This is a genomic window from Halopseudomonas pertucinogena, from assembly GCF_014646575.1.
GTDB lineage: Bacteria > Pseudomonadota > Gammaproteobacteria > Pseudomonadales > Pseudomonadaceae > Halopseudomonas > Halopseudomonas pertucinogena.
Genome location: NZ_BMNN01000009.1, coordinates 1 through 52,739, shown reverse-complemented (window position 1 = coordinate 52,739; position 52,739 = coordinate 1). Strand labels below are relative to the sequence as shown.

68 protein-coding genes (1 of these 68 running past the window's edge) are annotated in these 52,739 nt (G+C 62.7%); 18 read left to right on the top strand and 50 right to left on the bottom strand.

Going from position 1 to position 52,739, the window contains the following annotated elements:
- The 6 genes from ispA to IEW63_RS14160 all read left to right on the top strand — a co-directional run.
- On the top strand, nt 1-486 hold the 3' portion of the coding sequence (ispA, locus tag IEW63_RS14185; protein ID WP_188637285.1) for a (2E,6E)-farnesyl diphosphate synthase. It extends 402 nt beyond the left edge of the window; only the last 486 of its 888 coding nucleotides appear in the window; the start codon falls outside the window, past its left edge; the stop codon is at nt 484-486.
- A gap of 107 nt (nt 487-593) precedes the next feature.
- Complete coding sequence (gene dxs / locus IEW63_RS14180; protein WP_188637284.1) at nt 594-2,477, top strand: 1-deoxy-D-xylulose-5-phosphate synthase; 1,884 nt, start codon at nt 594-596, stop codon at nt 2,475-2,477.
- A gap of 81 nt (nt 2,478-2,558) precedes the next feature.
- Nucleotides 2,559-3,998, top strand: coding sequence for a Wadjet anti-phage system protein JetA family protein (locus IEW63_RS14175; RefSeq protein ID WP_188637283.1), 1,440 nt, complete (start codon nt 2,559-2,561; stop codon nt 3,996-3,998).
- Nucleotides 3,991-4,644: a DUF4194 domain-containing protein gene (locus IEW63_RS14170; protein WP_188637282.1), complete on the top strand. Its 654-nt coding sequence runs from the start codon at nt 3,991-3,993 to the stop codon at nt 4,642-4,644. The genes IEW63_RS14175 and IEW63_RS14170 overlap by 8 nt, the downstream gene beginning before the upstream one ends.
- Before the next feature lie 2 nt (nt 4,645-4,646).
- A complete protein-coding gene (locus tag IEW63_RS14165; RefSeq protein WP_188637281.1) occupies nt 4,647-8,276 on the top strand; it encodes an ATP-binding protein in 3,630 nt (1,209 codons plus the stop codon).
- On the top strand, nt 8,273-9,412 hold the full coding sequence (locus tag IEW63_RS14160; RefSeq protein WP_188637280.1) for a Wadjet anti-phage system protein JetD domain-containing protein: 1,140 nt from the start codon (nt 8,273-8,275) through the stop codon (nt 9,410-9,412). The genes IEW63_RS14165 and IEW63_RS14160 overlap by 4 nt, the downstream gene beginning before the upstream one ends.
- A gap of 24 nt (nt 9,413-9,436) precedes the next feature.
- Here the strand turns inward: IEW63_RS14160 and IEW63_RS14155 are convergent, their stop codons facing one another.
- From IEW63_RS14155 to nrdR, 10 genes are all read right to left on the bottom strand, one after another.
- The gene (locus IEW63_RS14155) at nt 9,437-9,865 is read right to left on the bottom strand and encodes a hypothetical protein (RefSeq protein ID WP_188637279.1); all 429 of its coding nucleotides are present in this window, start codon (nt 9,863-9,865) and stop codon (nt 9,437-9,439) included.
- Complete coding sequence (gene ribA, locus IEW63_RS14150; protein ID WP_188637278.1) at nt 9,862-10,476, bottom strand: GTP cyclohydrolase II; 615 nt, start codon at nt 10,474-10,476, stop codon at nt 9,862-9,864. Before ribA ends, IEW63_RS14155 begins: the two co-directional genes overlap by 4 nt.
- 98 nt (nt 10,477-10,574) lie before the next feature.
- Nucleotides 10,575-11,063, bottom strand: a complete 489-nt coding sequence (locus IEW63_RS14145; protein ID WP_188637277.1) for a phosphatidylglycerophosphatase A family protein — start codon at nt 11,061-11,063, stop codon at nt 10,575-10,577.
- Entirely contained in the window at nt 11,056-12,021 is a 966-nt protein-coding gene (gene thiL / locus IEW63_RS14140; protein ID WP_188637304.1) for a thiamine-phosphate kinase, read from the bottom strand. Before thiL ends, IEW63_RS14145 begins: the two co-directional genes overlap by 8 nt.
- A gap of 24 nt (nt 12,022-12,045) precedes the next feature.
- A complete protein-coding gene (nusB, locus tag IEW63_RS14135) occupies nt 12,046-12,480 on the bottom strand; it encodes a transcription antitermination factor NusB (RefSeq protein WP_188637303.1) in 435 nt (144 codons plus the stop codon).
- A gap of 54 nt (nt 12,481-12,534) precedes the next feature.
- Nucleotides 12,535-13,011 carry a 6,7-dimethyl-8-ribityllumazine synthase gene (ribH, locus tag IEW63_RS14130; protein WP_188637276.1) on the bottom strand — a complete coding sequence of 159 codons (477 nt, stop codon included), beginning with the start codon at nt 13,009-13,011 and terminating at the stop codon, nt 12,535-12,537.
- 58 nt (nt 13,012-13,069) lie between these two features.
- Nucleotides 13,070-14,164 carry a bifunctional 3,4-dihydroxy-2-butanone-4-phosphate synthase/GTP cyclohydrolase II gene (gene ribBA, locus IEW63_RS14125; protein ID WP_188637275.1) on the bottom strand — a complete coding sequence of 365 codons (1,095 nt, stop codon included), beginning with the start codon at nt 14,162-14,164 and terminating at the stop codon, nt 13,070-13,072.
- A gap of 23 nt (nt 14,165-14,187) precedes the next feature.
- Nucleotides 14,188-14,853, bottom strand: coding sequence for a riboflavin synthase (locus IEW63_RS14120; protein ID WP_188637274.1), 666 nt, complete (start codon nt 14,851-14,853; stop codon nt 14,188-14,190).
- 133 nt (nt 14,854-14,986) lie between these two features.
- On the bottom strand, nt 14,987-16,108 hold the full coding sequence (gene ribD / locus IEW63_RS14115; protein WP_188637273.1) for a bifunctional diaminohydroxyphosphoribosylaminopyrimidine deaminase/5-amino-6-(5-phosphoribosylamino)uracil reductase RibD: 1,122 nt from the start codon (nt 16,106-16,108) through the stop codon (nt 14,987-14,989).
- A complete protein-coding gene (gene nrdR / locus IEW63_RS14110) occupies nt 16,101-16,565 on the bottom strand; it encodes a transcriptional regulator NrdR (protein WP_188637272.1) in 465 nt (154 codons plus the stop codon). The genes ribD and nrdR overlap by 8 nt, the downstream gene beginning before the upstream one ends.
- Nucleotides 16,566-16,693: 128 nt before the next feature.
- On the opposite strand from nrdR, the gene IEW63_RS14105 reads away from it, so the two are divergent.
- The 7 genes from IEW63_RS14105 (at nt 16,694) to IEW63_RS14075 (ending at nt 21,754) form a co-directional block, all read left to right on the top strand.
- Nucleotides 16,694-17,356 (top strand): class I SAM-dependent methyltransferase, encoded by a 663-nt coding sequence (locus IEW63_RS14105; RefSeq protein WP_188637271.1) that lies wholly within the window; start codon nt 16,694-16,696, stop codon nt 17,354-17,356.
- 58 nt (nt 17,357-17,414) lie between these two features.
- The gene (gene trxA, locus IEW63_RS14100) at nt 17,415-18,296 is read left to right on the top strand and encodes a thioredoxin (RefSeq protein ID WP_188637270.1); all 882 of its coding nucleotides are present in this window, start codon (nt 17,415-17,417) and stop codon (nt 18,294-18,296) included.
- Nucleotides 18,297-18,359: 63 nt separating this feature from the next.
- Entirely contained in the window at nt 18,360-18,587 is a 228-nt protein-coding gene (locus IEW63_RS14095; RefSeq protein WP_229710537.1) for a hypothetical protein, read from the top strand.
- Nucleotides 18,588-18,664: 77 nt separating this feature from the next.
- Nucleotides 18,665-19,219 (top strand): DUF2796 domain-containing protein, encoded by a 555-nt coding sequence (locus tag IEW63_RS14090; RefSeq protein ID WP_188637269.1) that lies wholly within the window; start codon nt 18,665-18,667, stop codon nt 19,217-19,219.
- A gap of 31 nt (nt 19,220-19,250) precedes the next feature.
- Nucleotides 19,251-19,964 (top strand): ABC transporter ATP-binding protein, encoded by a 714-nt coding sequence (locus IEW63_RS14085; protein WP_188637268.1) that lies wholly within the window; start codon nt 19,251-19,253, stop codon nt 19,962-19,964.
- Nucleotides 19,964-21,226 carry an FtsX-like permease family protein gene (locus IEW63_RS14080; protein WP_188637267.1) on the top strand — a complete coding sequence of 421 codons (1,263 nt, stop codon included), beginning with the start codon at nt 19,964-19,966 and terminating at the stop codon, nt 21,224-21,226. The genes IEW63_RS14085 and IEW63_RS14080 overlap by 1 nt, the downstream gene beginning before the upstream one ends.
- Before the next feature lie 12 nt (nt 21,227-21,238).
- Nucleotides 21,239-21,754 carry a DUF3299 domain-containing protein gene (locus tag IEW63_RS14075; RefSeq protein ID WP_373288237.1) on the top strand — a complete coding sequence of 172 codons (516 nt, stop codon included), beginning with the start codon at nt 21,239-21,241 and terminating at the stop codon, nt 21,752-21,754.
- A gap of 101 nt (nt 21,755-21,855) precedes the next feature.
- Here IEW63_RS14075 and IEW63_RS14070 read toward each other — a convergent pair whose 3' ends face one another.
- The 6 genes from IEW63_RS14070 to IEW63_RS14045 are packed head-to-tail and all read right to left on the bottom strand — an operon-like array spanning nt 21,856 to nt 26,694.
- Complete coding sequence (locus IEW63_RS14070; protein WP_188637266.1) at nt 21,856-22,956, bottom strand: tetratricopeptide repeat protein; 1,101 nt, start codon at nt 22,954-22,956, stop codon at nt 21,856-21,858.
- A 2-nt stretch (nt 22,957-22,958) separates the two neighbouring features.
- Entirely contained in the window at nt 22,959-23,654 is a 696-nt protein-coding gene (locus IEW63_RS14065; RefSeq protein WP_188637265.1) for an energy transducer TonB, read from the bottom strand.
- Nucleotides 23,654-24,067: an ExbD/TolR family protein gene (locus IEW63_RS14060; protein ID WP_188637264.1), complete on the bottom strand. Its 414-nt coding sequence runs from the start codon at nt 24,065-24,067 to the stop codon at nt 23,654-23,656. The genes IEW63_RS14065 and IEW63_RS14060 overlap by 1 nt, the downstream gene beginning before the upstream one ends.
- 11 nt (nt 24,068-24,078) lie before the next feature.
- The gene (locus IEW63_RS14055) at nt 24,079-24,594 is read right to left on the bottom strand and encodes a MotA/TolQ/ExbB proton channel family protein (protein WP_188637263.1); all 516 of its coding nucleotides are present in this window, start codon (nt 24,592-24,594) and stop codon (nt 24,079-24,081) included.
- Entirely contained in the window at nt 24,587-25,930 is a 1,344-nt protein-coding gene (locus IEW63_RS14050; RefSeq protein WP_188637262.1) for a MotA/TolQ/ExbB proton channel family protein, read from the bottom strand. Before IEW63_RS14050 ends, IEW63_RS14055 begins: the two co-directional genes overlap by 8 nt.
- Nucleotides 25,927-26,694, bottom strand: coding sequence for a DUF3450 domain-containing protein (locus IEW63_RS14045; protein WP_188637261.1), 768 nt, complete (start codon nt 26,692-26,694; stop codon nt 25,927-25,929). The genes IEW63_RS14050 and IEW63_RS14045 overlap by 4 nt, the downstream gene beginning before the upstream one ends.
- Before the next feature lie 189 nt (nt 26,695-26,883).
- On the opposite strand from IEW63_RS14045, the gene IEW63_RS14040 reads away from it, so the two are divergent.
- Nucleotides 26,884-27,567, top strand: coding sequence for an OmpW family outer membrane protein (locus tag IEW63_RS14040; RefSeq protein WP_188637260.1), 684 nt, complete (start codon nt 26,884-26,886; stop codon nt 27,565-27,567).
- 51 nt (nt 27,568-27,618) lie between these two features.
- Here IEW63_RS14040 and IEW63_RS14035 read toward each other — a convergent pair whose 3' ends face one another.
- The 4 genes from IEW63_RS14035 to IEW63_RS14020 all read right to left on the bottom strand — a co-directional run bounded on the left by IEW63_RS14035 (nt 27,619) and on the right by IEW63_RS14020 (nt 31,233).
- Nucleotides 27,619-28,494, bottom strand: a complete 876-nt coding sequence (locus IEW63_RS14035) for a sugar nucleotide-binding protein (protein WP_188637259.1) — start codon at nt 28,492-28,494, stop codon at nt 27,619-27,621.
- Between the two features lie 83 nt (nt 28,495-28,577).
- Nucleotides 28,578-29,255 (bottom strand): histidine phosphatase family protein, encoded by a 678-nt coding sequence (locus IEW63_RS14030; RefSeq protein WP_188637258.1) that lies wholly within the window; start codon nt 29,253-29,255, stop codon nt 28,578-28,580.
- An 80-nt stretch (nt 29,256-29,335) separates the two neighbouring features.
- A complete protein-coding gene (ssb, locus tag IEW63_RS14025) occupies nt 29,336-29,833 on the bottom strand; it encodes a single-stranded DNA-binding protein (protein ID WP_188637257.1) in 498 nt (165 codons plus the stop codon).
- Nucleotides 29,834-29,835: 2 nt separating this feature from the next.
- Nucleotides 29,836-31,233 (bottom strand): MFS transporter, encoded by a 1,398-nt coding sequence (locus IEW63_RS14020; protein ID WP_188637256.1) that lies wholly within the window; start codon nt 31,231-31,233, stop codon nt 29,836-29,838.
- A gap of 192 nt (nt 31,234-31,425) precedes the next feature.
- On the opposite strand from IEW63_RS14020, the gene uvrA reads away from it, so the two are divergent.
- Genes uvrA through IEW63_RS14000 form a run of 4 tightly spaced genes read left to right on the top strand, consistent with a single transcriptional unit; the run spans nt 31,426 to nt 36,784 of the window.
- Nucleotides 31,426-34,263: an excinuclease ABC subunit UvrA gene (gene uvrA, locus IEW63_RS14015; protein WP_188637255.1), complete on the top strand. Its 2,838-nt coding sequence runs from the start codon at nt 31,426-31,428 to the stop codon at nt 34,261-34,263.
- 52 nt (nt 34,264-34,315) lie between these two features.
- Nucleotides 34,316-35,320: a methionine ABC transporter ATP-binding protein gene (locus IEW63_RS14010; RefSeq protein ID WP_188637254.1), complete on the top strand. Its 1,005-nt coding sequence runs from the start codon at nt 34,316-34,318 to the stop codon at nt 35,318-35,320.
- On the top strand, nt 35,317-35,982 hold the full coding sequence (locus IEW63_RS14005) for a methionine ABC transporter permease (protein ID WP_188637253.1): 666 nt from the start codon (nt 35,317-35,319) through the stop codon (nt 35,980-35,982). The genes IEW63_RS14010 and IEW63_RS14005 overlap by 4 nt, the downstream gene beginning before the upstream one ends.
- 28 nt (nt 35,983-36,010) lie before the next feature.
- A complete protein-coding gene (locus IEW63_RS14000; RefSeq protein ID WP_188637252.1) occupies nt 36,011-36,784 on the top strand; it encodes a MetQ/NlpA family ABC transporter substrate-binding protein in 774 nt (257 codons plus the stop codon).
- 490 nt (nt 36,785-37,274) lie between these two features.
- Here the strand turns inward: IEW63_RS14000 and IEW63_RS13995 are convergent, their stop codons facing one another.
- The 30 genes from IEW63_RS13995 to IEW63_RS13850 form a co-directional block, all read right to left on the bottom strand.
- Entirely contained in the window at nt 37,275-38,735 is a 1,461-nt protein-coding gene (locus IEW63_RS13995; protein WP_188637251.1) for a catalase, read from the bottom strand.
- 170 nt (nt 38,736-38,905) lie between these two features.
- The gene (gene rplQ / locus IEW63_RS13990; RefSeq protein ID WP_036993680.1) at nt 38,906-39,289 is read right to left on the bottom strand and encodes a 50S ribosomal protein L17; all 384 of its coding nucleotides are present in this window, start codon (nt 39,287-39,289) and stop codon (nt 38,906-38,908) included.
- 25 nt (nt 39,290-39,314) lie between these two features.
- Nucleotides 39,315-40,316, bottom strand: coding sequence for a DNA-directed RNA polymerase subunit alpha (locus tag IEW63_RS13985; protein WP_188637250.1), 1,002 nt, complete (start codon nt 40,314-40,316; stop codon nt 39,315-39,317).
- Between the two features lie 26 nt (nt 40,317-40,342).
- Entirely contained in the window at nt 40,343-40,963 is a 621-nt protein-coding gene (gene rpsD, locus IEW63_RS13980) for a 30S ribosomal protein S4 (protein WP_188637249.1), read from the bottom strand.
- A gap of 15 nt (nt 40,964-40,978) precedes the next feature.
- Nucleotides 40,979-41,368 carry a 30S ribosomal protein S11 gene (gene rpsK, locus IEW63_RS13975; protein WP_090540710.1) on the bottom strand — a complete coding sequence of 130 codons (390 nt, stop codon included), beginning with the start codon at nt 41,366-41,368 and terminating at the stop codon, nt 40,979-40,981.
- Between the two features lie 20 nt (nt 41,369-41,388).
- Nucleotides 41,389-41,745 carry a 30S ribosomal protein S13 gene (gene rpsM, locus IEW63_RS13970; RefSeq protein WP_188637248.1) on the bottom strand — a complete coding sequence of 119 codons (357 nt, stop codon included), beginning with the start codon at nt 41,743-41,745 and terminating at the stop codon, nt 41,389-41,391.
- Between the two features lie 172 nt (nt 41,746-41,917).
- A complete protein-coding gene (rpmJ, locus tag IEW63_RS13965; RefSeq protein WP_074781302.1) occupies nt 41,918-42,034 on the bottom strand; it encodes a 50S ribosomal protein L36 in 117 nt (38 codons plus the stop codon).
- A 22-nt stretch (nt 42,035-42,056) separates the two neighbouring features.
- The gene (gene secY / locus IEW63_RS13960) at nt 42,057-43,385 is read right to left on the bottom strand and encodes a preprotein translocase subunit SecY (RefSeq protein WP_188637247.1); all 1,329 of its coding nucleotides are present in this window, start codon (nt 43,383-43,385) and stop codon (nt 42,057-42,059) included.
- Nucleotides 43,386-43,392: 7 nt separating this feature from the next.
- Nucleotides 43,393-43,827, bottom strand: coding sequence for a 50S ribosomal protein L15 (gene rplO, locus IEW63_RS13955; protein ID WP_188637246.1), 435 nt, complete (start codon nt 43,825-43,827; stop codon nt 43,393-43,395).
- Nucleotides 43,828-43,830: 3 nt separating this feature from the next.
- On the bottom strand, nt 43,831-44,013 hold the full coding sequence (gene rpmD, locus IEW63_RS13950; protein ID WP_044501138.1) for a 50S ribosomal protein L30: 183 nt from the start codon (nt 44,011-44,013) through the stop codon (nt 43,831-43,833).
- Nucleotides 44,014-44,019: 6 nt separating this feature from the next.
- Nucleotides 44,020-44,523 carry a 30S ribosomal protein S5 gene (gene rpsE / locus IEW63_RS13945; protein WP_036993694.1) on the bottom strand — a complete coding sequence of 168 codons (504 nt, stop codon included), beginning with the start codon at nt 44,521-44,523 and terminating at the stop codon, nt 44,020-44,022.
- Nucleotides 44,524-44,533: 10 nt separating this feature from the next.
- Nucleotides 44,534-44,884 (bottom strand): 50S ribosomal protein L18, encoded by a 351-nt coding sequence (gene rplR / locus IEW63_RS13940; RefSeq protein WP_188637245.1) that lies wholly within the window; start codon nt 44,882-44,884, stop codon nt 44,534-44,536.
- A 10-nt stretch (nt 44,885-44,894) separates the two neighbouring features.
- Complete coding sequence (gene rplF / locus IEW63_RS13935) at nt 44,895-45,425, bottom strand: 50S ribosomal protein L6 (RefSeq protein WP_188637244.1); 531 nt, start codon at nt 45,423-45,425, stop codon at nt 44,895-44,897.
- Between the two features lie 12 nt (nt 45,426-45,437).
- Entirely contained in the window at nt 45,438-45,830 is a 393-nt protein-coding gene (gene rpsH / locus IEW63_RS13930) for a 30S ribosomal protein S8 (RefSeq protein ID WP_188637243.1), read from the bottom strand.
- Nucleotides 45,831-45,868: 38 nt separating this feature from the next.
- Nucleotides 45,869-46,174: a 30S ribosomal protein S14 gene (rpsN, locus tag IEW63_RS13925; RefSeq protein WP_188637242.1), complete on the bottom strand. Its 306-nt coding sequence runs from the start codon at nt 46,172-46,174 to the stop codon at nt 45,869-45,871.
- 9 nt (nt 46,175-46,183) lie between these two features.
- Nucleotides 46,184-46,723 (bottom strand): 50S ribosomal protein L5, encoded by a 540-nt coding sequence (rplE, locus tag IEW63_RS13920; RefSeq protein WP_188637241.1) that lies wholly within the window; start codon nt 46,721-46,723, stop codon nt 46,184-46,186.
- 17 nt (nt 46,724-46,740) lie between these two features.
- A complete protein-coding gene (rplX, locus tag IEW63_RS13915) occupies nt 46,741-47,055 on the bottom strand; it encodes a 50S ribosomal protein L24 (protein WP_188637240.1) in 315 nt (104 codons plus the stop codon).
- Nucleotides 47,056-47,066: 11 nt separating this feature from the next.
- On the bottom strand, nt 47,067-47,435 hold the full coding sequence (rplN, locus tag IEW63_RS13910) for a 50S ribosomal protein L14 (RefSeq protein WP_036993708.1): 369 nt from the start codon (nt 47,433-47,435) through the stop codon (nt 47,067-47,069).
- A gap of 43 nt (nt 47,436-47,478) precedes the next feature.
- Complete coding sequence (gene rpsQ, locus IEW63_RS13905) at nt 47,479-47,742, bottom strand: 30S ribosomal protein S17 (protein WP_188637239.1); 264 nt, start codon at nt 47,740-47,742, stop codon at nt 47,479-47,481.
- Between the two features lie 2 nt (nt 47,743-47,744).
- Nucleotides 47,745-47,936: a 50S ribosomal protein L29 gene (rpmC, locus tag IEW63_RS13900; protein WP_188637238.1), complete on the bottom strand. Its 192-nt coding sequence runs from the start codon at nt 47,934-47,936 to the stop codon at nt 47,745-47,747.
- Nucleotides 47,936-48,349 (bottom strand): 50S ribosomal protein L16, encoded by a 414-nt coding sequence (gene rplP, locus IEW63_RS13895; protein ID WP_036993714.1) that lies wholly within the window; start codon nt 48,347-48,349, stop codon nt 47,936-47,938. Before rplP ends, rpmC begins: the two co-directional genes overlap by 1 nt.
- Nucleotides 48,350-48,360: 11 nt before the next feature.
- The gene (gene rpsC / locus IEW63_RS13890) at nt 48,361-49,041 is read right to left on the bottom strand and encodes a 30S ribosomal protein S3 (protein ID WP_188637237.1); all 681 of its coding nucleotides are present in this window, start codon (nt 49,039-49,041) and stop codon (nt 48,361-48,363) included.
- 9 nt (nt 49,042-49,050) lie between these two features.
- Nucleotides 49,051-49,383: a 50S ribosomal protein L22 gene (gene rplV / locus IEW63_RS13885; protein ID WP_188637236.1), complete on the bottom strand. Its 333-nt coding sequence runs from the start codon at nt 49,381-49,383 to the stop codon at nt 49,051-49,053.
- Nucleotides 49,384-49,395: 12 nt separating this feature from the next.
- Nucleotides 49,396-49,671 carry a 30S ribosomal protein S19 gene (gene rpsS / locus IEW63_RS13880; RefSeq protein WP_188637235.1) on the bottom strand — a complete coding sequence of 92 codons (276 nt, stop codon included), beginning with the start codon at nt 49,669-49,671 and terminating at the stop codon, nt 49,396-49,398.
- Between the two features lie 15 nt (nt 49,672-49,686).
- Nucleotides 49,687-50,511, bottom strand: a complete 825-nt coding sequence (gene rplB, locus IEW63_RS13875; RefSeq protein ID WP_188637234.1) for a 50S ribosomal protein L2 — start codon at nt 50,509-50,511, stop codon at nt 49,687-49,689.
- Nucleotides 50,512-50,525: 14 nt separating this feature from the next.
- Entirely contained in the window at nt 50,526-50,822 is a 297-nt protein-coding gene (rplW, locus tag IEW63_RS13870) for a 50S ribosomal protein L23 (RefSeq protein WP_188637233.1), read from the bottom strand.
- Nucleotides 50,819-51,421, bottom strand: coding sequence for a 50S ribosomal protein L4 (gene rplD, locus IEW63_RS13865; protein WP_188637232.1), 603 nt, complete (start codon nt 51,419-51,421; stop codon nt 50,819-50,821). Before rplD ends, rplW begins: the two co-directional genes overlap by 4 nt.
- A gap of 12 nt (nt 51,422-51,433) precedes the next feature.
- Entirely contained in the window at nt 51,434-52,072 is a 639-nt protein-coding gene (rplC, locus tag IEW63_RS13860) for a 50S ribosomal protein L3 (protein WP_188637231.1), read from the bottom strand.
- 94 nt (nt 52,073-52,166) lie between these two features.
- On the bottom strand, nt 52,167-52,478 hold the full coding sequence (gene rpsJ, locus IEW63_RS13855) for a 30S ribosomal protein S10 (protein WP_044501102.1): 312 nt from the start codon (nt 52,476-52,478) through the stop codon (nt 52,167-52,169).
- A 153-nt stretch (nt 52,479-52,631) separates the two neighbouring features.
- Nucleotides 52,632-52,739: EF-Tu C-terminal domain-related protein (locus tag IEW63_RS13850; RefSeq protein ID WP_505706057.1), on the bottom strand; the 108-nt coding region annotated here is incomplete at its 5' end.

Sequence of the window (52,739 nt, the reverse complement as noted above, 5' to 3'; positions counted from 1 at the left end):
GCTACCCGACTGCAGATGACCACGCTGCTGGCCCGGGCTGCCGGGCCCAGCGGCATGGTCGGCGGCCAGGCCATCGACCTGGGCGCGGTCGGCCGCCAACTGCAGCAGCCCGATCTGGAAGACATGCACCAGCGCAAGACCGGCGCTCTCATCCGTGCCAGCGTGCAGCTGGGCGCACTGGCCTCCGAGCGTGCCGACAGCGCACAGATGGCCGCGCTGGAGCGCTATGCCGACTGCATCGGCCTGGCGTTCCAGGTGCAGGACGACATTCTCGATGTGGAGGGCAACACCCAGACCCTCGGCAAGCAGCACGGTGCCGACGCCGTTCGCGGCAAGCCGACCTTCCCTTCCCTGCTCGGCCTGCAGGGTGCCCATGAGCTGGCCCGCTCGCTGTGTGATCAGGCCATAACCGCCCTCGACGACTTTGCCGATGGTGCAGACCGTCTGCGTCAGTTGGCCCGGTACATCATCGAGAGACAGCACTGAGCAGCGTATGGACGGCCGGCAGCGGCCGGAGTTGGGCTAATGGGCCCGATCGGTTAAACTGCGCCCTTGTTTCCTGCCGCCCGAGCGGCAATCAGAGCCCTTGTTAGATGCCCAGGATCTTCCACGAAATACCCCGCGAACGCCCCAGTACCCCGCTGCTGGACAGCATTGACAGCCCCGACCGACTGCGCGCTCTGGACCCATCCCAGTTGCCCGAGCTGGCCGACGAGCTGCGCCTGTTCCTGCTGTGGAGCGTCGGCCAGACCGGCGGTCATTTCGGCGCGGGCCTCGGTGTCATTGAGCTGACCATCGCCCTGCACTACATCTACCAGACCCCCGAAGACCGGCTGGTGTGGGACGTGGGTCATCAGGCCTACCCGCACAAGATCCTCACCGGGCGCCGCGAAGAGATGGCGACCTTGCGCCAGAAGGATGGTATCTCCGCCTTTCCCCGGCGCAGCGAAAGCCCTTATGACACCTTCGGCGTGGGCCACTCCAGCACCTCGATCAGCGCAGGCATGGGCATGGCGATCGCCTCCCGCCTCCAGGGGCTGGACCGTCGCACCGTGGCGGTTATCGGCGACGGCGCAATGACCGCTGGCATGGCATTTGAGGCACTCAACCACGCCGGCGAGGCCGATGCGGACATGCTGGTGGTGCTCAACGACAACGACATGTCGATTTCCCGCAACGTCGGCGGCCTCTCCAACTACCTGGCCAAGATTCTCTCAAGCCGGACCTACGCCCACATGCGCGAGGGCAGCAAGAAGGTGCTGTCCAAGCTCCCGCCTGCCTGGGAGCTGGCGCGCAAGACCGAGGAAACGGCCAAGGCGATGCTCGCCCCGGGCGTGCTGTTCGAGGAGCTGGGCTGGAATTACATCGGCCCGATTGATGGTCACGACCTGCCGACCCTGATCACCACGCTCGGCAACATGCGCCAGCTCAAGGGCCCGCAGTTCCTGCACGTGGTCACCCGCAAGGGCAAGGGCTTCTCTCCCGCCGAGGCGGACCCGATCGGCTATCACGCCATCACCAAGCTGGAGCCCAAACCGGCCAGCAACGGCGTCAGCAAACCCCGTTATTCGAACATCTTCGGCCAGTGGCTGTGCGACATGGCCGAAGCCGACCCGCGTCTGATCGGCATCACCCCGGCGATGAAAGAAGGCTCCGACCTGATCGCCTTCGCCGAACGCTTTCCCCAGCGTTATTTCGATGTGGCCATCGCCGAACAGCACGCGGTGACCCTCGCCGCCGGCATGGCCTGCGAAGGCGCCAAGCCAGTGGTGGCGATCTATTCCACCTTCCTGCAACGCGCCTATGATCAGCTGATCCACGACGTTGCCCTGCAGGACCTGGACGTACTGTTCGCCATTGACCGGGCCGGGCTGGTCGGCGAGGACGGGCCGACCCATGCCGGCAGCTTCGACCTGAGCTACCTGCGCTGCATCCCCAACATGCTGATCATGGCACCGGCGGACGAGAACGAGACCCGCCAGATGCTCAGCACGGGCTTCCTGTACAACGGCCCGGCCGCGGTGCGCTACCCCCGCGGCACCGGCCCGGGCGTGCCCGTCGAGCAGACCCTGCTGCCGCTGCCGATCGGCAAGGGGGAGATCACCCGTCAGGGTGAGGGTGTCGCCATCCTCTGCTTCGGCACCCTGCATGCCAATGCACTGGCCGCCGCCGAAAGCCTCGATGCCACCGTCGCCAACATGCGTTTCATCAAGCCGCTGGATACTGCGCTGATGCAGCAGCTGGCAGACAGCCACGAGTTACTGGTCACTGTAGAAGAGAACGCCATCATGGGCGGCGCCGGCAGCGCGGTGAACGAATGGTTGCTGGCCCAGGGGATACAGGTTCCGGTGCTCAACCTCGGCCTGCCTGACCTGTATATCGAGCACGACAAGCCGGCCAATATGCTGGCCGAGTGCGGGCTGGATGCGGCGGGTATCGAGCGGGCCATTCGCCAGCGACTGGCGACGAATCTGTAACCCCCCTGATCGCACAAAAGCGGCGTGAACCGGTCTGATTGATCCGGCATAATGCCCCTTTAATCTTTCCGGGCCCGGGTCATGTTCTTCAGCAACGAGCGTCTGCACTTCTTCCGCCCGCTGACCAGCAAGTACCGCGAGCAGATCGTCGAGTGTCTGCGCCTGCTGCACGAGCGGCTGTACAGTGCCAACGCCGACTACGGCGAATCACTCAAACGCGAACAGGTACTGGATATCTTCAGCGAGGCGCTGGAACGGGCGCCCCTGCTCGACAGCGAGGATGAAGACCAGGGCCGCTTCAGGAACAACCGCGAACAGGCCGGCTGGATTCTCAACAACCTGGTCGAGCATGGCTGGCTGGAGCGACAGGTAGACCAGGCCACCTTCCAATCCACCTACCCCTTCAGCCGCACCGGTCGACTGTTCACCCAACCCCTGGTGGAGGCCGACGGCCGCAGCCTGCGCACCCGCCACCGCAATACCCGTAATACCCTCAACGCCCTGTCGGCCTTTGCCGAACGCGGCGAGGTCTACGACCTGCTGGATGCCTTCGAGTATTCCGAGCGGATCATTGCCGACTTCACCGACATCATCGCCGAGCTGGAAGAGCGCAAGCGCCAGCTGGTGCGCGAGGTCGAAGCCCAGCAACTGGTGCAGCAGGCCAGTGACCAGTTCTTCGACTTCATGGAGCGGCGCTTCCTGCCGGACGTGGCCATCCGCCTGTCCGCCGACAGCGTGGAAAAGCACCGCGACCGCATCCAGCAGGTGCTGCAACGCATCCGCCGCCAGTCCAACACCTGGAAGGCCAATGCCGAGCGCGAACTGCGCCGGGTCGCGCCCGACCTGGTGGCGGAGCCGGGCAATTCGGTGCTCTGGTACCTGCTCGACAGCATCGAGCTGCGCCTGCGCAACGCCTCGGAGATCATGCTTCCGGCCCTGCGGCGCACCCTGCAGAGCTTCACCAAGCGCGCCGACATCATTATCCGCCAGCTCAGCTACCTGCAGACCCAGAAGCACAACGACATTGTCGGCCTGTGCAGCACCCTGCGCGGGCTGGATCAGACCGAGTTCGACGCCCGGCTGGCCGCCGCCGGGGAAGCCATGGCCAGCATTCGCCTGGAACTGGTCGACCCGCAGCAGGTACGCCTGCGCGAGCGCCAGCTGCGGCGGCTGGTGCACAGCGAGATGCTCGACCCCGGCGATCCGGACCCGGAGACCCGGCGCGAGTTGGCCGTCCAGCAGCTGCTGGAGCAGGCGTTCCAGATCAATGCCAGCGGCCTGCGTAACTATCTGCGCAGCGCCCTGGGTGCAGGCCGGCGTATCGACAGCCGCGACCTGCCGGTAGAGAACGCCGCCGATCTGCTGGCGCTCAGTCATATCATCAGCCTGGGCAGCGCCGACCACGCCGCCTCCGGCTTCCGGGTCAGGGTGCAGCCCACTGGCCAGACCATTACCGGGGAAACCTGGTTCAACCACCGCGACGGCTTCATCATCGAACTGGAACAGGACAATCATGCGTGACGCTCTGGAAGATCAACTGCAACGGCGCAACATCAGCCCCGGGGACTTCTCGGAACTGATGATCCGCCTGCTCGACCGGGGCGTGCTGTGCCGGGATGAAAGCCGCAAGGAAGCGGAACTGTACGACCGCTACCTGCAGACCTCGGACCTGGTGGAGGATTATCTCAGCGTGCTGCAGATCCGCCTGTTGCACGAGCCGCGCTTCAACCTGCTGCGGCTGTTCCCGCCGGGGGCCGAAGCCCCCGGTCTGGCGGATATCGACGCCAGCGTGCACACCGGCCTGCGCCAGCGCCTCAGCCAGCAGGAGGTGGCGCTGATCCTGGTGCTGCGCGCCGAATACGACAAGGCCCTGCGCGAAGGGGAAGTCGACGAGGACGGTCAGGTCATGCTGTCACTGGAGGCGCTCAATCTGAGCCACCGCAACCTGCTCGGCAGGCCGCTGCCGGAGTCGGCGGTCGAGCGTCAGCACCTGCTGCGCCGCCTGCGCCAGCTGCGCCTGATCCGCAGCAGCAGCGACGCCGACCCGCTGGACGGCGAAGGCTGGCTGACCATCCGCCCCGGCATCATCAGTGTGGTCACCGACAGTGCGCTGGCCCAACTGGCGGGGGATGGCCAGCAGCCCGCCGACGGCGAAGGAGAGGACTGAGCATGTATCTGAAACGCTCGATTACCGTGAACTGGGGCAACCTGCCGGAAGGCGAATTTGAATACGGCCCGGTCAACCTGTTCTCCGGCGGCAACGGCTCCGGCAAGACCACCGCCGCCGACGCCCTGCAGACGCTGATGACCGCCGCCCACGATAACCTGTACAACTACAACCCCGGCCAGGACGAAACCACCCAGCGCGGCCGCGGCGGCAAGCAGGTGCGCACCCTGGCCTCCTACGTGCTGGGCTGTGATGACGGCGCCTTTGCCCGGCCGCTGACCACCGACGGCTATATCGCCGGGATCTTCCACCCCACCCAGGGCGAAACCGCCGAACCCTTTACCGCCGTGATCGGTGTCCGCGCCCATCTGGACACCGCAGGCAGCAGCCGTCAGGCCCGCCAGGACGAGCTGCTGTTGCTGATCGTCCCCGGGGAGATGCTGTCGCTGTCGCATTTCATTCGCGAGCAAGACGGCAGCCGCCATGTGGTGCCGGTCACCGAACTGGCCAATCGGCTGCGCCGCCAGTTCGGCCAGCAACAGGTGGAGACCTACGACCGCAAGAGCGCCTATCTCGGCCGTCTGTACGGGGCTCTGCGCGGCAAGAGCGACGCGGTGTCGAGCCGCGAGGCGAAGAACGCGGCGCGCACCTTCGCCAACTTCATGGCCTACAAGCCGGTCAAGTCCATCGACCAGTTCGTCGCTGGCGAGGTACTCGATCCGCGGGATTTCGGCGATACCATCAAGCGTATCCGCGAGCTGCTGCGTACCGTGCACGGCATGGAGCAGGAGGCCGCACGCCTGCGCCAGGGCGTCAACCTGCTCGAGCAGTCGCGGGGCCTGGCCGTGCGTTACCAGCAGAGCTGGCTGGAGCGCACCGGGCTGGAATACTCCGCCGCTGCCCAGGCCTGGGCAGCCAACCAGGGCCAGTATCTGAATGCCAAGCGCCAGCAGCAGGCGTACCAGCAACAGCACGACACCCTGCTGGAAGACCAGAAGCTCACCGCCCAGCGCGCCGCCCAGGCGCACCAGGAACTGGTCCAGCTGGAGGCCCGCCGCCAGGGCATCAACGTACTGCAGAGCAAGGATCAACTGGACGCTCGCCACCAACAGCTCAGTGAACAGCTGCAGCAGGGCGTCGCACCGCTGCTGCAGCAGGCCCACCAGCGCGATGTGAACGTCGAGGCGCTGCAGCAGGTACGCCGGCTGCTGGCCGAGGGGCTGGCCGCCGACCTGCCAGAGCTGGCAAGCCGCCGCTGGGCACAGCAGAGCGCAGCGGTGCTGGCCGCCGAACAGCAGCCGGTAGCCGAGCTCAACCAGCTGCTGGCCCGGGACTGGGTGGACCTGACCCCGCTCGATGCCGGACTGGATGCCATCCGAGCCCAGCAGCGCGAACACAACCAGCTGGCCGCGCTGCTCAGCGAGACGGATGCAGACAACAGCACCCTGATTCAGCGCGCCGACCGCCTGCTCCAGGAGCGGCGCTCCTCCCTGGCCAACCTGGAGCGGCAGATCGCCCAGACCCAGCGCCAGATCAAGGCCCTGCAGGACAGCCGGGTGACCTACCCGGCCTATGTCGACGAAGCTTTGGCCGCGATCCGTCAGCAATGCCCGCAGGCCGACCCGCGGGTGTTGTGCGACCAGGTGGAGATCACCGACCCAGCCTGGCAGATGGCGATCGAGGGCTATATCGGCGGCTCGCGCTACGGCATTCTGGTGGAGCCGCAGCACGAGGCCACGGCCATCCGCATCGTCCGCCAGCTGGCCGGACGCGAGCGCAACCGGGCACGGGTCATCCAGGGCGACAAGGCTCGTCAGGACGCCGAGCGCCTGACCCTGCCGGAGGACTCGGTGATCAACGTGATGCGTTTCAACCACCGCATCGCCGAGTACTACCTGCGCGCTTCCTATGGCAGCGTGGTGCGGGTGACCGATGCTGAGAGCCTGCGCCAGACCCGGCGCGGCGTCACCCAGGACGGCATGGGCTCGGGCAACTACGCGCTGTTCCGCTGCGATATCGACGACAGCCAACTGCTGTTCGGCGCCGCCGCCCGCAAACGCAACCTGCAGGCCCAGCAGCAGCAGCTGGAGCAGCTGCAGATCCAGCAGCACGCGCTCCAGCAGCTGTGTGAGCGCATACACCAGTTGATCATGCAATTGCAGCGCATCCGCCCGCTGGACTATGTGGACCGGGCCAGCGCCCTGCTCGAGGCCCAGCAGCAACTTCGGGAAGTGGAACAGCAGCTGGCCAGTCTGGATCTGTCGGAATATCTGGACCTGGAGGAGGAACTGCAGCGGGTGCAACAGCGCTACCATGAGCTGGATGCACGCAAGGACAGCATCGGCACCGAGCTGGGCGGCGTCAGAACCAATCTGGACAATATCCAGCTGCAGGTCACCCGCCTGGCCGATCAGGGCGACAGCCTGCTGGACGCCAGGGACCGGGCCGAAAGCTACCTGCTGGACGCCGCCGCACTGGTCGGCGGGCTCGACCCGCAGCAGCACCTGGCCCAGCTGGATGAGCAGCTTGAACAGGGCGGCGGGGAGACCGATTACGCCGATGCCCGCCAGCGCCTGGGAGACAGCCTGTCACAACTGGCGGTGCAGCTGGATTCGCGGCTCAGGGAGTACAACCAGCAGGCCCAGCCCGCTGACAACCTGCTGCACGACTGCGCCGAGGAGCTGCACAGCCTGGGTTTCTTCCGCCACATCTGCGGCCTGAACCAGCAGCTGGACAACCTGCACAACCGCCTGCGCAACAATGTGCTGCTGGAGAAGCAGGAACAGCTCGGCAAACTGCGCGACAGCTTCAACACCACCTTCGTCAGCGACCTGTGCCACGAGATCCACCAGGCCATCAATGACGGCGAGCGGACCCTGGAGCAACTCAACAGCGAGCTGGAGCACCACCGCTTCGGTGCCGACCGCGAGGGCTTCCAGTTCGACTGGAGCTGGGTGCCGGAGTACAAGGAATACTGGAAGTTCTTCCGCGAGGTGTCGCAGATGCCGAATCTGGGCGATGGCACCAACCTGTTCGAGGTCAGCCTGTCGGAACAGTCTGCGGCCGTGCGCGACCGCCTGCTGTCACTGTTGCTGGAGGGCGACGAGCAGCAGGCCCTGCGTGAGCTGGAGCGCATCAGCGACTACCGCCGTTATCGCCGCTACGACATCCTCAAGCACCCGGAGGGCAAGCAGGCCATCCGTCTCAGCGAGTACGGCACCGGCTCCGGCGGCCAGCTGGAAACCCCGGCCTATATCATCCGCGCCGCCGCGGTCACCAGCGCCTTCCGCTTCAACGAGGGCAACAGTCATCTGCGCATGGTGATCGTCGATGAGGCCTTCATGCACATGGATGAAACCCGCTCGCGTCAGGTGATCAGCTACCTGACCGAAACCCTGGGTCTGCAGCTGATCTTCATCATGCCCACCAGCAAGGCCGGCCCCTTCCTCGAGCTGGTCAGCAACCAGTTCGTGTTCAGCAAGGTACCCAGCGCGGTGCCCCTGGGCGAGCTGAACACCCGAGTGCTGGTGGACCGTCAGCAGCTCAACCGCGAGCGCATCACCGAGCTGTGGAACAACCATCGCCGGGTGATCCGCCAGCAGGGCTCGTTGGAATTCATGGAGCTGTTATGAAGGGTGCCGGGGAGCAGCTCGGCTGGCTCGGCGAGCCCTGGGTACGCGCCCTGCTGCTGGACCTGCTGCAGCGCCTGGAAAGGCCCCGCAGCAGGGATGTCACCCTGCGCATCAATGAACGCACCCTGCCGGCGCTGTTCGACTTCTCCGCGGATGTGGACGGCCGCTGGCAGCTCATCGAGCAGGAGCTGGTGCAGCGCTGGCGGGTATTCAGCGTCACCTTCGACCGGAGGCTGCTGCCGCATCAGCAACCCTATGAAAACGCCCAGCTGCGGCTGCGAGCCGACTCCGAGGAGCTGCTGCGACAGTGGCTCGGCCGACCGCGTATCGACCCCATCGAAGCGGAATGGCTGGCAGCCATCGACCGCCACGCGGACAGCTTTGTCGATCGGGGCGAGGCGCTGCGCCGCCAGCGCCTGACCCTGCCCGGTTTCACCGGGGAACAGGTGGTAACCGCGCTGGCCGCCATCGGCCCGCTGCTGGAGCAGCAACTGAGTCTGCGCGAGCTGTCTGCCCGCATCTTCCTCGGCAACTCCAAGGTGCTGGATCAGCGCATGGATCTGCTCGGGCAGCTGTTCGGCGAGCGCGCCGAGAGTATCCGCCGCCGGCCGCTGCTGCTCACCGCCTGGGCGCCGGCCGGCTTCGATCGCCTGTTGATTGTCGAGAACCAGGACAGCTTCCTGCGCCTGGTGGAACAGGCCCCCGCCCGCACCGCCCTGCTGTTCAGTGCCGGGTTTCGTGCCAGTGCCGGACGCATCACCAGCACCAGCACCCGATTTGCCTTCCTCCCGGGCTCCGACGCGCAGTACTTCCATCGGCAGTGGCAGTACCCACCGGCAGGCAGCTTCTTCTGGGGTGATCTGGATTATGCGGGCATGGACATCCTGCGCGCCCTGCGCTCGGCACTGCCGGAGATCAGGGCCTGGCGGCCCGGCTATCAACCGATGCTGGACGCGTTATCGGCTGGCCAGGGGCATAGACCGGAGCAGGCAGGCAAGGAGCGCCAACTGGATCCAATCACGACCGGCTGCTCCTATGCCGACGGACAGTTGTTACCAGCGCTACGCACACACCTGCGCTTTCTCGATCAGGAGGGGTTCAACCCGGACACAGCGCCCCGGCAGGTCGGCGGTTAACCGGGACCCGCTCGTCGTTGAACGTCAGCGGAACCGCTGCGGCGCCGGGCGGTACAACATCATCGCGCCCTGGCTGGCGAGCACCAGCAGGACCAGCGGCATGATTTCGAGCGTGCAGACGTAGTGCAGCATGCCGATCCAGCCCGGCAGCTTGGCATTGGTCAGACCGAGCAGCTGATTATGGTGCAGGCGGCTCCAGGCCTGCTCGGAGGGCGCCTCGCCAACCGCAGCATCGACCTCCAGCAGTGATGCCTTGTAATGCCGGAAACGCCAGACGGTCAGGCCGAGGGTGAGCAAGCCTGCAACGAACAGAGGCATACCGACCGTTTCATAGGCGCCGCCGTCACGGTCGTGGAAGAACCACACCACCGCTATCGGCAGAATAAGCGAGGCCAGGGTCTGCATCCGCCAGTTGCGACGCAGGGCCAGCCAATGGATGCGGGTATCGATCATTCTTCCGCCTCGGCCTGATGGATGGTGCCAAGCAGATGACCGAGCTTGCCGGCCTTGGTCATCAGGTAATTGCGGTTGAAGGGGTTGAGCCCGGTCTTCAACGGAATACGCTCGGCGACATCGATGCCGAAATCCTCCAGCGCCTTGACCTTGCGTGGGTTGTTGGTCAGCAGCTTGAGACTGGTGATGCCCAGGTGCGCCAGCATCGGCCGGCAGATGCCGTAGTCGCGCTGGTCGGCGCCGAAGCCGAGCAACTCGTTGGCCTCGACGGTGTCGGCGCCGCCATCCTGCAGATTGTAGGCGCGGATCTTGTTCATCAGACCGATGCCGCGGCCTTCCTGACGCAGATACAGCAGCGCGCCACGGCCTTCGTCGGCAATCGCCTTCAGCGCGGCTTCCAGCTGGAAGCCGCAATCGCAGCGCAGGCTGAACAGCGCATCGCCGGTCAGACATTCCGAATGCAGCCGGCCCAGTACAGGCTGGCCATCACTCACATCGCCCATGGTCAGCACCACATGCTCCTTGCCGGTACCGGGCTCAAGGAAGCCGTGCATGGTGAAGGTGCCCCATTTGGTAGGCAACTGGGATGACGCAACAAAGGTGACTGACACGCTGTCTCCTAGGATCACTCTGGTGGGGAGGGCCGTTATCTTAGCAGCAGATGGTCCTGCCAGTCAGCGCCGATCTGCCCGGACGGCCGTTTGATGGGTCAGAGCAGCCACCACTCGGCGACCAGCAGCACCAGCAGGGCCATGAAGCCGGCAAGAATGTCGTCAAGCATGATCCCCAGCCCGCCGCCGACCCGGCGGTCGGCCCAGCTGATCGGCCAGGGCTTCCAGATATCGAACAGGCGAAACAGCAGGAACCCGGCCAACAGCCAGCCCCAGCCGGCCGGCGCCAGCCACAGGGCGATCCATACGCCGACAAATTCGTCCCAGACGATGCCGCCATGGTCGTGTACGCCCAGGTCCGCCGCCGTGCGGTGACACAGCCAGATGCCGAGCAGGGTGCCGAGAACCAGCACAAGGGTATAACCGCCGGGCGGCAGTTGCTGCCACAGCAGCACGAAAGGCAGCCCGACCAGCGTGCCCCAGGTGCCCGGCGCGCTGGGCATGGCACCGCTGCCGAAACCGAAAGCAAGGAAATGCACGGGGTTGCGCCACACCGAGGGCGGTGTCGGGGTGCGTGGTTCAGCCATCAGAGGGCTCCTTGAAGTGTTGGTAGCCGCCGTCGGCGGCAGCAGGCTGGCCGTCAAGCCAGACTCCCTCGCCCGCCTCGACCCGGCCGATCACGGTAACAGGCCAGTCGCCCAGCTGCTCCAGGTCGGCAGCGGCAATGCTGAACAGCAATACATAGTCGTCGCCGCCGCGCAGCATCCAGTCCAGCCGCTGACATTCGGGCCAGGCGGCCAGCGCGGCGCAATGTGGCAGTAAACTGCGTTGCAGATGCAGCGCCACACCACTGGCCCGCGCCATATGTCCCGCATCCTGGAGCAAGCCGTCGGAGATATCCATCGCCGCGGTTGCCCTGCCCCGCAGAGCCAGCCCGAGCTCGCACTGCGCACGGGGCTGCCAGAAACGCCTGGCAAGATAGTCGCGGCCCCCGGCATCCAGTTGCTCCGGAAGCGACTGTCGCAATACCACTGCCAGTCCCGCCGCGCCATCACCCAACGGCCCGCCGACACACAGCAGGTCGCCCGGCCGGGCGCCACTGCGGCGCAGCGCCTGCCCGGCCGGCACCTCACCGTATACAGTGACGCCGATATTCAGCGGGCCGCGGGTGGTGTCTCCGCCGATCAGGCTGATGTGATGGTCGCCGGCGCACCGTGCCAGACCGTCGGAAAAACCCTGCAGCCAGGATTCATCCACATCGGGGAGGGTGAGCGCGAGGGTAAAACCGAGCGGACGCGCCGCCATCGCAGCCAGATCACTGACCGCCACGGCCAGGGCGCGGTAACCCAGATCGAAGGGGGAATAGACGCCGGGGAAATGCACGCCCTGCACCAGGCTGTCAGTGGAAATCACCCACTGGCAGCCCGGCGTGGGCTCGAGCAGAGCGGCATCGTCACCGATGCCCAGCGCCACCGCGGCGTTGCCGCCGGCGTGCTGCAACGCCGTGCGCTGGAAATAACGGCCGATCAGCCCGAACTCACCCAGCGACATGGCAGGCTCCGAAGTGGCTCAGCGCCCCCGGCGGGACGCATTCACCTCGACACTGCGCAGGCGGGGAGCCAGCTTGTCGAGGATGCCGTTGACGTACTTGTGGCCATCGGTCGCACCGAATACCTTGGCCATCTCGATGCCTTCGTTGATGACCACCTTGTAGGGCACGTCGATGCGCTGGGTCATCTCGAACACGCCGATCCGCAGGATCGCCAGTTCGATGGGGTCGACCTCTGCCACAGAGCGGTCGAGCACCTGCTTGAGCTGCTCGTCGATCTCGTCGAGATGGGCCGGTACGCCGCGCAGCAGTTCGCGGAAGTAGGCGCCATCGGCACTGTCGAAATCGTATTCCGGATCGCTGCGCAGCTGCGCCTCGATGTCGCTCAGCGGCTGGCCGGCGATCTGCCAGGAATACAGTGCCTGCAGCGCCAGGCTGCGGGCCTTGCGGCGCATGGCGCTGCGGGACTGGCCGCCGGAGCGCTTGGGTCTTGCTTCGTGATCAGCCACTCAGGCCTCCAATTGCTTGATCACGCTGACCATTTCGATTGCCGAGAGGGCGGCTTCCGCGCCCTTGTTGCCTGCCTTGGTACCCGAACGCTCGATGGCCTGCTCGATGCTGTCCACGGTCAGTACGCCGAAGGCGACCGGAATGCCTGCGTCCAGCGATACGGCGCCGACGCCCTTGACGCATTCACCGGCGACATATTCAAAGTGCGGGGTGCCGCCACGGATGACCGCGCCCAGGGTGATGATGGCGTCATACTGCTTCAGGTCGGCGACCTTGCGCACCATCAGCGGAATTTCGAAGGCACCGGGCACCCGGACGATAGTGATGTCCGATTCCTTGACACCATGACGCTTGAGGGTATCTACAGCGCCGTCAACCAGGCTTTCAACCACAAAGCTGTTGAAGCGGCCGACGACCAGGGCGTAGCGACCCTGTGCAGCGATGAAGTCGCCTTCGATGGTACGGATAGCAGTCATATCAATCTCTCTTAAAGAACCAGCGGTGCTCGGCGGCACCGCCGTCAATCCAATGCGTTTATTCGCAGGGCAGGTATTCTACTACTTCCAGGTCAAAGCCGGATATGGCATTGAACCTCATCGGCATGGAAAGCAGGCGCATCTTGCGCACACCCAGATCGCGCAGGATCTGTGAGCCCGCCCCTACCGTATTGTAGGTGGTCGGGCGACGCACTGCCGGCTCATCACCCGCGGCCTGCTGCACCAGATGCAGCAGCTCGTCGCCTTCGATCTGATTGCCCAGCAGCAGCACCACGCCGTTGCCCTCCTGGGCCAGTCTGGCCATGGCGGCGCGCAGGCTCCAGCGCCCCGGCTGCCTGACCATGAACAGGTCGCGCAGCGGGTCCATGTTGTGTACGCGGACCAGGGTTGGCTGCTCCGGCTCGATCTCGCCCAGGGTGAGCGCCAGGTGCACGGCGTTTTCCAGACTGTCCTTGTAGGTCACCAGATTGAAGGTGCCCAGCTCGGTATCCAGCGGCTGCTCGGACACCCGCTTGACGGTGCGCTCGTTGAGCAGTCGGTAGTGGATGAGGTCGGCGATGGTGCCGATCTTCAGCCCGTGCTGCTGGGCAAATTCCTCCAGCTCCGGGCGACGGGCCATGCTGCCGTCCTCGTTCATGATCTCGCAGATCACGCCAGACTCGCCGAAGCCGGCCATGCGCGCCAGGTCGCAGGCCGCTTCGGTGTGGCCGGCACGCGCCAGCACCCCACCGGGCTGAGCCATCAGCGGGAAGATGTGGCCGGGGCTGACGATATCCTCGGCGACGGCGTCCGCTGCCGCAGCGGCCTGAACGGTGCGGGCACGGTCGGCAGCAGAGATGCCGGTGGAGACGCCTTCAGCCGCTTCGATAGAGACGGTGAACTTGGTACCGAAGCCGGACGCATTGCGCTGCACCATCAGCGGCAGCTTCAACCGCTCGCAGCGCTCCAGGCTCATCGGCATGCAGATCAGGCCACGGCCATAGCGGGCCATGAAGTTGATATCCTCGGCGCGGCAGGCTTCGGCGGCCATGATCAGGTCGCCCTCGTTCTCGCGATCCTCGTCATCCATGAGGATGACCATCTTGCCGGCGCGGATATCTTCGATCAGTTCTTCAACAGTATTCAGTTTCATCTGGCCCTCCCGGGCACATTTGCTCAGGACTTCAGAAAGCCGTTCTCGGCCAGAAACGCCATGTCGATGCCACCGCCGGTGCCGGACTCGGCAGCCCGATCGCCGAGCAGCAGGCGTTCCAGGTAACGGGCGATCACGTCCACTTCGAGGTTGACTGCGGTGCCGGGCTGGTAATCGCCCATGATGGTTTCCTGCAGGGTATGCGGCACGATGTTCAGGTCGAATACCGCACCGTCCACGCCATTGACCGTCAGGCTGGTACCGTCCACGGTGATCGAGCCCTTCTGGGCGATATAACGGGCCAGCGCCGCCGGCGCCTCGACGCGGAAGCGCACCGAACGGGCTTCCTCGGTGCGGGACAGCACCGTACCCACGCCATCCACATGACCGCTGACCAGATGGCCGCCCAGGCGGGTGCTCGCCGTCAGCGCCTTCTCCAGGTTGACCCGACTGCCGACCTTGAGGTTGACGAAAGCGCTGCGGCGCATGGTTTCCTGGCTGACGTCGGCCCAGAAACCGTCGCCGGGGAGCTCGACCACGGTAAGGCAGACGCCGTTGACGGCGATGCTGTCGCCCAGTCTGACATCTCCCAGATCCAGCTTGCCGGTTCTGACCTGGACCCGGACGTCGCCACCCCGCGGCTGCAGGCTGGCGATCTGGCCTATTGCTTCGATAATCCCGGTAAACATGCTTGCCTCATTGCGATGCGTGGTTGCCGTGGGCGGGCCAACCGGTGATAAAAACCGCTGATTATAAGCCGGTACGGCGCACATCGACAGCACAACCCGACCGCCATCCGCCGGATAGGCCGGCCAACGCCGTTCAGCAGACTCGCCGCGCGGTAATGCGCCAGTCATTGCCCACGGCGCGCATATCGGTAATCTGCAGGTCCTCGGCCTCGGCCATGCTGTCGAACGGCAGCTGCAGCAGTGGTCGGGCGCGGCTGCCCAGCAGCCGCGGCGCCATATAGATGACCAGTTCATCAACCAGCCCGGCTTGCCAGAAGGCCCCACCCAGAGCAGCACCGGATTCCACCAGTACCTCGTTGCAACCGCGCCCGGCGAGCTCGCCCAGCAGTGCCTGCAGATCCACATGTCCCGCGTCACCGGGCAGGGCCAGCAGCTCGGCATCTCCGGCCTGATAATCCGGACCGCGCTGGCCGCGATCGCTGTAGACCACCAGCACGGGACCCGGCTCACGAAACAGTTTCCGGTCCGGCGGCACGCGCAAACGCCCATCGACCAGCACCCGCAGCGGTTGGGTCGCCGCTGCCGCCCGGGCTTCGACCTCGGGCAACCCCAGTTCCGCCGCCCTCACCGTCAGTGCGGAGTCATCCAGCAACACGCTGTCGGCACCGCTGATCACCGCATCGCTCCTGGCGCGCAGTCGCTGCACATCAGCCCTGGCTGCTGGCCCGGTGATCCACTGGCTCTCACCGCTGGCCATCGCCGTGCGACCGTCCATGCTCATGGCCAGCTTCAGGCGCACCCATGGCAGGCCCTGCTGCATGCGTTTGATGAACCCCGGGTTGAGTGCCCTGGCCTCGGCTTCCAGCACACCGCAGACCACCTCAATCCCGGCCGCACGCAGGCGCTGCAATCCGCCACCGGCCACCTGTGGATTGGGATCGCCCATGGCCGCCACGACCCGGCCCACCCCCGCTGCCACAAGCGCATCGGCGCAGGGCGGCGTTCTGCCGAAGTGGCTGCAGGGCTCCAGGGTGACGTAGGCAGTGGCCCCCTGTGCCTGCCCACCGGCCTGACGCAGGGCGTTGACCTCGGCATGGCCTTCGCCGGGGCGCACGTGCCAACCCTCACCGACAATACGGTCACCGTGGGCCAGCAGGCAACCGACCCGCGGGTTGCAGCCGGTGGTATAGAGTCCGCGCGCCGCCAGCTGAATGGCGCGGGCCATCAGTTCGCGGTCCCGGGGCCGTTCAGCCATCCGCCTCACCCTTGGACAGCCGGTCAATCTCTTCACGGAACTGATTCAGGTCCTGGAACCGCCGGTACACCGAGGCAAACCGTATATAGGCGATCTCATCCAGCCCCTTGAGCTCGGCCATGACCATCTCGCCGACCACCATGGCCTTGACCTCCCGCTCACCGGTGGCCCTGAGCTTGTGCTTGATGCGGCCCAGCGCGGCTTCGATCTGCTCGACGCTGACCGGGCGCTTTTCCAGCGCGCGCAGCAGACCGGCTCGCAGCTTGTCCTCGTCAAAGGGCTGGCGACGGCCATCCTGCTTGATGATCCGCGGCAGGACCAGCTCGGCTGTCTCGAAGGTGGTGAAACGTTCCTGACAGGCCAGGCATTCCCGCCGTCGTCGCACCTGACCGCCGTCGGCGACCAGCCTGGAGTCGATGACCTTGGTATCGTTGGCGCTGCAAAATGGACAATACATGACAAATGGTTCCCGGAGTCGGAGGCGCGTCTAGCATACCGTCTGGCCCGGGGCAGCGGAAGGCTGGCAGGTTTGGCCCCGGTCACCGATGGCGCTACAATGCACCAACTTCCACTCAGCAGCGCAGCATGCCTTCACCCATCCCACCCGCCGAGCTAGAAGCCCTGTTGCACCAGGTATTGCCCGATGCCGGGGTGACGCCGACCAGCCTGCCCGGCCTGCCGGAGCTGCGCCTGTGGCTGCTCGACCCGACCAACCTGAACCGCGCCTTTGCCGGGGACGAGACCAGACGGCTGCTGGAGAGCCCGCCCTACTGGGGCTTCTGCTGGGGCAGCGGGCTGGCACTGGCCCGCTGGATTCTGGACAACCCCGAACGGGTGCGCGGCAGAAGGGTGCTGGATTTCGGCAGCGGCTCGGGGGTGGTTGCCCTGGCCTGCAGTGCCGCTGGTGCCCAGCGCAGCATTGCCTGCGACCTCGACCCGGGTGCCCAGCTGGCCAGTGCAGCGAATGCCGAGCTCAACGGCCTGCCCCTGGAACTGGCAGCGGATTTTCATGCCGTACAGGGCGAGCTGGACCTTATCTTCGCGGCAGATGTGCTCTACGACAGCGAGAACCACGGCTTTCTCGAGACGTTCTGTCAGCGCGCCCCCGAGGTGCTGGTGGCCGACTCCCGCGTTCGCCACCTCCAACATCGCCGCTACCGTCGGGTCACTACCTTGCACGGCCAGACCCTGCCGGAGCTTGGCGAGCCGCTGGAGTTCCGGCAGGTAACGCTGTACCGGGGCGCTTGATATCCGGCCCCGGCGCCCTCACATACCCTTCATCACTCCTTTACTTGCAGGATTTTCCATGGACCAGTCCCCCTACATCTTCAACGTCACCAGCGATACCTTCGATCAGCTGGTTGTGGAGAACTCCCGTCACAAACCGGTACTGGTGGATTTCTGGGCGTCCTGGTGCGCGCCGTGCAAGGTACTGATGCCACTGCTGGAGCAGATCACCGAGAGCTACGGCGGCGAGCTGCTGCTGGCCAAGGTCGACTGCGATGCGGAAGTATTCCTCACCGAACGCTTCGGCATCCGCAGCCTGCCCACCGTGGTGCTGTTCAAGGATGGCCAGCCGGTGGACGGCTTTGCCGGTGCCCAGCCGGAGAGCGCCATCCGCGCCATGCTCGAGCAACACGCCAGCGCACCGGAGCCGATCCAGCAGGAGGATGGCGAGGATATAGAAACCACCGTCGGCCATCTGCTGGAAGCCGGCCAGCCGGAACAGGCCATCAGCCTGCTGCAGCAGGCGATGAGCGAAGGCACCAGCGACCCGCTGCTGTTGCTGCTGGCCCGGGCGCTGGTGGACACAGCCCAGTTCGACGACGCCCAGGCGGTGCTGGACTCCATTCAGGACAGGGAAGCCCACAAGCAGCCGCTGGCCGCCCTCCAGGCCGGGCTCGGCTTTGCCCGCGAGGCGGCGGACCTGCCCGCCATCGTTGAGCTGGAGCAGCGGCTGAGCGCGAACCCGGACGACAGCGAGGCGCGATACCAACTGGCGATCCGGCAGCTGGCCGGCTCGGCCCACGAAGCGGGCCTGGAGGGCCTCCTGGTCCTGATGCAGCAGGACCGAGGCCATGGCGACAACATCGCCCAGCGAACGCTGCTGCGGGCATTCGATGCCCTGGGCAATGACCATCCGCTGAGCATCCGGTATCGCCGCAGGTTGTATCAGCTCTTGTACTGATGCCCCGCTGGCGGCGGAAGGAGATAGAATGCTCCGCTTTTGCGGCAGGGAGAGGGGATAAAAATGAGCGCTACGCCGGGCATGCAGACTTACCTCCGCCATCTGGAGCAACTGAAAGCCGAGGGTCATCCGCTGACAACCCTGCCCTGCCCCTGCTGCGAACAGTCCATCGAAACCGCCGCCGCCCCGCCGGGGGAGGTCTGGGATACGCTCACCGATTGCCCCCACTGTGAAGCGGTGTTCCTGCTGATCACCGAGGGCCAGCGGGCCCGGGGCGTTCGCCCTTCCTGACCGGCAGGCGTATACCGGTTCGCTCCCCACAGACGACTGTTATAAGATAACAGTCCATCTCGAACCGGAGCTGCCAAATGCGTACCACCCTCTGCCTCGCCCTGGCCTGGATCGCCGCGTCCTTCGGTGCTGTCCAGGCTCACCAGCCACACAGCCATGACTCTCCTGCCCGGAACCCGGCCGCCCATCAACACGGCATCGGGCATCTCGACCTGCTGCTGGAAGATCGCCAGCTGACACTGCTGCTGGAGCTGCCGGCGGCGGACCTGGTCGGTTTCGAGCATGCTCCCCGCACAGCCGAACAGCGCGCCCGGCTTGAACAGGTGCGGGCCGCCCTGCAAGACCCGCAGCGGCTGTTCGAACTGCCCGGGGCTGCGCAATGCACACTGACATCCGTGGAGCTGCACAGCGACCTGTTTGCCGACGCGGCGCCATCGGCCGATGATGCCGGACATGCCGACATAAGCGCCCATTATCTGTTCAGCTGCAACCGAACTGAGAAGCTGCAGTACTTGCAGGTAACCCTGTTCGAACATTTTCCAGGCAGTGAAAAGCTGCTGTTGCAGGCGGTTACCCCCAGCGGTCAGCAGGGCGGCGAGCTGAGTGCAGGACGCAACCGCATACGCCTGTGATCACACGAGCACGTTACCCAGAAGGAATCCCATGCCCACCCCAGTGATAGAACTCGATCAGGTCACCTTTGCCTGGCCGCGAAGACCGGTACTGCTGGATATCGATCATTTCACCCTGCAGCCCCGGGAGCGGGTGTTTCTCAAGGGTCCCTCCGGGACCGGCAAGACGACCCTGCTGGGCCTGGTCGGCGGGGTCGAGCTGCCGGCCAGTGGTCAGGTTCGGTTACTCGGCCAGGACCTGGCTGCGATGTCGGGGTCAAGACGGGACCGCTTCCGCGCTGACCACAGTGGTTACATCTTCCAGATGTTCAACCTGTTGCCCTATCTCTCGGTTCAGGAAAACGTCACCCTTCCCTGCCACTTCTCTGCCCTGCGCATGCAACGGGCCTGCGAGCGCCACGGCGACCTCCAGGCCGCCGCGCGCCACCTGCTGGCCCATCTGGGGCTGGACCGGTCGGACCTGCTGCGTCAGCCGGTGACGGAACTGTCCATCGGCCAGCAGCAGCGGGTGGCCGCTGCCCGGGCTCTTATCGGCAGCCCGGAACTGGTGATTGCCGATGAACCTACCTCGGCGCTGGATGCAGATATCCGCGAAGCCTTCCTGGAACTGCTGTTCGCCGAATGCGAGGCGGCTGGCAGCAGCCTGCTGTTCGTCAGCCATGATGCCGCGCTGGAATCGCTGTTCGACCGCAGCCTGTCGCTGCGCGAGCTGAACCGTGCCGCTGTCCGGGAGGAGCAAAGCTGATGTACCTTCTGCGTCTGGCTCTGCGCAGCCTGTTCAACCGGCGCTTCACTGCAATTCTCACGGTGCTGGCCATCGCCCTCAGCGTCACCCTGCTGCTGGGCGTGGAGAAGGTCCGCACCGAAGCCCGCGCCAGCTTTGCCGGCACCATCTCGGGTACCGACCTGATCGTCGGCCCGCGCACCGGCTCGGTACAGCTGCTGCTGTATTCGGTCTTCCGCATCGGCAATGCCAGCAGCAACATGCACTGGTCGAGCTTCGAGAAGATCGCTGCGCACCCGCGGGTCAGCTGGGCCATCCCCATTTCATTGGGCGACTCGCACCGCGGCTTCAAGGTGATGGGCACCACCGGTGACTATTTCACCCATTACCGGCATGGCCGGGACCGGCAATTGATGTTCGACGAGGGCGAGGCCTTTGATGATCTCTACGACACGGTGATCGGTGCGGATATCGCCCGGGAACTGAATTATCGGCTCGGCAGTGAGCTGATACTGGCCCACGGGACGGGCGCCGTGAGTTTTGTCGAACATGCGGACAAGCCCTTCCGGGTCAGTGGCATTCTCGCGCCCACCGGCACGCCGGTGGACCGGACCATCCACGTCAGCCTGGAAGGGCTGGAGGCCCTGCATGTCGACTGGCGTCAGGGCATGCCGGCCAGAGGGGCGGCACAGGTGAGTGCCGAACAGGCGCGGCAGCTGGACCTGACGCCGAGCAGCATCACCGCCGTGCTGCTGGGTCTGGACAGCCGGGTCGCCACCTTCGCCGTACAGCGGGATATCAACCGCTTTCCCGATGAGCCGCTGATGGCGATACTGCCGGGGGTCGCCCTGCAGGAGCTGTGGAGCCTGCTGGGCGTGGCCGAGAAGGCGCTGTTCATCGTCTCGCTTTTTGTCGTGCTGACCGGTCTGGTCGGCATGCTCACGGCGATTCTCGCCAGCCTCAACGAGCGGCGCCGGGAAATGGCGATCCTGCGCTCGGTCGGCGCCCGCCCCCGGCACATCTTCACCCTGCTGCTGCTGGAAGCCTTCGGGCTGGCGCTGACGGGAGTGCTGCTCGGGCTGGGGCTGATGTACCTTGCCCTGTGGCTGGCGCAACCGTTGATCCTGTCACAGTATGGATTATTCATCCCGATTACCCCGCCGGGACTGTGGGAATGGACGCTGCTTGGCGCTATCCTGCTGGCCGCCCTCATCATGGGCGGCGTGCCGGCCTGGCGCGCCTATCGCCAATCACTGATCGACGGACTGTCGATACGAACCTGACAGGAACATGCCATGCGTCCGATGCTGCGTCTGCTTGCCGCCAGCCTGCTGTGGGTCAGCACACTGGCCGGTGCCGCGGTGGAGATCGCCTGGGAAGAGCTGATACCACTCGAACTGCGCGGGCAGCAGGCAATGCCGTTGCCGGTGCACGGGATCAGCGCGCTGGGCGAGCTGAGCGAAGAGGAGTTCGGCGACCCCGCGCTGCAGACGGAGCCCGCAGCGCCGGTGGTTGCCGAGATGGAGGGGCGCCATGTCAGGCTGCCCGGCTACATAGTGCCGCTGGGCATCACCGATACCATGGAAGTCCAGGAGTTTCTGCTGGTGCCCTATTTCGGCGCCTGCATTCATGTGCCGCCACCTCCATCCAACCAGATCGTGCATGTGCGCAGCACCTCGGGTATCAAGCTCGCGGACCTGTATCAGCCATTCTGGATAACCGGAGTGGTGCAGGTCGAACACACGGAAAGCGAACTGGCCAACGCCGGCTATCGCATCGAAGCCGCCTCGGTAGAACCGTACGTCTACTGAGCAGGCCCCCTGGCGACCCACCGGGAGGGTCGAGTTCCACCTCGACCTGCGCAGGTGACCGAACCCCGCAAGGCCGGGTGGAACCCAGCCCCCATAGATCGCTAGCTGTTGTTCTCGATTGCCGAGCGGGCATAGCCTTCCCACTGGCGGATGAGCTGGCGTTGCTGGTTGCTGGCGCCGTTCTGGGCGCGTTGCAGGGTGGTAAGCAATTCGGACCAGTCGCCCTCTTCCAGCTGGATATTGGCCAGCCGCAGCCAGTGATCGGGCTTGTTGCTGCCATTTGCCAGCGCGGCCCAGGCGGCGCGCGCGCGGTCGCGGTCGCGGGCCAGCGTCCACAGCTGGGCCAGCCGTTCCTGACGTGCCGTGTCGGTCGGCAGCAGCTGCTGGGCCAGCAGCGCTTCGAGCAGACGCGCTGCCTGCCAGGGGGCGCCAGCGTTCACCTGCAGCGCTACCAGGTTGTCCAGATCCGCCCGGGTCAGCCCCATACCGCCTTCATGGGCCAGCCGCAGGGTGGCGGCGGCCGCGCGCTGGTCGCCGGCCTGACTCTGCAGACCTGCCAGCTGACGCCAGTGCTCCGGCCTGGCCGGGTGCCGCTTGAGCAGTACCTTCTGCCACTGTGCCGCGCGGGCATACTGGCCCTGTTCGTAGCTCATGCCCACGAGCAACTGATACCACACATCGTCCGCCCCGGCATCGGCCTTGACCACCTGCTCCGCCAGCGGGATGGCCTTGCCGTACTCACCCATGCGGCTGTAGCACTGCACCAGCAGCTGGGTCTGTTCGAGCTCCAGCGGCGCATTGCGCCTTTCGGTTTCCAGCAACCTGGCGGCCTCGGAGTAGCGCTCCTGCACCGCCAGCAGCTGAGCCAGATTGAGCCGATCCTGCCGGGCCACGTCTGCGTCCAGCCTGTCCTGGGCCAGCGCCTTGTTCAACCAGTCGATCGCCTGCGGGTACTGCTCGGCGGCGATGGCAACATAGCCCAGCCGCTGCTGGATCAGCGCCAGTTCGATGCTGCCCTCGGCTGCCTTGTCCAGCGCGGCGGTGAGCGTGTTGCGGGCGCTGGTGAGATCACCGCTCTGCTGTGCTTTCTGGGCATTGTTCAGGGCACTGAAGACCGCCGGAGCGACCGCCTGCTGGGCAAGCAGGGTCGTCGGCATGAACAGCAGTGCCCAGACCAGCACGATGGATCTGAAAGCCCCCATGATCACCTTCCCTCCAGACGGAAATACAGTGTTTTGGTCGCTTCGCGCGCCACTGGCTGGCCGTTTTCCCGGCGTGGTGCAAAACGCCAGCGTCCGGCCGCCCGCCGCGCTTCCCGTTCGAATACGCCGCGGGGTTTCGCATCGGTTACCCGCAGGTTCTCGACCCGGCCCTCGGCAGTGATGGTGAAGGCCAGGGTCACCTCGCCTTCGATCCCTGCGGCCAGCGCCCGCGGGGGATAATTGGGTGGAATATCCACCAGTGGCGTAACTTCCTCCGAGGTAGCCGGTCCGGCCGGCGGTGGCGCTGCGGCCGGCGCCGTCGACTCCGCCGGCTGCGCTATCGCCGGCGCTTCCGCCGCAGTCAGCCCGGCCATGGACGGTGTCACGGCAATGCTCAGCCCGGGCGTCGGCAGGCTGGGCACCTCGATGTTGAGCTGGACCTGTGTGCTGACCTGGGGCTGCGGCGGCGCCGTCTGCGGCGTGGGCAGCTCGGGCGGCTGCGGCCGTTCCGGCGCCTGTCGGGGCTGACGCTCACGGCTGTCGCTGGACGTATCGGCCACGCTGCGCACGAAGCTGATCCGCGCCAGCTCGCCGCTCTCCTCCCGATTATCCTGGGGCGGCATGACCAGCAACATCATCAGTGCAAACAGCGCCAGCGCCACCAGCAGGCCACCGGCAAAGCTGACCAGCAGCCGCATCAGTTGGCTCCCGCTGTTGCCGCCAGCGCCACGTCGGTCACTCCGGCCAGCCGCACCTGATCCATCACTCGGATTACCACGCCACTGCGCGCATCCTGGTCGGCCTGAACCACGACGCTGCTGTCCGGCTGATCCACACGCAGCCGTTCAACCGCAGCACGAACGCCGCGGATGTCCACCTGTTGCCGGTCAATCCAGATTTCCCCGTTGGGGTCCACGGCAATCAGGATGTTGGCGCGGGGCTGCTGCTCGGCGCTGTCGGCCGTGGGCGTGTTGATCTCGATGCCCGTGGTCTTGATGAAGGTGCTGGTGACGATGAAGAAGATCAGCATGATGAACACGACGTCAAGCATTGGCGTCAGGTCGATACCGGCTTCGTCATCGCTGCTAGCTGAGTGTCTGCGCATGCGCATGGGTAGCTTTCCTATTCGTGGCGCAGGCGGTCGGTCAACCGCTGCATGGCCAGTCTGGATTTGGCGTCGAGCCGGGCCAGACAAAACAATCCGCTGATGGCGATCACCATTCCCGCCATGGTCGGCACGGTGGCCCGGGACACCCCGGCGGCCATCGCTCTGGGGTTGCCGGTGCCGCCGATGGACAGCACATCGAACACCTGGACCATGCCGCTCACAGTGCCCAGCAGCCCGAGCAGCGGACACAGTGCAATGAGTACCCGGATCAGCGGCATGAAGCGCTCCAGCCGCTGCCGTGCTATTGACAGCCAGGCCTGGCGCACATAGCGCGCTGCCACGCTGCTGCGGTCACTTCTCCGCTGCCAATGCCGCTCAAGGCTGGCGCAGCGCAGGGGAAAGATCCGCCACAGATACCAGAGACGCTCCACCAGCAGGGTCCACAGCACAATGGTGACCCCGAGGATGACCCACAGGACCCACCCTCCGCTGTCCAGGAAGTCCCGGAGCAACCAGAGCGGCTCACTCACCGCGTCGCGCCCCCGGCTCCAGATGCAGGGCGATCAGCCCGGCACTCTGTTGTTCCAGCATCTGCACCAGGGCCTTGCTGCGTGCCGCCAGCGTTGCATGCAGGAACAGCAACGGTATGGCCACCACCAGACCCAGGACAGTCGTCACCAGCGCCTGGGAAATACCCCCAGCCATCAGCTTGGGATCACTGGTGCCGAACAGGGTGATGGCCTGGAAGGTCACGATCATGCCGGTGACGGTACCGAGCAATCCCAGCAGTGGTGCCACCGCCGCCAGCAGCTTGATCAGCGCGTTCCCGCGCTCCAGCGCTGGCGTCTCCCTCAGTATCGCCTCGTCCAGCCTCAGTTCGAGGGTTTCCAGGTCTTCCAGCTTCGGCTGATCACCGATCACTCCGAGAATGCGACCGAGGGGGTTATCGTCACGCGGGGTGCCCAGCTGATCGGCCTGACGGTCGATCCGCCCCGACACTCTGAACAGCCAGACCAGCTTGACCAGTGCCAGCAGCACGCCAAGTGCTCCGAGGGCCATGATCACATAGCCGACCAGGCCACCCTGCCGGATCCGGTCCATGAGTGAAGGCGTCTGCTGCATCTGTGCCAGCACGGTGCCGCGGGTCGGATCCACCAGCAGGTCCGCCAGCTCGGTACGCGGAGCGAGGAAGTCATCCACCAGACTGCGGCTGGGCTGGCGGCCGACCACCTGCAGCGCCCCCACTTCCGGGCGGTAGCTCAGATACTGGCCATCAGCCAGGGCCACGAAAGGTCCGACCAGCACCACCGGCAGATCCTGCTGCTGGCCATCCCGGTTGATCACCGGCGCGGTTACCCGGCTGATCCGGCCGCTGGCGGTCATGTCTTCCTGCAGCATGAACCAGAACTGCTCGAGTGTCTCCACGGTGGGGATCTGACTGGCCGAGGCCAGTTGATCCAGCCGTGCGAGCCGCTCGGGGAATTGCACATTCAGCAGCGAATCCTGCCACTGACTGCGGGTATCCGAGGCGGTCTGGCGGACTACGCCGAACAGCTCGCCAAGATAGCCACTGCGCTGTTTCATTTCCGCTTCGGTGTCAGCCAGAGCCTGTTCCAGCTGATCGAATTCGGCTTTGAGGCGATCCGCTTCAGCCTGAATCGGTGCGAGCTCGGCTTCGGCCCGCTGCATCAGCTGCTGCTGATTATCACGCTCACGCAGGAACTGCGCTTCACGCTCGCGCATGGCAGCCTGCTCGTTGCTACGCAGTTCGCGGATATCCTGCAGCAGCTGCTCCAGACTGGCCGGCTGGGCCAGCGCCAGCGGACTGGCCAAGGCCAGAATGAGGACGAAGAGAAAACGATTCATTGGGCGGCTCCCTGTTCACTGACCGGCGGCAGCGGCAGACGCAGCAGCGCTGGCGTCTGCTGTTGGCGTGCCATATCCAGGCCCTGCTGGAGGGTACGGCTGTAACTGGCCGGCAGCGGCTGCCACTGCCGGGTTGCAGTATCCCAATAGCCCTGAACATGACCATCGAGTGTCTGGTAGAACAGCATCAGACGGCCCAGACGCAGAAACTCGACCACCCGCTCGCTGCCATCGATTGCCAGACTGCCGCGCCAGGCTTCGAGGGTGCGGCCATAATCGCTTTCAATCTGGTACGCCTCGAGCACCCGGCGATACTTTTCGGCGACGCTGACCTCTGGGCGTACCATCAATGCCTTGAGCTGGGCCAGACGGTCGGCGCGCTCCTCTTCAAGGAAGGGCACGTCCAGCTCGATGAACTGCTCCAGCGAAGTGACCATGCGCTGCAGCATGGGCATGATCTCGGCCTGGGTTTCCTCGATGGTCGCCAGCTGTGCCTGCAGGTCGTCCAGCTCGCGGCGTTGTGACTCGACCATCTCGGCCAGTTGCCTGTTGTAGTCGGCAAGCTGCTCCTTCTGCTGCAGCGCATGGCGATAGCGGTTCAGCGCCTCCCTGGTTGCATCATCCAGTTCATCGATGCGCTGCTGTGAACGCTGTGCATCGGTCATCAGTGCTTCGCCCTCGGTCAGCGCCTGCTCGCCCGCGCTCTGGGCAAGCGCCGCAAGGGGCATCAGCCCTGCCATCAGGATTATCCAAACCGCTCTCATCCGGTATCTCCAGCAACAACGAGGCGGACGCCTCGCCACAAAAGAGAACCATTATCATCTCCGTTCTCGAATAATACAACCGTGACATCCCGTCGCAACGGTGATTGGCCAACAATTGCCGTAGATCAATATCCGGGCTTCGCACTCTTCGTAAAGTGGACCCATCGAAACGTTTTCAGGAGTTGATCCATGGCCCGTACCCTATCCCGACTTTCCGCCGCCCTGTTGCTTGCCCCGGCGCTGCTGGCCGCTTCCGTTGCCCAGGCCCACCAGGCCGGTGACATCATTGTTCGTGCTGGCGCGGTAACTGTTGATCCGCACGAAGACAGCTCCGGCATCAAGCATGCCGTAGCGGGAAACCTGGGTGGCAAAGCCACGCTGGACAGTGATACTCAGCTGGGGCTGAACTTTGCCTACATGCTGACCGACAGCGTCGGTATCGAGCTGCTGGCGGCCACCCCGTTCAGTCATGATGTAGGCGTACAAGGACTGGGCGCTCCGATTGACGGAAAACTGGGAAGCATCAAACATCTGCCACCCACCGTCAGCTTGGTCTACTATCCGCTGGATAACAGCTCGGCCTTCAAACCCTATGTGGGCGCCGGGGTGAACTTCACCTGGTTCTTTGACGAAGACCTCAGCAGCGCTGCGAAGGACAACGGCTTCAGCGGCCTGAGCCTGGACAATTCCTGGGGTCTCGCGGCACAGATCGGTGCGGATTACATGCTCAACGACAACTGGATGGTCAACGCCCAGGTTCGCTACATTGATATCGACACCACCGGCAAGACCACACTGGCCGGCGACCGGGTCAAGGTTGACGTGGACGTCGACCCCTGGGTCTACATGGTCGGCCTGGGCTACAAGTTCTGACAGGCACAGCAACACGAAACGGCCGCGACTGCGGCCGTTTTCATGTCGAGCTCAGGAGGACAGCTCGTCCAGCAGCTGCGGTAGCTGGCTGCGCCAGCTGCGCGGCTTGATGCCGAACACCATCATCAGCTTGCGGCTGGACAGGGCCGCGTTCTGCGGTCGGCCCGCCACGGCCGGCAGCTCGGCGAAGGGCACCGCCTGGAAGGCCACGTCCCCTGCGAGCTGCCCGCGGCCGATGAGCTCCTGCATGACGCACTGGACGAAGGCGATCCAGGTGGTCGCTTCGGCGCTGCCATACTGGTAGGTACCGAACACCGGCGCGGCACAGTCGAGCTGCTTGAGCACAGAAAGAATAACCCGGGCGGCGTCCGCCACCGGGGTCGGGTTGCCGCGCCATTCCTCCGGCAGGGTCAGCGTGGCGCCCTGCTCCATGGCGGATACGATCTGCGCCAGCGGGCCGCCAGCGGCACTGTCGAGCAGCCAGCTGAAGCGCAGCACCACATGCCGCTGACAGCGGGTGCGCAGGCTGCGTTCCAGCTCCCAGTGGAGCTGACCCAGCGGGCCGGCCGGGCGCTCCTCGTCCTTTTCCGTATAGGCTGCGGTTCGGGTGCCATCGAATACCCGGGCGCTGGACAGCATGATCAGGGTACTGCCCGCCGCCGCGCACCCTTCGATCAGGCGCTCATCGAATTGCCGTTGGGCCTGCAGCGTGTCCGGGTCCTGGATTCCAAGCTGGAACTGCTCCCGGTAGAACGCCAGGTTCAGCACCAGATCCGGCTTGGCTCCGCCCAGCAACTGATCGGCCATTTCCGGCTGCCAGCCCTGCTCCGGGCGTTCCACTGCTTCCAGCTGGATGAATTCGAGTGCCGCCTGTGCCAGCAATGCCTGACCCAGCGCATTCTCCGCTCCGAGCACCAATACCCGCATTCGCATTCAGTTAAACCCACCAATACACATGAGAATGCGCATTGTGCAATGTTCTGCCGATCCCGTCATCTGCAGCATTCGGTTCAGGTATAGGTGATCATCGCCTCGCGATCCCGTCGATCCAGATGCGGTACGTTGTTGAAACTGCTCAGGCGCATGGCGCGGGAGTTGAACCGGCAGTGCGTCACCGCAGTATTGCGGGTCTGAAGGTTCAGTTCGACCATGACCGACTCGGGCGCCTGCAGCAGCTGCCGTATGAGCATGGCGATGGCACCGCCGGAACTCACCGCCAGTACCCGCTGACCGCTGTGGCGCTGCATCACGCTCTCACGGAAGGCCGCCAGGCGCTGCTCGAAACTGGCCCAGGTTTCCGGCAACTCGCCCTGCAGCTCCCCCGCAGACCAGAGCAGGATGCCCTTTTTCAGACGCCGGAAGAAATCCGCAGCGACCGGTTTCTCGGGCAGCGCCTGATCGGGAAACTGGGTGGTATAGGCGCGCAGTACCGAATGGAAGTCGAACTCGTTGAGTTCGGGATACACCTCGAACTGCTGCGCTTCCAGCCCCATGCCCACGCAGATGCCTTCGGCGGTTTCCCGGTGGCGCACCATGTCTCCGGTAATGATGTGGTCGAAGCGTATCTCCCGCTCACGGAAGTACTCGCCCAGCAACCATGCCTGCTCGTGGCCCAGCTCGGACAGCTGGTCATAGTTACCGGTGCCGAAGGAGGCCTGACCGTGGCGAACGAAATAGATCTCTGACATGCATGCTCCGCAGATGCTGGGCAAAAAAAAGCCCGAGTAAACCATGGTCGGCTATCCCGGGCCTGACACACAGCTCTATTTCAGAACGGAATGTCATCATCAAAGCTGTCGTAATCCGGCATCTGCTGCGCCTGCGGCTGCTGGGCCGGTTGCTGGGCGGCGGGCTGCTGGTTGTACTGCTGCTGGGGCGCCGGGCGCGACTGCTGCGCACGGGGCGCCATGCCTTCACCCTGCGGGCGGCTGTCTAGCAGCTGCATCTGGCCGCCGATGTCGACGACGATTTCGGTGGTGTAGCGCTTGACGCCGTCCTTCTCCCACTCGCGGGTCTGCAGGCGGCCCTCGACGTACATCTTGGTGCCCTTGCGCACGTACTCGCCGACGACCTCCGCCAGCCGGCCGAAGAACACCACACGGTGCCATTCGGTACGCTCCTGCTGCTGGCCGGTCTGCTTGTCCTTCCAGCTGTCGGTGGTGGCCAGGGTGATGTTGGCTACCGCGTTGCCGCTGGGCATGTAGCGAACTTCCGGGTCGCCGCCTACGTTACCGATCAGAATTACCTTGTTTACGCCTCTGGCCATGTTCATTCTCCTCCGGTGTGCGCTGTATTCGTGCCGGGTGCGATGACCCGGTCCAGTTGCTCGCGATCGAGCAACTGTGTGTCGACTTTGATATAGGCGGCTGCTTCTTCAGCCACGATGATTGCCTCGGCCACTCCCGGTACGTCCAGTACTCTGCGAAGCAATGCTTCATCCCTGACCAGTATTGGATCTACTGCCAGACGATAGCTCGTCACATATGGAGGCTCGCCCATGGTAGCACCAATCGCCAGCCAGGAAATGGCGAGCAGTGCACAACAGATGAATACTCCGCCAAGGCCGAAGCTGCCGTAAACCGCCCCGCCGAGGATGCCGCCCAGCGCGGCACCGGCAAACTGGCTGGTGGAATAGATGCCCATGGCGGTGCCCTTGCTCCCCGCCGGGGCTATCTTGCTGAGCATCGAAGGCATGGTCGCCTCGAGCACGTTGAAGGCGGTGAAGAACAGTATGATCGCCGCCACCAGGCCGCTCAGCGAGGTCATCGTCAGCCACATGACCGGCTGGGTCAGGGCCAGCAGCAGGATGGCGCCCAGCACCACGCGCTTTATCCGGCGCTGGCGCTCGGCATAGATGATCAGCGGCACCATGGCGACGAAGGACAGCAGCAAGGCGGTGAGATAGACCCACCAGTGCTCCTCCCGGGGCAACCCGGCCTGTTCCTGCAAGGCCAGCGGCAGTGCGACAAAGCAGGCCATCAGCAGCGCATGCAGAACGGCAATACCGTAGTTGAGACGCAGCAGATCCCGATTGGCCAGTGCCGGCAGGAAGGCGCCCCGGACCACGCCGGCATCCCGATGGTGTTGCACCTGCCGGGGCGTCGGCACCACCAGGCCGACCAGTGCAATGCCCACCAGCGCCAGCACCGAGGTGGTATAAAACACGCCGGCCAACCCGGCAAAGCCGGCAATCAGCGGGCCGGCGACCATGGCAATGGCGAAGGACAGGCCGATGCTCATGCCGATCATCGCCATGGCCTTGGTGCGGTGCTGGTCCCGGGTCAGATCGGCGACCAGCGCCATGATCGCCGCTGCAATGGCGCCGGCCCCCTGCAGAATGCGCCCGGCCAGCACCCCGTGGATGCTCTCCGCCTGGCCGGCGACCAGCCCCCCGAGGGCGAAGATCAGCAGCCCGCCGATGATCACCGGCTTGCGGCCGATCCGGTCGGACAGCATGCCGAAGGGGATCTGCAGGAATGCCTGGGTCAGGCCATAGGCACCGATGGCCATGCCGATCAGCAGCGGCGTTGCCCCATCCAGTTCCGCACCATAGGTAGCCAGCACCGGCAGTACCATGAACAGGCCAAGCATGCGGAAAGCGAACACGCTGGCCAGCGAAGCGGCCGCGCGGCGCTCATCGGATGACATGACGTCTGCCTGATACATAAATTCTCCGCTGCAGGGAACAAAATGCGCCATTTTAGCATGCCCGGTCGCTCAGCACCGAGCCTGCGCGGAGTTGCCGCGGCGGACCTGTTTTCAGGCTGCACGCTGGTCACTTTTTGTCCGGCGTTTTTGCCGTGAACCTGGCTCAACACGTATACTATCGGGCTTTGCTGTCTACCCGGGTGGTGTACCTTGGATACAATCTCGATTCGTGGGGCACGCACCCACAACCTGAAGAACATTGATCTGGAATTGCCCCGGGACAAGCTCATCGTCATCACCGGGCTGTCCGGTTCCGGCAAGTCCTCGCTGGCTTTCGATACGCTGTACGCCGAAGGGCAGCGGCGCTATGTCGAGTCGCTGTCCGCCTACGCCCGGCAGTTCCTGTCGATGATGGAAAAGCCCGATGTGGATCACATCGAAGGGCTGTCGCCGGCCATCTCCATCGAGCAGAAGTCCACCTCCCACAATCCGCGCTCCACCGTCGGCACCATCACCGAGATCTACGACTACCTGCGCCTGCTGTTTGCTCGGGCCGGCGAACCACGCTGTCCGGATCACGACCTGCCGCTGGCCGCCCAGACCGTCAGCCAGATGGTCGACCAGGTGCTCGCCCTGCCCGAGGGCAGCAAGCTGATGCTGCTGGCCCCGGTGATGCGCGAGCGCAAGGGCGAACACCTGGCGCTGCTCGACGAGTTGCGTGCGCAGGGCTTCGTGCGGGCCCGCATCGACGGTCGCATCCACGAGCTGGACGAGGCGCCGGCGCTGGAGAAGAACCGCAAACACACCATCGAAGTGGTCGTGGACAGGTTCAAGGTCCGCGAAGACCTGCAGCTGCGCCTGGCGGAGTCCTTCGAAACCGCCCTGCACCTTGCAGACGGCATCGCCATCGTCGCGCCCATGGATGACGAGCAGGTGGAGGAAATCACCTTCAGCTCGCGCTTTGCCTGCCCCCAGTGTGGCCACTCGATCAGCGAACTGGAACCGCGGCTGTTCTCCTTCAACAACCCCGCCGGCGCCTGCAGCGGCTGCGATGGTCTCGGCGTCAAGCAGTTCTTCGACGCCCGCCGGCTGGCCAATGGCGAGCTGACTCTGGCCGAAGGCGCGATCCGCGGCTGGGACCGGCGCAACGTCTATTACTTCCAGATGCTCAGCTCGCTGGCCGCCCATTACGGTATCGACCTGGACAAGCCCTTTGACGACCTGGACGAGAAGCACCGGCAGCTGATTCTGCGCGGCACCGGCAACGAGAAGATCCCGTTCCGCTATCTCAACGACCGGGGCGATATCGTCAGGCGCGAACATCCCTTCGAGGGCATCCTGCCGAATCTGGAGCGTCGCTACCGGGAGACCGAATCCCAGAGCGTGCGCGAGGAACTGGCCAAGTACCTGAGCACCCAGCCCTGCCCCGACTGCAGCGGCACGCGGCTGCGCCGCGAGGCGCGCCACGTGTTCATCGATGACCGCAACCTGCCGGGTCTCACCACCCTGCCGGTCGGCGCTGCCGCGGAATACTTCGAACAGCTCAGCCTGCCCGGCAGCCGCGGGGAGATTGCCGAGAAGATCCTCAAGGAAATCCGCGCGCGCCTGCAGTTCCTGGTCAACGTCGGGCTGGACTACCTCGCATTGGATCGCAGCGCCGATACCCTGTCCGGCGGCGAAGCCCAGCGCATCCGTCTGGCCAGCCAGATCGGCGCCGGGCTGGTCGGCGTCATGTACATCCTCGACGAGCCCTCCATCGGGCTGCACCAGCGCGATAACGAGCGACTCCTGAGCACCCTGATCCACCTCCGCGATCTGGGCAACACCGTGATCGTGGTGGAGCATGACGAGGACGCCATCCGCCTGGCCGACTACGTGGTCGACATCGGCCCGGGCGCGGGTGTGCACGGCGGCAGGATCGTCTCTCATGGCACGCCGCAACAGGTGATGGATGACCCGAACTCGCTGACCGGTCAGTACCTGTCCGGCACGAAGAAGATTGCTGTCCCGGCCAAGCGCAACCCGCCGAGCAAGGACAAGTGGCTGCGCCTCAAGGGCGCCCGCGGCAACAACCTGCAGAAGGTCAACCTGGAGATTCCGGTCGGCCTGTTCACCTGCGTGACCGGGGTATCCGGCTCGGGCAAGTCGACACTGATCAACAATACCCTGTATCCGATCACCGCCACCGCGCTGAACGGCGCCACCACGCTGGACGCAGCACCCTACGACAGCTTCGATGGCATGGAGCATCTGGACAAGGTGGTCGATATCGACCAGAGCCCCATCGGCCGCACACCGCGCTCCAACCCGGCTACCTATACCGGGCTGTTCACGCCGATCCGCGATCTGTTCGCCGGCACCCAGGAGGCCCGCTCCCGTGGTTACAAGGCCGGTCGCTTTTCCTTCAACGTCAAGGGTGGACGCTGCGAGGCCTGTCAGGGCGACGGCCTGATCAAGGTGGAAATGCACTTCCTGCCGGATATCTACGTGCCCTGCGATGTGTGCAAGAGCAAGCGCTACAACCGCGAGACGCTGGAGATCAAGTACAAGGGCAAGAACATCCACGAGGTGCTGGAGATGACCATCGAGGAGGCCCGCGAGTTCTTCGATGCGGTGCCGGCGCTTGCCCGCAAGCTGCAGACGCTGATGGATGTGGGCCTGTCCTACGTGCGTCTGGGTCAGCCCGCCACGACCCTGTCCGGCGGCGAGGCCCAGCGCGTCAAGCTGGCCCGGGAGCTGTCCAAGCGCGACACCGGCAAGACGCTCTACATCCTTGATGAGCCGACCACCGGTCTGCACTTCGCCGATATCCAGCAGTTGCTGGATGTGCTGCACCGGTTACGTGACCATGGCAACACCCTGGTGGTGATCGAGCATAACCTCGATGTCATCAAGACCGCCGACTGGATTGTCGACATTGGCCCGGAGGGTGGCTCCCGGGGTGGCCAGATCATTGCCGCCGGAACACCGGAGCAGATCGCCGAAGCGTCCCAGTCCTACACTGGCCAGTTCCTCGGACCGCTGCTGAAGCGGGACCGGGCGTCCTGATTTAATGCGGCCCACCGGCCGCCCAACCACTTTCTGACTGCGAAGAACGGATGTGATCGAATTTCAGCAGGTAACCAAGGCCTATCATGTGGCCGGGCGGGACATACCCGCGCTGCATGCAACTGACCTTACCATCGAGGCCGGACAGGTGTACGGCATCATCGGCCACTCCGGCGCGGGCAAGAGCACCCTGCTGCGCCTGATCAACCGCCTGGAAGAACCGAGCAGCGGCAGCATCTTCGTCAACGGCGAGGATGTCACCTCGCTGGACGCTCAGGGGCTGCGGCGACTACGCCAGCGTGTGGGCATGATCTTTCAGCATTTCAACCTGCTGTCTTCGGCCACTGTGGCGGATAACGTGGCCATGCCCCTGCGGCTGGCCGGCAACCATGATCGGCGGCAGATCAGCGAGCGGGTCAAGGCGCTGCTCGCCAGGGTCGGCCTGAGCGAACACGCCAACAAGTATCCGGCGCAACTGTCCGGCGGGCAGAAGCAGCGGGTCGGCATTGCCCGGGCGCTGGCCACCGAACCGAGCATCCTGCTCTGTGACGAGGCCACCAGCGCGCTGGACCCCCATACCACCCGCCAGGTGCTGCAACTGCTGGCGGAAATCAATCAGGAGCTGAAGCTGACCATAGTGCTGATCACCCACGAGATGGATGTGATCCGCCGGGTCTGCGACCAGGTGGCGGTGATGGACGGCGGCCATATCGTCGAGCAGGGCAAGGTCACCGACGTCTTCCTGCATCCGCAGCACCCCACCACCCGCAGCTTCGTGTTCGATGACGAGAGCGACGAGCAGCAGGCCGAGGATTTCGCCCATGTGCCCGGGCGCATTCTGCGCCTGACCTTCCTCGGCGAATCAACCTTCGCGCCGCTGCTCGGCCAGGTGGCCCGGGCCAGCGGCGTGGATTACAGCATCCTGGCCGGGCGTATCGACCGGATCCGCGACCTGCCCTGCGGCCAGCTGACGCTGGCCCTGATTGGCGGCGACGTGGAGAAGGCCATGGCCGAACTGGCCGCGGCTAACGTACATGTGGAGGTACTGCGGCCATGACCGACCTGTTCACCAACATCGACTGGTACGACATCTGGATCGCCACGCTGGACACCCTGCTGATGCTGGGCGGCTCGCTGTTCTTCACCGTACTGTTCGGCCTGCCGCTGGGCATTCTGCTGTTTCTCACCGGGCCTCGGCAGATGTTTCAGCGCAACGGCCTGTATGCGGTGCTGTCGCTGATCGTCAACGCCCTGCGTTCACTGCCCTTCATCATCCTGCTGATCGTGATGATTCCGCTGACCAAGTTCATCACGGGCACGTCACTCGGGGTTGCCGGGGCCATCCCTCCGCTGGTGGTGGGCGCCACCCCGTTCTTTGCGCGGCTGGTGGAAACGGCGCTGCGTGAAGTCGACCGCGGCATCATCGAAGCGACCCAGTCGATGGGCGCGACAACCGGCCAGATCATTACCCGCGCCCTGCTGCCCGAGGCCCGGCCCGGCATCATTGCCGCGATCACGGTCATCGCCATCACCCTGGTGTCCTACACCGCCATGGCCGGCGTGGTCGGCGGTGGCGGCCTGGGGGATCTGGCCATCCGCTATGGTTATCAGCGCTTCCAGACTGACGTGATGGTGGTAACCGTTGTATTACTGCTGGTATTGGTGCAGATTCTGCAAAGTATCGGCGACCGTCTGGTTGTCCACTATTCCCGTAAATAACAAATAGCTGATTTCTTCGGAGCAACCCATGAAAAAGATCGTAGCTGTTCTGGCCCTGGCCACCGCCTTCGGCGCCCATGCTGCAGACAAGCTCAGCGTCGCCGCCACCGCCGTCCCCCATGCCGAGCTGCTCGAGTTCGTCAAACCCGGCCTGGCCGAACAGGGCGTGGAACTGGATATCAAGGTGTTCACTGACTACGTTCAGCCCAACCTGCAGGTGGCTGAAGGCCGCCTGGACGCCAACTTCTTCCAGCACAAGCCGTACCTCGACGAGTTCAACAAGGGCCGCGGCACTGATCTGGTCAGCGTGGCCAATGTGCACGTGGAGCCCTTCGGCATCTATTCCAGCAAACTGGACTCGCTGGACAACCTGCCCAAGCGTGCCACCGTTGCCATCCCGAATGATGCCACCAACGGCGGGCGCGCCCTGCTGCTGCTGGCAAAAGCTGGTGTGATTACCCTCAAGGACAATACCAATATCCTGTCCACCCCCCGGGATATCGCGGACAACCCGCACAACATCCGCATCCGGGAACTGGAAGCCGCTACCCTGCCCCGCGTACTGGATCAGGTGGATCTGGCGCTGATCAACACCAACTACGCCCTGGAAGCCGGCCTGAACCCCACCGAGGACGCGCTGGCCATCGAGGGCGAAGACTCCCCCTACGCCAATATCGTGGTGACCCGCTCCGAGAACCAGAACGACGAAGCCGTGGAAAAGCTGGTAACCACGCTGCAGAGCGACGAGGTGAAGGCCTTCATCGAAGAGAAGTACAAGGGTGCTGTGGTGCCGGCGTTCTGATTGCTCGATCAGCTGTATAAAAAGCCCTTGCTGCGGTGACGTGTCAGGGGCTTTTTCTTGATTGGTAGCTTCTCAACAGCCATATGGATGCCGGCTGACAGACGTGTAAGGCCGTGCTGGGCTGCAGGGCCGTGCCGACACGCCGTGAATACGTCCCTGTAGGCTCGCGGTTTTCATCCCTGAAAACCGACGGTCGGCACAACCCTGCAGCCCAACCCGCCAGCAAACTCCGAGCCGCTGTAAGAAAACCATCAGCAGCTCAGACGTTCCCGCCGTTGCGTTGGTACGACCCTGATACGACCGTTTGATGACAGGGATGTCATCAACGAGCCTACAGGGAAGTATTCACGGCGTGTCGTAGCAGGGTCGTACCAGCGTATAGGCTTGCACAGACACTCCAGCTCAGGCTGCGTCAACGTACCCTCCAAAAGCAAATACAAAAAACCCGCGACTTGTACCACGTCGCGGGCCGTTCCAACCGCCGGCGTTATCAGACCGGCACTTCAGACATCGGTACTCGCAGCGCTGCTGCAACACCTTTGCCGTAATCCGGGTCGGCCTTGTAGCAGTGGGTGATGTGGCGAATCATGATATGGCGCTCCACGCCATTCATCGCCCGCGCCGTGTTCTGGAACAGACGCTGCTGCTCGTCTGCCGACATCAGGCGGAACAGATTGCCCGGCTGGGTGAAGTAGTCGCTATCTTCCTCGCGATAATCGTAACGGGCTGCCGCACCTTCCAGCGCCATCGGCGGCTCGCTGAAGTCGGGCTGCTGCTGCCATTCGCCATAAGTGTTCGGCTCGTAGTGCAGGCGGCTGCCGTGGTTGCCGTCCACCCGCATGGCACCGTCACGGTGGTAGCTGTGTACCGGGCAACGCGGTGCGTTCACCGGGATCTGGTGGTGGTTCACACCCAGACGGTAGCGCTGTGCATCACCGTAGGAGAACAACCGACCCTGCAGCATCCGGTCCGGCGAGAAGCTGATGCCGGGCACCACGTTGGCCGGGGTAAAGGCGGCCTGCTCCACGTCCTGGAAATAGTTGCCCGGGTTGCGGTTAAGCTCCATGTAGCCCACCTCGATCAGCGGGTAGTCCTGCTTCGACCATACCTTGGTAAGATCGAAGGGATGGAAGCGATAGGTCGCTGCTTCTTCCTCGGGCATGATCTGCACGTACATGGTCCAGCGCGGGAAGTCGCCGTTCTCGATGGCTTCATACAGGTCACGCTGGGAGCTTTCCCGATCGTTGGCTACTACCGCTGCCGCCTGCTCGTCAGTCAGGTTCTTGATGCCCTGCTGGGTCTTGAAGTGGAACTTGACCCAGTAGCGCTTGTGATCCGCGCTGATGAAGCTGTAGGTATGCGAACCGAACAGGTGCATGTTGCGGTAGCCAGCGGGAATACCCCGATCGCCCATCACATAGGTGATCTGGTGCAGCGCTTCCGGCAGGCCGGTCCAGAAGTCCCAGTTGTTGTTGGCGTTGCGCATGTTGGTGCGCGGGTCGCGCTTGACCGCGTGGTTCAGGTCGGGGAATTTCAGCGGGTCTCGGAAGAAGAACACCGGGGTGTTATTGCCTACCAGATCCCAGTTGCCCTGCTCGGTGTAGAACTTCAGCGCAGCACCGCGAATATCACGCTCGGCATCAGCCGCGCCGCGCTCACCGGCCACGGTGGAGAATCGAGCGAACATCGGGGTACGTTTCCCGACCTCGGAGAAAAGCCGCGCCTTGGTGTAAGGAGTGATGTCATGGGTTACAACGAACTCGCCAAACGCACCGGAGCCCTTGGCGTGCATCCGCCGCTCGGGGATGACCTCGCGGTCGAAGTGGGCCAGCTTCTCAAGGAACCACACATCCTGCAGCAACATGGGGCCACGGGGACCTGCGGTCATGACGTTCTGGTTTTCAGCTACCGGCGCACCGGCTACTGTGGTGAGTCTGGGCTTGTCTGTCATCGCGTATCTCCTGGATCGATTCGATCACCAGCGGTCGCTCCCGGTGGTGTTGGGAAGATCATAGGCGAAGCGCAGATATAGCCCCAATGACTTGGATCAAGTGAGCCGATAGGTTTTATTGATGCAATAAAAAACCGGGCCAAGGCCCGGTTTTTCTGAACCAACCGCTGTTACTCTTCGGAAGCAGCAGCCAGTTCGGGGCGGTCAACCAGTTCCACATAGGCCATGGGAGCCGCATCGCCAGCACGGAAACCGCACTTCAGGATACGGACATAGCCGCCGGGACGGTCTGCGTAGCGCTTGCCCAGGTCGTTGAACAGCTTGCCTACAGCTTCCTTGCTGCGGGTGCGGTCAAACGCCAGACGGCGGTTGGCTACGGTGTCTTCTTTCGCCAGGGTGATCAGCGGCTCTGCAACGCGGCGCAATTCCTTGGCCTTGGGCAGAGTGGTTTTGATCAGTTCGTTCTCGAACAGCGACACCGCCATGTTCTGGAACATGGCCTTGCGGTGCGAGCTGGTCCGACTCAGGTGACGACCACTTTTACGATGACGCATCTCTCAATTCCTCGGTGTCAGACGATCAGGCGTTAACCTTGTCGTCCTTCTTCAAGCTAGCAGGCGGCCAGTTGTCCAGACGCATACCCAGTGACAGACCACGGGAAGCCAGAACGTCCTTGATTTCGGTCAGGGACTTCTTGCCCAGGTTCGGGGTCTTCAGCAGTTCCACTTCGGTACGCTGGATCAGATCGCCAATATAGTAAATGTTTTCTGCTTTCAGGCAGTTGGCCGAACGAACAGTCAGCTCCAGGTCGTCAACCGGGCGCAGCAGGATCGGATCGATCTCGTCTTCCTGCTGCTCTACTACCGGCTCCTGATCGCTCTTCAGGTCAACGAAGGCCGCCAGCTGGTGCTGCAGGATGGTAGCAGCGCGACGAATCGCCTCTTCCGGGTCCAGCGTACCGTTGGTTTCCAGGTCAATGACCAGCTTGTCCAGGTCAGTACGCTGTTCAACCCGCGCGTTCTCCACAACATACGCCACACGGCGAACCGGCGTGTAAGTCGCGTCAAGTTGCAGACGGCCGATGGACCGACTTTCGTCTTCATCGGACTGGCGCGCATCGGCGGGCTGGTAGCCACGACCGCGGGCAATCACCAGCTTCATGTTCAGCGCGCCGTTGGCGGACAGCGTGGCGATGTGGTGATCGGGATTGACGATCTCCACATCGTGATCCAGCTGGATATCGCCAGCGGTGACGGCACCCGCGCCCTTTTTGGACAGGGTCAGGGTAACCTGGTCACGACCATGCATCTTGACTGCCAGACCCTTCAGGTTCAGCAGGATCTCGATGACATCTTCCTGGACGCCTTCAATGGCGCTGTACTCATGCAAAACGCCATCGATTTCCGCCTCTACCACGGCACAACCGGGCATGGAGGAGAGCAGGATGCGCCGCAACGCATTGCCCAGGGTATGACCGAAGCCACGCTCCAGCGGCTCAAGAGTGATCTTGGCACGCGTGGGCGAGGCTTCCTGTACGTCGATATGACGTGGGGTAAGAAACTCGGCAACCGAATTTTGCATGAAAGGCACCTTTTGCTGACTATCGCTTACTTGGAGTAGAGCTCGACGATCAGGTTTTCGTTGATGTCGGCGTACAGATCACTCCGTGCGGGCAGGCTCTTGAAGACACCTTCCTTCTTGGCAGCATCTACTTGCAGCCATTCTGCCTGGCCGCGCTGGGCCGCCAGTTCCAGAGCGCCGTTGATGCGCAGCTGGTTCTTGGCTTTTTCGCGAACGGCGATCACGTCACCCGGGGAAACCAGGTAGGAAGCGATGTTCACGGTCTTGCCGTTGACACTGATTGCCTTGTGGGATACCAGCTGACGCGCTTCGGCACGGGTAGCGCCAAAGCCCATGCGGTAGACCACGTTGTCCAGACGACGCTCGAGCAGTTGCAGCAGGTTCTCACCGGTAGCACCCTTCAGACGGGCAGCTTCCTTGTAGTAGTTGCTGAACTGACGCTCCAGAACGCCGTAGATGCGGCGAACCTTCTGTTTCTCGCGCAGCTGGGTACCGTACTCGGAGAGTCGGCCGCGACGCTGACCATGCACACCCGGAGGGCTTTCCAGCTTGCACTTGGAGTCCAGAGCGCGAACACCGCTCTTGAGGAACAGGTCAGTGCCTTCGCGACGAGACAGCTTGCATTTGGGACCAATATATCTAGCCATTTTACCGTCTCCTGATTACACGCGGCGCTTCTTGGGCGGGCGACAGCCGTTATGTGGGATAGGTGTGACATCGGTGATGCTGCTGATCTTGTAACCACAAGAGTTCAGCGCACGCACTGCGGATTCACGACCCGGGCCAGGGCCCTTCACATTAACGTCGAGGTTTTTGAGACCATATTCCAGCGCGGCCTGACCAGCACGCTCGGCTGCTACCTGAGCAGCAAACGGGGTGCTTTTACGCGAACCACGGAACCCGGAACCACCGGAAGTCGCCCAGCTCAGAGCATTGCCCTGACGGTCGGTGATGGTGATGATGGTGTTGTTGAAAGACGCATGGATGTGGGCGATCCCATCAACCACCGTCTTTTTTACTTTCTTACGAACACGAGCAGCAGGCTTAGCCATATCTGTATATTCCTTCGCGATTACTTACGGATCGGCTTGCGCGGACCCTTGCGGGTACGGGCGTTGGTCTTGGTACGCTGGCCGCGAACCGGAAGACCACGACGATGACGCAGACCACGATAGCAACCCAGATCCATGAGACGCTTGATGTTCATGTTGATCGCGCGGCGCAGGTCACCTTCGGTGTTGTTCTTGGCAACCTCGTTACGCAGCAGATCAATCTGCTCCTCGCTCAGATCCTTGATCTTGACGCTGGGCTCGATGCCAGCGGCGGCACAGATCTGCTGTGCCTTGGTTTGACCGATACCAAAGATATAGGTCAGAGAGATAACAGCATGCTTGTTATCCGGGATGTTGACGCCTGCAATACGGGCCATCCAAATTTACTCCGTCTGACAGCTACCTGACTCAACCCAACACAACCAGGTTGCGAGAAAAAGGGTGCAGTAGGGTAGCGCTAACAAATAAAAAAATCAACCACCCGGCCATTGACTGACCGGGTGGCGGTTATCCTGAGACGTAGTCTTCAATCAGTACAGGGTTGGAATATCAACCCTGGCGCTGCTTGTGACGGGGCTCAGCGCTGCAGATTACCCGTACGCTACCGTTGCGACGGATTACCTTGCAGTTACGGCAAAGCTTCTTGACTGATGCTGCAACTTTCATATCGTTCTCCAATCCTGAAAAATCAGCGCAGCATGCCGCTGCCGTAACCCTTCAGGTTCGATTTCTTCAAAAGAGACTCGTACTGCTGTGAAACGAGGTGCGATTGTACTTGGGACATGAAGTCCATCACAACCACAACAACAATCAGCAGCGAGGTACCACCCAGATAGAACGGCACGTTGGCCGATACCATCAGAAACTGCGGCAACAGACACACCGCAGTCATGTACAACGCACCGAACATGGTCAGGCGGGTCAGCACGCCATCGATATAGCGAGCGGACTGCTCACCCGGGCGAATACCCGGAATGAACGCGCCGGACTTCTTCAGATTGTCTGCAACATCCTTGGGGTTGAACATCAACGCTGTATAGAAGAAGCAGAAGAAAATGATCCCTGCACTGAACAGGATGATGTTCAGGGGCTGCCCGGTTTCCAGCTGACGGGTAATGCTCAGCAGCCATTCCATGCCCTCGCCCTGGCCGAACCAGGTACCCAGCGATGCCGGGAACAGCAGGATACTGCTGGCAAAGATCGCCGGAATCACACCTGCCATGTTGACCTTGAGCGGCAAATGGCTGGTCTGAGCCGCGAACACCTTGCGGCCCTGCTGACGCTTGGCATAGTTGACGGTAATCCGCCGCTGCCCGCGCTCGACGAAGACCACGAAGGCGATCATGGCCACCGCCAGGAAACCGATCACGATCAGGGCGAAGATATTGATATCACCCTGCCGAGCCGACTCGAAGGACTGGCCGATAGCACTCGGCAGACCGGCAACGATACCGGCGAAGATCAGCATGGAGATACCGTTGCCGATACCCCGCTCGGTGATCTGCTCGCCCAGCCACATCATGAACATGGCACCGCATACAAAGGTGGTGACCGCTATGAAATAGAAGCCGAACCCCGTATGGAATGCCACCCCCTGACTGGCCAGACCCACCGACATGCCCACCGCCTGGATGAAGGCCAGCACCAGCGTCAGATAACGCGTGTACTGGGCAATCTTCCGGCGGCCGGACTCGCCTTCCTTCTTCAACTGCTCCAGTGACGGGCTGACTGCCGTCATCAGCTGCATGATGATCGATGCAGAGATATACGGCATGATCCCCAGAGCGAAGATACTCATCCGCTCCAGGGCACCACCGGAAAACATGTTGAACAGGCTAAGGATGGTTCCCTCGTTCTGTCTGAACATATCAGCCAGGCGATCAGGGTTGATGCCGGGTACCGGTATGTGAGCACCGATCCGGTAAACGATGATTGCCAGGAACAGGAACCGCAAGCGGCCCCAGAGTTCGCTCAGGCCGCCTTGATTCATTCCAGAGAGAGCACCTTGCTTAGCCATGTAGTCCTTATTCCTCGATCTTGCCGCCAGCTGCTTCGATTGCTGCACGGGCACCCTTGGTAGCCTTCAGGCCCTTGATGGTAACCGCCTTGGTTACTTCTCCGGACAGAACCACCTTCGCGCGCTCGTACTTGCCGCCGATGATGTTGGCATCTTTCAGCGCCTGCAGATCGATGACGTCCACATCCAGCTTGTTCAGCTCGCTGGTGCGGATTTCCGTGGTGACCATCGCAATGCGGGATACGAAGCCGAACTTGGGCAGACGGCGGTGCAACGGCTGTTGACCACCCTCGAAACCAGGAGCGACGGTACCGCCGGAACGCGAAGTCAAACCCTTGTGGCCACGGCCGGCAGTCTTGCCCAGGCCGCTGCCGATACCACGACCGACGCGCAGCTTGGCTGGGCGTGCGCCGGGCGCGGAACGCAGATCATTCAGTTTCATGTCTTAACCCTCAACCCGCACCATGTAGGCGACCTTGTTGATCATCCCACGCACGGCAGGCGTATCTTCGACTTCCACGGTGTGACCGATGCGGCGCAGGCCCAGGCCCTGGATGCAGGCCTTGTGGCTCGGCAGACGACCGATCACGCTCTTGTACTGGGTGACTTTGATTTTTGCATTAGCCATGTCAGCTTACCCCACGATATCTTCAACGGTCTTGCCACGCTTGGCCGCCACGGAATCGGGAGACTGCATGGACTTCAGACCCTTGTAGGTAGCCTGAACGACGTTGACCGGGTTGGTGGAACCGTAACATTTGGCCAGTACGTTGTGGATGCCAGCGGCTTCCAGAACAGCGCGCATCGCGCCACCGGCGATGACACCGGTACCTTCGGAGGCCGGCATCATGAACACCTTGGAGGCACCATGAGCAGCCCGCAGCGGGTACTGAATGGTGGTGCCATTCAGATCCACCTGGATCATGTTACGACGTGCGGCTTCCATGGCCTTCTGGATGGCGGCGGGCACTTCACGCGCCTTGCCACGACCGAAGCCCACGCGACCATTGCCATCGCCGACTACCGTCAGCGCTGTGAAGGCAAAGATCCGACCGCCCTTAACTACTTTGGCGACGCGGTTAACCTGAACCAGCTTCTCAATGTAACCTTCGTCACGCTTTTGATCGAAATTAGCCATAGCTCTACCCTTAGAATTCCAGCCCGCCTTCACGAGCGGCGTCGGCCAGCGCTTTCACGCGGCCATGATACTTGAAGCCGGAACGGTCGAAGGAGACCTGAGTTACACCGGCGGCCTTGGCACGCTCGGCAACCAGAAGTCCCACTTTCTTGGCGGCTTCAGCATTGCCGGTGTTGCCACCGCGCAGGCTGGCGTCAAGAGTGGAGGCGCTGGCCAGAACCTTGGAACCATCGGCGGAGATCACTTGCGCGTACATGTGCTGCGAAGAACGGTACACGCACAGACGTACGGCTTCGAGCTCGCGCAGTTTCAGACGCGAACGACGAGCGCGACGGAGACGAATAACTTTTTTATCGCTCATTTTCTATGCCCTACTTCTTCTTGGCTTCTTTACGACGCACGATCTCATCGGCGTAGCGAACACCCTTGCCCTTGTAGGGCTCGGGACGACGGAAGTCACGGATTTCCGCAGCTACCTGACCGACCAGTTGCTTGTCGATACCTTTGATGACGATATCAGTCTGGCTTGGGGTTTCCACGGAAACGCCCTCCGGCAGCTGATAATCGACCGGGTGGGAGAAACCCAGCGCCAGGGACAGGGTCTGACCCTTGGCCTGCGCGCGGTAACCCACACCAACCAGCTGCAGCTTGCGCTCGAAGCCCTGGCTGACGCCGACAACCATGTTGTTGACCAGTGCACGGGTGGTACCGGCCATGGCTGCATTGACACTTCCGGGACGCGGAGCGAAACGCAGCTCGCCCTCTTCCTGGATCATTTCAACGGCCGGATGCATGCTCAGGTTCAGGGCACCCTTGGGGCCTTTGACCGACACTTCCTGACCGTCAACCTTGATTTCTACACCCTGTGGCAATTTGACAGGGTTCTTTGCGACGCGAGACATCGTAACCCCCTATCAGAATACGGTGCAGAGCACTTCGCCGCCGATACCGGCAGCGCGAGCGGCGCGATCAGTCATGACACCCTTGTTGGTGGAGACGATCGAAACACCCAGTCCACCCTTGACCTTGGGCAGCTGGTCCGCGGATTTGTACTGACGCAGACCAGGACGGCTGGTGCGCTTCAGCTCTTCAATTACCGGCTTGCCCTCGAAGTACTTCAGTTCGATGGACAGGACAGGCTTGGTGTCGCCCTGAACATCGTAACCGGCTACATAGCCTTCTTCGGTCAATACTTTGGCGACAGCCACCTTCAGCTTTGCCGAAGGCATGCTGACACTGGACTTTTCAGCCATCTGGGCATTACGGATACGGGTTAGCATATCGGCTAACGGGTCCTGCATACTCATGGGCTTGGTGCTCCTGAAACGAGTAAGTAAGGTCTTGTTTACCAGCTGGCCTTGACCAGACCGGGTACATCACCGCGCATGGCAGCTTCGCGCAGTTTGATGCGGGAAAGACCGAATTTGCGGTATACACCGTGCGGACGGCCGGTCATGCGGCAGCGGTTACGCTGACGAACGGGGCTCGCATCACGCGGCAGTTTCTGCAGGGCTACCTGAGCATTCCAACGATCCTCGACGGATGCATTGACGTTGCCCACCAGCGCCTTCAGCTCAGCACGCTTGGCGGCGTACTTGGCAACCAGACGAGCACGCTTGAGCTCGCGGTTCTTCATACTGATTTTGGCCATTGCTGACTCCTAGTTGCGGAACGGGAAAGCAAACGCACGCAGCAGCGCACGGCCTTCGTCGTCATTCCGGGCAGTGGTGGTGAAGGTGATGTCCAGACCACGCAGGGCATCGATCTTGTCGTAATCGATTTCCGGGAAGATGATCTGCTCTTTCACGCCCATGCTGTAGTTGCCGCGACCGTCGAAGGACTTGGCATTCAGGCCACGGAAGTCACGCACCCGCGGCAGCGAGATCGACAGCAGGCGATCCAGGAATTCGTACATCTGCTCACGACGCAGGGTCACCTTGACACCGATCGGCCAGCCGTCACGGATCTTGAAGCCGGCGATCGACTTGCGGGAGTAGGTCACGATGCCCTTACGGCCGGTGATCTTCTCCAGGTCTGCCAGTGCGTTCTCGATGACCTTCTTGTCACCCACTGCTTCACCAAGACCCATGTTCAGGGTGATCTTGGTGATCTTCGGAACTTCCATCACGTTCTGCAGGCCAAGTTCTTCCTTGAGCTGCGGAACAAGCGTGTTCCGATAATGTTCTTTCAATCTTGCCATGGTAAGCACCTGGACTCTCAAGCGTCGACGGCTTTTTGCGTCGACTTGAAAATACGAACCTTCTTACCGTCTTCGACCTTGAAGCCGACGCGATCGGCCTTGCTGGTCTCAGGGTTGAAGATAGCCACGTTGGAGACGTGGATGGGCGCCTCCTTTTCAACAATACCGCCCTGTACACCGGCCATGGGGTTCGGCTTGGTGTGGCGCTTGATAATGTTGACACCGGTGACGACCAGGCGGTTGTCGGCCAGGACCTTCTGGGCCTTGCCGCGCTTGCCTTTGTCTTTACCGGCGATGACGATGACGTCGTCGTCACGTTTGATCTTTTGCATGACCGGGCTCCTTACAGCACTTCGGGCGCGAGGGAAACGATCTTCATGAACTGCTCGTTGCGCAGCTCACGCGTCACTGGCCCAAAGATGCGGGTACCGATCGGCTCGTTCTTGTTGTTGAGCAGAACAGCAGCGTTGCCATCGAAACGGATCAGCGAACCGTCGGTACGGCGTACGCCGTGACGGGTACGCACGATAACGGCAGTCAGCACCTGGCCTTTCTTTACTTTGCCGCGGGGAATCGCTTCCTTCACGGTCACTTTGATGATATCGCCAATGCCGGCGTAGCGGCGGTGAGAACCGCCCAGAACCTTGATGCACATGACACGACGAGCACCACTGTTGTCAGCCACATCCAGCATGGATTGAGTCTGAATCATAACTTTCTCCGACCCTTGAAAATTCCGCTATAAACGCGCGGGCTTAGACTTGCGCCGCGCGCTCGTCGATCTGTACCAGGGTCCAGCTCTTGGTCTTGGCCAAGGGGCGGGTTTCCCGAATGGTCACCAGATCACCAATGCGGCATTCGTTGTTCTCGTCATGCGCATGCAGCTTGGTAGAGCGACGCAGGTACTTGCCATACAGCGGGTGCTTTACCTGACGCTCAACGAGCACAGTAACGGTTTTTTCCATCTTGTCGCTGACCACACGGCCAGTGACAGTACGAACGATAGAGTTCTCGGCCATGATCAGTTACCACCTTTCTGTTTCAGCACGGTCTTGACGCGAGCGATGTCACGCTTGGTCTGCTTCAGCAGGTGACTCTGGCCCAGTTGACCGGTTGCCTTCTGCATGCGCAGGTTGAACTGGTCGCGCAGCAGGGTGAGCAGCTGTTCGTTCAGCTGCTCGGCAGATTTTTCACGAAGTTCTGTCGCTTTCATCACATCACCGTCCGCTTAACGAAGGTGGTTGCCAGCGGCAGCTTGGCAGCGGCCAGGGCAAAAGCCTCGCGCGCCAGCTCTTCGGAAACACCTTCAATCTCGTACAGGACCTTGCCCGGCTGAATCTGGGCTACCCAGTATTCGACGTTACCCTTACCTTTACCCATCCGCACCTCGAGAGGCTTCTTGGAGATCGGCTTGTCAGGGAAGACACGGATCCAGATTTTACCGCCACGCTTGACGTGACGAGTCAGAGCACGACGTGCCGCTTCGATCTGACGCGCGGTCAGACGACCACGGCTGACGGATTTCAATGCGTATTCGCCAAAGCTCACCTTACTGCCGCGATGCGCCAGACCACGGTTGTGGCCGGTCATTTGCTTGCGGAACTTCGTACGCTTGGGTTGTAACATGTGCGTACCCCTTACTTAGCAGCTTTTTTCTTGGTCGCGACGGCTTTGACTTCCTCAGGCTGGCCACCGATGACCTCACCCTTGAAAATCCAAACCTTCACACCGATCACACCGTAGGTGGTGTGGGCTTCAGCCGTTGCGTAGTCGATATCGGCACGCAGGGTGTGCAGCGGCACACGGCCTTCACGGTACCATTCGGTACGGGCGATCTCGGCGCCGCCGAGACGGCCGCTGACCTGGATCTTGATACCCTTGCCACCGATACGCATGGTGTTCTGAACCGCGCGCTTCATCGCACGACGGAACATCACACGACGCTCCAGCTGTTGAGCAACGCTCTGCGCCACCAGACCAGCATCGAGCTCCGGCTTGCGGATTTCTTCGATGTTGATATGTACCGGCACGCCCATCTGCTGGGTCAGGTCCTGACGCAGCTTTTCGACGTCCTCGCCCTTCTTGCCAATCACGATGCCGGGACGGGCAGTGTGAATGGTGATGCGAGCGGTCTGGGCCGGACGCTGAATATCAACGCGGCTGACAGAGGCGGCTTTCAGTTTGTCCTGGATGTACTGACGTACCTTCAGGTCTGTGTTCAGATAGTCCGCGTAAGTGCGACCATCTGCATACCACACCGAAGTGTGCTGTTTAACGATACCGAGGCGAATACCCGTCGGATTTACTTTCTGACCCATGATCGACTCCTACTTGTCAGCAACCTTGACCGTGATGTGGCAAGACCGCTTGATGATGCGATCAGCACGGCCCTTGGCACGTGGCATGATGCGCTTCAGGGAGCGACCTTCGTTAACAAACACGGTGGAGACCTTCAGGTCATCCACGTCTGCGCCATCGTTATGCTCGGCGTTGGCAATCGCCGACTCGAGCACTTTCTTGATGACATCAGCGGCCTTCTTGTTGCTGAAAGTCAGCAGATTCAGGGCCTCATCCACTTTCTTCCCGCGGATCTGGTCGGCAACCAGGCGTGCTTTCTGGGCAGAAAGTTTGGCGCCTTTAACTGTAGCGGCTACTTCCATCTTCCTAACCCCTTAGCGCTTGGCTTTCTTGTCTGCCACGTGACCACGGTAGGTACGGGTGGCAGCAAATTCGCCGAGTTTGTGGCCGACCATGTCTTCGGTAACGATAACCGGGACATGCTGACGACCGTTGTGTACTGCGATGGTCAGACCGACCATCTGCGGCAGAACCATGGAACGGCGCGACCAGGTCTTGACTGGCTTGCGGTCGTTCTTTTCTGCTGCGGTTTCGACCTTCTTCAACAGGTGAAGATCGATAAAAGGACCTTTCTTCAGAGAACGCGGCACGTCGTTTCCCCTCTATTACTTGCTGCGACGACGGACAATCATGTTGTCTGTGCGCTTGTTGGACCGAGTCTTGGCACCCTTGGTGGGGAAGCCCCACGGCGACACCGGATGACGACCACCAGAAGTACGCCCTTCACCACCACCATGCGGGTGGTCGACCGGGTTCATGGCGACACCACGAACGGTCGGACGTACGCCGCGCCAGCGAGTGGCACCGGCCTTGCCCAGGGAGCGCAGGCTGTGCTCACCATTGGACGCTTCGCCCAGGGTGGCGCGGCACTCGCCGAGGATCTTGCGCATCTCGCCGGAACGCAGGCGAACGGTGACATAGGCACCTTCACGGGCTACCAGCTGAACGGATGCACCGGCACTGCGGGCAACCTGAGCACCCTTGCCGGGCTTCAGCTCGATCGCGTGGATAGTGCTACCCACCGGAATGTTGCGCAGCGGCAGACAGTTGCCCGGCTTGATCGGCGCTTCGGCACCGTTGATCAGCTGATCGCCAGCAACAACACCACGGGGGGCGATGATGTAGCGACGCTCGCCATCGGCATACTTCAGCAGAGCAATATGAGCGGTACGGTTCGGATCGTATTCGACGCGCTCAACGGTGGCAGGGATGCCATCCTTGTTGCGACGAAAATCGACCAGACGATAGTGCTGCTTGTGACCGCCCCCACGATGACGCGTGGTAATGCGGCCATTGTTGTTACGACCACCGGACTTGCCTTGCTTCTCCAGCAGAGGTGCATAGGGAGCACCCTTGTGCAGGTCCGAGTTAACGACCTTTACAACGAAGCGGCGGCCAGCGGAAGTAGGTTTACATTTAACAATTGCCATGATGTACCCCTTTCTTATTCAGCGCTGGCGAAGTCGATGTCCTGACCGGGCTGCAGGCTGACATACGCCTTCTTCCAGTCATTACGCTTGCCCAGGCCGCGAACGGTTCGCTTGGTCTTGCCTTTGACATTCAGGGTCGAAACCTTCTCGACCTTGACGTTGAACAGTTGCTCAACGGCTTTCTTGATTTCCAGCTTGGTCGCAGTGGTATCCACCTTGAACACGATCTGGCTGTGCTTCTCGGCCAGGCCGGTAGCCTTTTCGGATACATGCGGGCCGAGCAGTACTTTGAAAATGCGCTCCTGGTTCATCCCAGCATCTCCTCGAACTTCTTGACGGCAGGCACGGTGATCAGCACCTTGTCATAAGCGATCAGGCTGACCGGGTCTGAACCCTGAACATCACGCACGTCGACGTGAGGCAGGTTGCGAGCAGCCAGATACAGGTTGGTATCCAGGCTGTCGGTAACGATCAGCACGTTTTCCAGGTTGAGCTCGTTGAGCTTGCCAACCAGGGCCTTGGTCTTGGGTGCATCGACACCGAAGCTTTCCACGACAACCAGACGCTCCTGGCGTACCAGTTCGGACAGGATCGAGCGCATGGCGCCGCGGTACATCTTGCGGTTCAGCTTCTGTTCGAAGTTGCGCGGACGAGCTGCGAAGGTGGTACCGCCCCCGCGCCAGATCGGGCTGCGGATGGTACCGGCACGGGCGCGACCGGTGCCCTTCTGACGCCAGGGCTTCTTGCCGCCGCCGGACACTTCAGAACGGGTCTTCTGCTGCTTGGTGCCCTGACGGCCACCGGCCATGTAGGCCACAACAGCCTGGTGAACCAGGGTTTCGTTAAACTCGGTGGCAAAGGCCAGATCGGATACTTCGATCGCGCTTGCACCAGCTACATTCAAATTCATGAGAACTCCCCCTTAACCCTTGGCCTTGACTGCCGGGCGAACAATGACGTCGCTGCCGGGCGCGCCGGGAACCGGGCCTTTGATCAGCAGCAGGTTACGTTCGGCGTCAACGCGTACGATTTCCAGGGTCTGCACGGTCACTCGCTCGGCACCCATGTGACCGGCCATCTTCTTGCCCTTGAATACGCGACCCGGGGTCTGGCACTGGCCAATGGAACCCGGAACACGGTGGGAGACGGAGTTGCCGTGGGTGGCGTCCTGACCGCGGAAGTTCCAGCGCTTGATGGTACCGGCGAAGCCCTTACCCTTGGACTGACCGGTAACGTCTACTTTCTGGCCCGCTTCGAAAATACCGACATTGATTTCTGCACCGGCTTCGTATTCCGCGCCGTCATCCAGGCGGAATTCGCATACGCTGCGGCCCGCAGCAATATTGGCCTTGGCAAAATGCCCTGCCATCGGCTTGGTTACGCGATTTGCGCGACGCTCGCCAACGGTGACCTGAATGGCAGAGTAGCCATCGGTGTCAAGGGTCTTGACTTGAGTGATACGGTTTGGCTCGACTTCAACCACCGTAACAGGAATGGAAACACCATCTTCAGTGAAAACGCGGGTCATACCGCATTTCCGGCCGACTACACCAATAGTCATGTTGTAAACCTCTTAAGTGCACGGGGCTATTACCCGCTATGGCCGCCCATTTCAGGGCGTTACACGGCTGGATAGCCCCCGTCGTTCGGGGCTATCAGCCGAGGCTGATCTGAACCTCAACGCCAGCTGCAAGGTCCAGTTTCATCAGCGCATCGACAGTCTTGTCGGTGGGCTGAACGATATCCAGCACCCGCTTGTGGGTACGGATTTCATATTGATCCCGGGCATCTTTGTTGACGTGCGGAGAAATCAGCACGGTAAAACGCTCTTTGCGCGTCGGCAAAGGTATCGGACCACGCACCTGAGCCCCAGTACGCTTCGCGGTATCCACGATTTCCTGGGTTGATTGATCTATCAGGCGATGGTCAAAAGCCTTCAACCGAATACGAATCTGTTGGTTCTGCATTTGACCAGAAACTCCAAGCTTCTATTTTCAGAGCACACCCGGAAACAGGCGGGCCCATCCAAGGGAGGCGCAATCTTACAGATGCGCCAAACCAGTGTCAACCAAAATACAAAAGCCCCCGATCATCGGGGGCTTCTGCATAGTGTCAGATCATCAGGCGATGATCTTGGCAACCACGCCGGCGCCAACGGTACGGCCGCCTTCGCGAATCGCGAAACGCAGGCCTTCTTCCATGGCGATCGGAGCGATCAGGGTCACGTC

What these genes read in the sequence shown, in the direction of transcription:
- IEW63_RS14000 (WP_188637252.1), top strand. Translation starts at nt 36,011, where the DNA reads ATGAAAAAGATCGTAGCTGTTCTGGCCCTGGCCACCGCCTTCGGCGCC.
- IEW63_RS14085 (WP_188637268.1), top strand. Translation starts at nt 19,251, where the DNA reads ATGCCCACCCCAGTGATAGAACTCGATCAGGTCACCTTTGCCTGGCCG.
- nrdR (WP_188637272.1), bottom strand. Translation starts at nt 16,565, where the DNA reads ATGTATTGTCCATTTTGCAGCGCCAACGATACCAAGGTCATCGACTCC.
- rpsE (WP_036993694.1), bottom strand. Translation starts at nt 44,523, where the DNA reads ATGGCTAATTTCGATCAAAAGCGTGACGAAGGTTACATTGAGAAGCTG.
- rplF (WP_188637244.1), bottom strand. Translation starts at nt 45,425, where the DNA reads ATGTCTCGCGTCGCAAAGAACCCTGTCAAATTGCCACAGGGTGTAGAA.
- ribD (WP_188637273.1), bottom strand. Translation starts at nt 16,108, where the DNA reads ATGGCTGAACGGCCCCGGGACCGCGAACTGATGGCCCGCGCCATTCAG.
- rpsH (WP_188637243.1), bottom strand. Translation starts at nt 45,830, where the DNA reads ATGAGTATGCAGGACCCGTTAGCCGATATGCTAACCCGTATCCGTAAT.
- IEW63_RS14170 (WP_188637282.1), top strand. Translation starts at nt 3,991, where the DNA reads ATGCGTGACGCTCTGGAAGATCAACTGCAACGGCGCAACATCAGCCCC.
- IEW63_RS14160 (WP_188637280.1), top strand. Translation starts at nt 8,273, where the DNA reads ATGAAGGGTGCCGGGGAGCAGCTCGGCTGGCTCGGCGAGCCCTGGGTA.
- rplN (WP_036993708.1), bottom strand. Translation starts at nt 47,435, where the DNA reads ATGATTCAGACTCAATCCATGCTGGATGTGGCTGACAACAGTGGTGCT.
- IEW63_RS14090 (WP_188637269.1), top strand. Translation starts at nt 18,665, where the DNA reads ATGCGTACCACCCTCTGCCTCGCCCTGGCCTGGATCGCCGCGTCCTTC.
- IEW63_RS14075 (WP_373288237.1), top strand. Translation starts at nt 21,239, where the DNA reads ATGCGTCCGATGCTGCGTCTGCTTGCCGCCAGCCTGCTGTGGGTCAGC.
- rplR (WP_188637245.1), bottom strand. Translation starts at nt 44,884, where the DNA reads ATGAGCGATAAAAAAGTTATTCGTCTCCGTCGCGCTCGTCGTTCGCGT.
- rplV (WP_188637236.1), bottom strand. Translation starts at nt 49,383, where the DNA reads ATGGAAGTAGCCGCTACAGTTAAAGGCGCCAAACTTTCTGCCCAGAAA.
- rplW (WP_188637233.1), bottom strand. Translation starts at nt 50,822, where the DNA reads ATGAACCAGGAGCGCATTTTCAAAGTACTGCTCGGCCCGCATGTATCC.
- IEW63_RS14020 (WP_188637256.1), bottom strand. Translation starts at nt 31,233, where the DNA reads ATGTATCAGGCAGACGTCATGTCATCCGATGAGCGCCGCGCGGCCGCT.
- secY (WP_188637247.1), bottom strand. Translation starts at nt 43,385, where the DNA reads ATGGCTAAGCAAGGTGCTCTCTCTGGAATGAATCAAGGCGGCCTGAGC.
- rpsN (WP_188637242.1), bottom strand. Translation starts at nt 46,174, where the DNA reads ATGGCCAAAATCAGTATGAAGAACCGCGAGCTCAAGCGTGCTCGTCTG.
- rplQ (WP_036993680.1), bottom strand. Translation starts at nt 39,289, where the DNA reads ATGCGTCATCGTAAAAGTGGTCGTCACCTGAGTCGGACCAGCTCGCAC.
- IEW63_RS14045 (WP_188637261.1), bottom strand. Translation starts at nt 26,694, where the DNA reads ATGAGAGCGGTTTGGATAATCCTGATGGCAGGGCTGATGCCCCTTGCG.
- IEW63_RS14005 (WP_188637253.1), top strand. Translation starts at nt 35,317, where the DNA reads ATGACCGACCTGTTCACCAACATCGACTGGTACGACATCTGGATCGCC.
- rpmC (WP_188637238.1), bottom strand. Translation starts at nt 47,936, where the DNA reads ATGAAAGCGACAGAACTTCGTGAAAAATCTGCCGAGCAGCTGAACGAA.
- IEW63_RS14050 (WP_188637262.1), bottom strand. Translation starts at nt 25,930, where the DNA reads ATGAATCGTTTTCTCTTCGTCCTCATTCTGGCCTTGGCCAGTCCGCTG.
- ribBA (WP_188637275.1), bottom strand. Translation starts at nt 14,164, where the DNA reads ATGAAACTGAATACTGTTGAAGAACTGATCGAAGATATCCGCGCCGGC.
- rpmJ (WP_074781302.1), bottom strand. Translation starts at nt 42,034, where the DNA reads ATGAAAGTTGCAGCATCAGTCAAGAAGCTTTGCCGTAACTGCAAGGTA.
- ribH (WP_188637276.1), bottom strand. Translation starts at nt 13,011, where the DNA reads ATGACTGCTATCCGTACCATCGAAGGCGACTTCATCGCTGCACAGGGT.
- IEW63_RS14165 (WP_188637281.1), top strand. Translation starts at nt 4,647, where the DNA reads ATGTATCTGAAACGCTCGATTACCGTGAACTGGGGCAACCTGCCGGAA.
- nusB (WP_188637303.1), bottom strand. Translation starts at nt 12,480, where the DNA reads ATGCGCCGCAAGGCCCGCAGCCTGGCGCTGCAGGCACTGTATTCCTGG.
- rplP (WP_036993714.1), bottom strand. Translation starts at nt 48,349, where the DNA reads ATGTTACAACCCAAGCGTACGAAGTTCCGCAAGCAAATGACCGGCCAC.
- IEW63_RS14035 (WP_188637259.1), bottom strand. Translation starts at nt 28,494, where the DNA reads ATGCGGGTATTGGTGCTCGGAGCGGAGAATGCGCTGGGTCAGGCATTG.
- rpsJ (WP_044501102.1), bottom strand. Translation starts at nt 52,478, where the DNA reads ATGCAGAACCAACAGATTCGTATTCGGTTGAAGGCTTTTGACCATCGC.
- IEW63_RS14060 (WP_188637264.1), bottom strand. Translation starts at nt 24,067, where the DNA reads ATGCGCATGCGCAGACACTCAGCTAGCAGCGATGACGAAGCCGGTATC.
- rpsM (WP_188637248.1), bottom strand. Translation starts at nt 41,745, where the DNA reads ATGGCCCGTATTGCAGGCGTCAACATCCCGGATAACAAGCATGCTGTT.
- trxA (WP_188637270.1), top strand. Translation starts at nt 17,415, where the DNA reads ATGGACCAGTCCCCCTACATCTTCAACGTCACCAGCGATACCTTCGAT.
- rplD (WP_188637232.1), bottom strand. Translation starts at nt 51,421, where the DNA reads ATGAATTTGAATGTAGCTGGTGCAAGCGCGATCGAAGTATCCGATCTG.
- rpsK (WP_090540710.1), bottom strand. Translation starts at nt 41,368, where the DNA reads ATGGCTAAGCCTGCTGCTCGTGTTCGTAAGAAAGTAAAAAAGACGGTG.
- rplE (WP_188637241.1), bottom strand. Translation starts at nt 46,723, where the DNA reads ATGGCAAGATTGAAAGAACATTATCGGAACACGCTTGTTCCGCAGCTC.
- rpsD (WP_188637249.1), bottom strand. Translation starts at nt 40,963, where the DNA reads ATGGCTAGATATATTGGTCCCAAATGCAAGCTGTCTCGTCGCGAAGGC.
- rpsC (WP_188637237.1), bottom strand. Translation starts at nt 49,041, where the DNA reads ATGGGTCAGAAAGTAAATCCGACGGGTATTCGCCTCGGTATCGTTAAA.
- IEW63_RS14120 (WP_188637274.1), bottom strand. Translation starts at nt 14,853, where the DNA reads ATGTTTACCGGGATTATCGAAGCAATAGGCCAGATCGCCAGCCTGCAG.
- dxs (WP_188637284.1), top strand. Translation starts at nt 594, where the DNA reads ATGCCCAGGATCTTCCACGAAATACCCCGCGAACGCCCCAGTACCCCG.
- rplC (WP_188637231.1), bottom strand. Translation starts at nt 52,072, where the DNA reads ATGACTATTGGTGTAGTCGGCCGGAAATGCGGTATGACCCGCGTTTTC.
- rplX (WP_188637240.1), bottom strand. Translation starts at nt 47,055, where the DNA reads ATGCAAAAGATCAAACGTGACGACGACGTCATCGTCATCGCCGGTAAA.
- IEW63_RS14030 (WP_188637258.1), bottom strand. Translation starts at nt 29,255, where the DNA reads ATGTCAGAGATCTATTTCGTTCGCCACGGTCAGGCCTCCTTCGGCACC.
- rpsQ (WP_188637239.1), bottom strand. Translation starts at nt 47,742, where the DNA reads ATGGCCGAGAACTCTATCGTTCGTACTGTCACTGGCCGTGTGGTCAGC.
- IEW63_RS14070 (WP_188637266.1), bottom strand. Translation starts at nt 22,956, where the DNA reads ATGGGGGCTTTCAGATCCATCGTGCTGGTCTGGGCACTGCTGTTCATG.
- IEW63_RS14040 (WP_188637260.1), top strand. Translation starts at nt 26,884, where the DNA reads ATGGCCCGTACCCTATCCCGACTTTCCGCCGCCCTGTTGCTTGCCCCG.
- IEW63_RS13995 (WP_188637251.1), bottom strand. Translation starts at nt 38,735, where the DNA reads ATGACAGACAAGCCCAGACTCACCACAGTAGCCGGTGCGCCGGTAGCT.
- ssb (WP_188637257.1), bottom strand. Translation starts at nt 29,833, where the DNA reads ATGGCCAGAGGCGTAAACAAGGTAATTCTGATCGGTAACGTAGGCGGC.
- rpmD (WP_044501138.1), bottom strand. Translation starts at nt 44,013, where the DNA reads ATGGCTAATGCAAAAATCAAAGTCACCCAGTACAAGAGCGTGATCGGT.
- IEW63_RS14155 (WP_188637279.1), bottom strand. Translation starts at nt 9,865, where the DNA reads ATGATCGATACCCGCATCCATTGGCTGGCCCTGCGTCGCAACTGGCGG.
- IEW63_RS14065 (WP_188637265.1), bottom strand. Translation starts at nt 23,654, where the DNA reads ATGCGGCTGCTGGTCAGCTTTGCCGGTGGCCTGCTGGTGGCGCTGGCG.
- IEW63_RS14095 (WP_229710537.1), top strand. Translation starts at nt 18,360, where the DNA reads ATGAGCGCTACGCCGGGCATGCAGACTTACCTCCGCCATCTGGAGCAA.
- IEW63_RS14175 (WP_188637283.1), top strand. Translation starts at nt 2,559, where the DNA reads ATGTTCTTCAGCAACGAGCGTCTGCACTTCTTCCGCCCGCTGACCAGC.
- rplB (WP_188637234.1), bottom strand. Translation starts at nt 50,511, where the DNA reads ATGGCAATTGTTAAATGTAAACCTACTTCCGCTGGCCGCCGCTTCGTT.
- rplO (WP_188637246.1), bottom strand. Translation starts at nt 43,827, where the DNA reads ATGAAACTGAATGATCTGCGTTCCGCGCCCGGCGCACGCCCAGCCAAG.
- IEW63_RS14105 (WP_188637271.1), top strand. Translation starts at nt 16,694, where the DNA reads ATGCCTTCACCCATCCCACCCGCCGAGCTAGAAGCCCTGTTGCACCAG.
- IEW63_RS13985 (WP_188637250.1), bottom strand. Translation starts at nt 40,316, where the DNA reads ATGCAAAATTCGGTTGCCGAGTTTCTTACCCCACGTCATATCGACGTA.
- IEW63_RS14145 (WP_188637277.1), bottom strand. Translation starts at nt 11,063, where the DNA reads ATGGCTGAACCACGCACCCCGACACCGCCCTCGGTGTGGCGCAACCCC.
- IEW63_RS14080 (WP_188637267.1), top strand. Translation starts at nt 19,964, where the DNA reads ATGTACCTTCTGCGTCTGGCTCTGCGCAGCCTGTTCAACCGGCGCTTC.